We start from the raw sequence: 55734 nt of genomic DNA, 5'->3' as shown, positions 1-55734 counted from the left end.
GGTTTTATTAATGACATCGACAAAACGCCATAACGGTTTGGCCAGTGAGCGATGTAGTAACCAGCAAAAAGCCGACGTCATCAACACCAATGCTGTTAATGTAAAGGGGATTTGTTGAAGGATAATTTTTAAGATGCGATTATGTAGATTACCGTATGGGTACAGCGTAACCAGACTCCATCCGGGGCCATGCAAGGTTGTGCGTAATATCAGAAATCCGGGAATTTGCTGCCATCCATCATGCAGCGTTACATTTTCTAACTGTGTACGTATTTTTTGCGGGATGTATGAAAACGGCAATAAGTGGTCGTTTTGATCCAGCCATACTCGAATACTATCATCTAATGGTAGGTGGCTCTTGGTAATGAGATCGGGAAGTTTAACCGTCACCCCAAAAAATACGCCTTGCTGATCGGCAACCGCAACGGAAGCGTGCCATCCTTTGCCGTTTATGTATTCTGGTTCACTCCAGTAAAACCCGGCATGGGTTGGGTATAAAGGAAAGCTTTTTCGCGTTAAAGGCTGTAGAGTTGAATAATCTGAAGGGTTATCAGTAGATAATAACGAAATCTCATTTTTATGATTAAGAATAAAACTATCGCGACGAAAGCTTTTTTCATCGATATCAGAGGACTGCAGAAAGAGACGGTGCTTCTCTCCGTTTAGCGTCGGCGTGCAATTTGAAGGACCGACAGAAAGATGCCGGCTCACCTCAGGGAAAATATCGTTATGATGAATCTCAGTCGCTAATGAGCATTGATACATTAAATTTTTAGCGTCACGTTCAGCTTCTTCAAACCGTTGATTGCTTAGTACAATATTCATCTCGGATAGAACGGATAAATCCTCTATTATATGCTGCCGTTTCTGAACCATTGATATATAAGCTGCGGTAAGCACAGATAGCAGCCAAATAATTATTATTGTTAATAAAAATAAAAAAGTTAGCCTGATTACTAAAGATGTTTGCAGCGTATTCTTGAGATTGAGCAAATTCATAATGCTTTCCTCCAGTTGCCTGTTGCAAAATCTTTGGCACTTGATCACTATCGCAGTACATATAGTTTCATCAGAAGATTAATCGATGGTGTTATCATTAGGAAGATAAATTTCTTCATATATAACCCAGTCGATGACTACAATTACTTTTTAATAAGGTGGCGATGTAAAAACATCGTAACAGTTTATTTAATAAATAATTTTTCAAATTGTAATTTTTTATGTCAACGCTGAAAGTGCAATTGTGAATTTATCGGAAAATCCGAATGATAGAATCGCCTGTGACAAGGTATATGTAGACAGCATCCTGATATTGTACAAGAAGAGTATAGTCGAAATAAATGTGAATCAGGCTTTTTACGGATGTGGTTGTGAGCGAATTTGATAGAAACTCCCATTTATGTCTGAGGAGGGATTCATGCTGGCAGTTTTAAAAGGCATTCCATTAATTCAGGATATCAAGGCCGAAGGTAATAGCCGATCCTGGATAATGACTATTGATGGGCATCCTGCCAGAGGAGAAATTTTCTCAGAAGCATTTTCTATTTCTTTGTTCTTAAATGACCTGGAAAGCTTACCTAAGCCTTGTCTTGCCTATGTGACACTACTGCTTGCAGCACACCCGGACGTCCATGATTATGCTATACAGCTCACAGCGGATGGGGGATGGTTAAACGGTTATTATACCACAAGTAGTAGCTCTGAGCTTATTGCTATTGAGATAGAAAAACACTTGGCTTTAACATGCATTTTAAAAAATGTAATACGCAATCACCATAAACTTTATTCGGGTGGGGTATAAAATGGTAGTAAATAAACGTTTAATCTTAATTTTACTATTTATACTCAATACAGCAAAGAGTGATGAGTTATCATGGAAAGGTAATGACTTCACCCTTTATGCCAGACAAATGCCATTAGCAGAGGTTTTACATCTGCTCTCAGAGAACTATGATACGGCTATTACTATTAGCCCATTGATAACAGCTACATTTAGTGGGAAAATTCCGCCTGGACCACCGGTCGATATTTTGAATAACCTGGCAGCACAATATGATTTGCTTACCTGGTTTGATGGTAGCATGTTATATGTATATCCTGCATCGTTATTAAAACATCAGGTTATCACTTTCAACATTTTATCTACTGGACGGTTCATTCATTACTTACGCAGCCAGAATATCCTTTCATCACCGGGATGCGAGGTTAAAGAAATTACCGGTACCAGAGCTGTGGAGGTGAGCGGTGTTCCCAGCTGTCTGACTCGTATTAGTCAATTAGCTTCAGTGCTGGATAATGCGTTAATCAAACGAAAAGACAGTGCGGTGAGTGTAAGTATATACACGCTTAAGTATGCCACTGCGATGGATACCCAATACCAATATCGCGATCAGTCCGTCGTGGTTCCAGGGGTCGTGAGTGTATTGCGTGAGATGAGTAAAACCAGCGTACCGGCGTCATCGACGACCAATGGTTCACCCGCTACACAGGCATTGCCCATGTTTGCTGCCGACCCACGCCAGAATGCAGTGATCGTTCGTGATTATGCGGCCAATATGGCCGGGTATCGGAAACTCATCACAGAATTAGATCAACGCCAGCAGATGATAGAGATTTCGGTGAAAATTATCGATGTTAATGCTGGAGATATTAACCAGTTAGGCATCGACTGGGGAACGGCAGTGTCGCTGGGTGGCAAGAAAATTGCGTTCAATACAGGTTTGAATGACGGTGGTGCTAGCGGTTTTTCAACGGTAATCAGCGATACCTCAAACTTTATGGTGCGTTTGAATGCCCTGGAAAAAAGCTCTCAGGCTTATGTACTTTCCCAGCCATCTGTGGTGACTTTAAATAATATCCAGGCTGTGCTGGATAAAAATATTACTTTCTATACCAAACTGCAGGGAGAAAAAGTGGCTAAACTTGAATCCATCACTACGGGTTCTTTGTTGCGCGTTACACCTCGCTTGTTAAATGACAATGGCACGCAAAAAATAATGCTTAATCTTAATATTCAGGATGGACAACAAAGTGATACGCAAAGCGAAACAGATCCGCTACCCGAAGTGCAAAATTCTGAAATTGCTTCGCAAGCCACATTATTGGCCGGACAAAGTCTATTGCTGGGAGGGTTTAAACAAGGTAAACAAATCCACTCGCAAAACAAAATCCCTTTATTGGGCGATATCCCTGTCGTAGGTCATTTGTTTCGCAATGATACGACTCAAGTACATAGTGTAATCAGGCTTTTTTTGATTAAAGCCTCAGTAGTAAATAATGGCATATCTCATGGTTAATCCAAAGAGTTCCTGGAAAATACGTTTTTTAGGTCACGTTTTACAAGGCCGGGAAGTATGGCTGAATGAAGGTAACCTGTCACTGGGGGAGAAGGGATGCGATATTTGTATTCCGCTGGCTATAAATGAAAAAATTATTCTGAGAGAACAGGCAGATAGTTTATTTGTTGATGCCGGGAAAGCCAGAGTTAGAGTTAATGGCCGCAGATTTAATCCAAATAAGCCGCTACCATCCAGTGGGGTTTTGCAGGTTGCGGGAGTGGCTATCGCGTTTGGTAAACAGGATTGTGAACTTGCTGATTATCAAATACCCGTTTCCAGATCAGGCTACTGGTGGTTGGCTGGCGTATTCTTGATTTTCATCGGTGGAATGGGTGTCCTGTTAAGTATTAGTGGTCAGCCTGAAACGGTAAATGACTTACCTTTGCGGGTTAAGTTTTTATTAGACAAAAGCAATATTCATTATGTGCGGGCGCAATGGAAAGAAGATGGAAGCCTGCAGTTGTCCGGTTATTGCTCGTCAAGCGAACAGATGCAAAAGGTGAGAGCGACTCTCGAATCATGGGGGGTCATGTATCGGGACGGTGTAATCTGTGATGACTTATTGATACGAGAAGTGCAGGATGTTTTGATAAAAATGGGTTACCCGCATGCTGAAGTATCCAGCGAAGGGCCGGGGAGCGTGTTAATTCATGATGATATACAAATGGATCAGCAATGGCGTAAGGTTCAACCATTACTTGCAGATATTCCCGGGTTATTGCACTGGCAGATTAGTCATTCTCATCAGTCTCAGGGGGATGATATTATTTCTGCGATAATAGAGAACGGTTTAGTGGGCCTTGTCAATGTTACGCCAATGCGGCGCTCTTTTGTTATCAGTGGTGTACTGGATGAATCTCATCAACGCATTTTGCAAGAAACGTTAGCAGCATTAAAGAAAAAGGACCCCGCTCTTTCTTTAATTTATCAGGATATTGCGCCTTCTCATGATGAAAGCAAGTATCTGCCTGCGCCAGTGGCTGGCTTTGTACAGAGTCGCCATGGTAATTACTTATTACTGACGAATAAAGAGCGTTTACGTGTAGGGGCATTGTTACCCAATGGGGGAGAAATTGTCCATCTGAGTGCCGATGTGGTAACGATTAAACATTATGATACTTTGATTAACTATCCATTAGATTTTAAGTGAGTGGAAAATGACAACTCTGACCCGGTTAGAAGATTTGCTGCTTCATTCGCGTGAAGAGGCCAAAGGCATAATTTTACAATTAAGGGCTGCCCGGAAACAGTTAGAAGAGAACAACGGTAGGTTACAGGATCCGCAGCAATATCAGCAAAACACCTTATTGCTTGAAGCGATCGAGCAGGCCGAAAATATCATCAACATTATTTATTATCGTTACCATAACAGCGCACTTGTAGTGAGTGAGCAAGAGTAAAGTAAAAATATCTTAGAGCCTATCCCACCAGGCGTTAATTGGCGCAGCCAGCCTGGACACGGACAGCGCGCAAAAACCGGAGCGTACACGTAGCACGTGAGGTTTGACTCGCTACGCTCGCCCTTCGGGCCGCCGCTAGCGGCGTTCAAAACGCTAACGCGTTTTGGCGAGCACTGCCCAGGACCAAAATGGCAAGTAAAATAGCCCTAATGGGATAGGCTCTTAGTTAGCACGTTAATTATCTATCGTGTATATGGAGGGGAATGATGATAAAGAAAAAGGCTGCGTTTAGTGAATATCGTGATTTAGAGCAAAGTTACATGCAGCTAAATCACTGTCTTAAAAAATTTCACCAAATCCGGGCTAAGGTGAGTCAACAGCTTGCTGAAAGGGCAGAGAGCCCCAAAAAAAGCAGAGAGACAGAGAGTATTCTTCATAACCTATTTCCACAAGGCGTTGCCGGGGTTAACCAGGAGGCCGAGAAGGATTTAAAGAAAATAGTAAGTTTGTTTAAACAACTTGAAGTACGACTGAAACAACTTAATGCTCAAGCCCCGGTGGAGATACCGTCAGGAAAAACAAAAAGGTAAAGCATAATGTCTTCAGGAAACATCTTATGGGGAAGTCAAAACCCTATTGTGTTTAAAAATAGTTTCGGCGTTAGCAACACTGATACCGGGGGGCAGGATGACTTATCCCAGCAAAATCCGTTTGCCGAAGGGTATGGTGTTTTGCTTATTCTCCTTATGGTTATTCAGGCTATTGCAAACGATAAATTTATTGAAGTCCAGAAGAACGCTGAACGTGCCAGAAATACCCAGGAAAAGTCAAATGAGATGGATGAGGTGATTGCTAAAGCAGCCAAAGGGGATGCTAAAACCAAAGAGGAGGTACCTGAGGATGTAATTAAATACATGCGTGATAATGGTATTCTCATCGATGGTCTGACCATTGATGAATATATGGCTAAATATGGCGATCATGGGAAGCTGGATAAAGGTGGTCTACAGGCGGTCAAAGCGGCTTTGGATAACGATGCCAACCGGAATACCGATCTTATGAGTCAGGGGCAGATAATAATTCAAAAAATGTCTCAGGAGCTTAACGCTGTCCTTACCCAACTGACGGGGCTTATCAGTAAGTGGGGGGAGATTTCCAGTATGATAGCGCAGAAAACGTACTCATGAAAAAAGACCCGACCCTACAACAGGCACATGACACGATGCGGTTTTTCCGGCGTGGCGGCTCGCTGCGTATGTTGTTGGATGACGATGTTACACAGCCGCTTAATACTCTGTATCGCTATGCCATGCAGCTTATGGAGGTAAAAGAGTTCGCCGGCGCAGCGCGACTTTTTCAATTGTTGACGATATATGATGCCTGGTCATTTGACTATTGGTTTCGGTTAGGGGAATGCTGCCAGGCTCAAAAACATTGGGGGGAAGCGATATACGCTTATGGACGCGCGGCACAAATTAAGATTGATGCGCCGCAGGTGCCATGGGCCGCAGCGGAATGCTACCTCGCGTGTGATAACGTTTGTTATGCAATAAAAGCGTTAAAGGCCGTGGTGCGTATTTGCGGCGAGGTCAGTGAACATCAAATCCTCCGATTGCGTGCAGAAAAGATGTTACAGCAACTTTCTGACAGGAGCTAAAAATGAATCGAATTCACAGTAATAGCGATAGCGCCGCAGGAGTAACCGCCTTAACACATCATCACTTAAGCAATGTCAGTTGCGTTTCCTCGGGTTCGCTGGGAACGCGCCAGCATCGTGTGAATTCTACTTTTGGCGATGGCAACGCCATGTCTCTGCTATCAGGGAAAATTAGTCTTCAGGAGGCAAGCAATGCGTTGAAGCAACTGCTTGATGCCGTACCCGGAAATGATAAGCGTCCATCATTGCCTGACTTTTTGCATATCAATCCCACTGTTTTATCAATGATGATGACGTCATTAATACTCAACGTCTTTGGTAATAACGCTCAATCGTTATGTCAACAGCTTGAGCGGGCAACTGAGGTGCAAAATGCATTGCGTAATAAGCAGGTAAAGGAGTATCAGGAGCAGATCCAGAAAGCGATAGAGCAGGAGGATAAAGCGCGTAAAGCGGGCATTTTTGGCGCTATTTTTGACTGGCTTACTGGCATATTTGAAACCGTGATTGGCGCCTTAAAAGTTGTGGAAGGTTTTCTGTCCGGTAATCCCGCAGAAATGGCTAGCGGCGTAGCTTATATAGCCGCAGGTTGTGCAGGAATGGTTAAAGCCGGAGCCGAAACGGCAATGATGTGCGGTGCTGACCACGATACCTGTCAGGCGATTATTGACGTGGCAAGTAAAATTCAAGTTGGTTGTGAAGTCGTCGCGATGGCACTGGATGTTTTCCAGATTGGTCGTGCTTTTATGGCGACGAGAGGCTTATCTGGCGCAGCTGCAAAAGTGCTTGACTCCGGCTTAGGCGAAGAAATGGTTGAGCGTATGGTTGGTGCAGGGGAAGCAGAAATAGAGGAGTTGGCTGAAAAGTTTGGCGAAGAGGTGAGCGAAAAGTTTTCCAAACAATTTGAGGCGATTGAACGTGAAATGGTTTCGCCGGGCGAGATGGAAGAGGAGTCTGCTGAGTTTTCTCGTAAGGTAGAAAATAATATGACAAAAAATGCGGGAAAAAGTTTTACGAAAGAGGGGGTGAAAGCCATGGCAAAAGAAGCGGCAAAAGAAGCCCTGGAAAAATGTGCGCAAGAAGGGGGAAAGTTTCTGTTAAAAAATTTTCGTAATAAAGTTCTCTGGAATATGTTCAAAAAAATCCTGTATGCCTTACTGAGTGATTGTTCATTTAAAGGCTTACAGGCTATCAGATGTGCAACCGAGGGCGCCAGTCAGATGAATACTGGCATGGTTAACACAGAAAAAGCGAAGCTCGAAAAGAAAATAGAGCAATTAATAACTCAGCAACGGTTTCTGGATTTCATAATGCAACAAACGGAAGACCAAAAAAAGATAGAACAAAAACGCTTAGAGGAGCTTTATAAGAGTAGCGGTGCCGCGCTTAGAGATGTATTAGATACCATTGATCACTATAGTAGCGTTCAGGCGAGAATAGCTGGCTGTCGCGCTTAATCTGAGGATAAAAATATGGAAGCGAGTAACGTAGCACTGGTATTACCAGCACCTTCCTTGTTAACGCCTTCTTCCAGTCAAGCTCCCTCCGGGGAGGGAATGGGTACTGAATCAATGCTTCTGTTATTTGATGATATCTGGACGAAGCTAATGGAGCTTGCCAAAAAGTTGCGCGATATCATGCGCAGCTATAACGTAGTAAAACAACGGCTGGGCTGGGAACTGCAAGTCAATGTTTTACAGACGCAAATGAAAACAATTGATGAAGCGTTTAGAGCATCAATGATTACTGCGGGTGGCGCAATATTGTCGGGCGTGCTGACGATAGGATTAGGGGCTGTAGGCGGGGAAACCGGTCTTATAGCGGGTCAAGCCGTAGGCCACACAGCTGGGGGCGTCATGGGCCTGGGGGCTGGTGTAGCGCAACGTCAAAGTGATCAGGATAAAGCGATTGCCGACCTGCAACAAAATGGGGCCCAATCTTATAATAAATCCCTGACGGAAATTATGGAGAAAGCAACTGAAATTATGCAACAAATCATGGGCGTGGGGTCGTCACTGGTCGCGGTTCTTGCTGAAATACTCCGGGCATTAACGAGGTAAACATGGTGCAAGAAATAGAGCAATGGTTGCGTCGGCATCAGGTGTTTACTGAGCCTGCATATTTAGGGGAGACCGCCATATTACTTGGGCAGCAGTTTATATTATCGCCTTACCTGGTGATCTATCGTATTGAGGCAAAAGAAATGATTATTTGTGAGTTCAGGCGCCTGACGCCCGGGCAACCTCGACCACAGCAATTGTTTCACTTACTGGGACTTTTACGCGGGATATTTGTGCATCACCCGCAGTTAACATGTTTAAAGATGTTGATAATCACCGACGTTCTGGATGAAAAAAAAGCCATGCTACGCAGGAAATTATTGCGCATCCTGACAGTAATGGGAGCGACCTTTACACAGCTTGATGGCGATAACTGGACAGTTTTATCCGCCGAGCATCTTATCCAGCGACGTTTTTAAATGACCTTCCTGACGTAAATCATTATCACGTGAAAATAACAATCAATAGGTATGATGATGAAAGAAGATCAGAAAAATAAAATACCCGAAGACATTCTGAAACAGCTATTATCCGTTGATCCGGAAACCGTTTATGCCAGTGGTTACGCCTCATGGCAGGAGGGGGATTATTCGCGCGCCGTAATCGATTTTAGTTGGCTGGTGATGGCCCAGCCATGGAGTTGGCGTGCCCATATTGCATTGGCTAGCACCTGGATGATGCTTAAAGAATACACGACGGCCATTAATTTCTATGGACATGCCTTGATGCTGGATGCCAGCCATCCAGAACCGGTTTACCAAACGGGCGTCTGTCTCAAAATGATGGGGGAACCCGGGTTGGCGAGAGAGGCTTTTCAAACCGCAATCAAGATGAGTTATGCGGATGCCTCATGGAGTGAGATTCGCCAGAATGCGCAAATAATGGTTGATACTCTTATTGCTTAAATAACAGAACGAAATATGAAAATTCATATTCCGTCAGCGGCAAGTAATATAGTCGATGGTAATAGTCCTCCTTCCGATATACAAGCGAAGGAGGCATCGTTTCCTCCCCCTGAAATTCCAGCCCCTGGCACCCCCGCAGCCCCAGTGCTGCTTACGCCTGAACAAATAAGGCAGCAGAAGGATTATGCGATACATTTTATGCAATACACTATTCGTGCGCTGGGTGCGACAGTCGTGTTTGGATTATCGGTTGCTGCAGCGGTAATTTCTGGCGGGGCAGGATTACCCATTGCTATTCTTGCGGGGGCGGCGCTCGTGATTGCTATTGGGGATGCTTGCTGTGCGTATCATAATTATCAATTGATATGTCAGCAAAAGGAGCCGTTACAAACCGCCAGTGATAGCGTTGCTCTTGTGGTCAGTGCGCTGGCCTTAAAATGTGGGGCAAGTCTTAACTGCGCTAACACCCTTGCTAATTGTCTTTCTTTATTAATACGTTCAGGAATCGCTATTTCTTCGTTGGTTATACAACTACAGTTTCCACTGCCCGCCGCTGAAAATATAGCGGCCTCTTTGGACATGGGGAGTGTAATTACCTCCGTTAGCCTGACGGCGATAGGTGCGGTACTGGATTATTGCCTTGCCCGCCCCTCTGGCGACGATCAGGAAAATTCTGTTGATGAACTTTATGCCGATCCCAGTGCGTTATTGGCGGAACAAATGGCATCGCTCTGCCAATCTGCTACTACACCTGCATTAATGGACAGTTCTGGTCATACATCTCGGGGAGAACCATGAAACCTGTTAGCCCAAATGCTCAGGTAGCAGGGCAACGTCCTGTTAACGCGCCTGAGGAATCACCTCCATGTCCCTCATTGCCACATCCGGAAACCAATATGGAGAGTGGTAGAGTAGGTCCTCAACAAGGAAATGAGCGGTTATTGGCCGGACTTGCGAAACGAGTGATAGAGTGTTTTCCAAAAGAAATTTTTAGTTGGCAAACGGTCATTTTGGGCGGACAGATTTTATGCTGTTCCGCTGGAATAGCATTAACAGTGCTAAGTGGTGGAGGCGCACCGCTCTTAGCCCTGGCGGGAATTGGCCTTGCTATTGCCATCGCGGATGTCGCCTGTCTTATCTACCATCATAAACATCATTTGCCTATGGCTCACGACAGTATAGGCAATGCCGTTTTTTATATTGCTAATTGTTTCGCCAATCAACGCAAAAGTATGGCGATTGCTAAAGCCGTCTCCCTGGGCGGTAGATTAGCCTTAACCGCGACGGTAATGACGCATTCATACTGGAGTGGTAGTTTGGGACTACAGCTTCATTTATTAGAACGTCTTAATGATATTACCTACGGACTAATGGGTTTTACTCGCTTCGGTATGGATGGGATGGCAATGACCGGTATGCAGGTCAGCAGCCCATTATATCGTTTGCTGGCTCAGGTGACGCCAGAACAACGTGCGCCGGAGTAATCGTTTTCAGGTATATACCGGATGTTCATTGCTTTCTAAATTTTGCTATGTTGCCAGTATCCTTACGATGTTTTTATTTTAAGGAAAAGCATTATGGATATTGCACAATTAGTGGATATGCTCTCCCACATGGCGCACCAGGCAGGCCAGGCCATTAATGACAAAATGAATGGTAATGATTTGCTCAACCCAGAATCGATGATTAAAGCGCAATTTGCCTTACAGCAGTATTCTACATTTATTAATTACGAAAGTTCACTGATCAAAATGATCAAGGATATGCTTAGTGGAATCATTGCTAAAATCTGAAGTTATTAGCGACGATGTTCGACGGTTGCTGCTGGAAATCATGTTTGCGGGCGTTAACCATAGCCTGATTTCCCAGGTACATGCGATGTTACCAGCGCTAACGGTTATTGTTCCGGATAAAAAATTACAGTTGGTATGTCTGGCATTATTGTTGGCGGGTTTAAATGAGCCGCTAAAAGCCGCGAAAATTTTATCGGATATTGATTTGCCAGAGGCTATGGCGCTGCGTCTGTTATTTCCTGCACCAAATGAGGGGTTTGAAAATTGAATATTTCTGATATGAGCGTAGTGCCTGTAAGCACTCAATCTTATGTAAAGTCCTCTGCAGAACCGAGCCAGGAGCAAATTAATTTTTTTGAACAATTGCTGAAAGATGAAGCATCCACCAGTAACGCCAGTGCTTTATTACCGCAGGTTATGTTGACCAGACAAATGGATTATATGCAGTTAACGGTAGGCGTCGATTATCTTGCCAGAATATCAGGCGCAGCATCGCAAGCGCTTAATAAGCTGGATAACATGGCATGAAGGTTCATCGTATAGTATTTCTTACTGTCCTTACGTTCTTTCTTACGGCATGTGATGTGGATCTTTATCGCTCATTGCCAGAGGATGAGGCGAATCAAATGCTGGCATTACTTATGCAGCATCATATTGATGCGGAAAAAAAACAGGAAGAGGACGGTGTTACCTTACGTGTCGAGCAGTCGCAGTTTATTAATGCGGTTGAGCTACTTAGACTTAACGGTTATCCGCATCGTCAGTTTACAACGGCGGATAAGATGTTTCCGGCTAATCAGTTAGTGGTATCACCCCAGGAAGAACAGCAGAAGATTAATTTTTTAAAAGAACAAAGAATTGAAGGAATGCTGAGTCAGATGGAGGGCGTGATTAATGCAAAAGTGACCATTGCGCTACCGACTTATGATGAGGGAAGTAACGCTTCTCCGAGCTCAGTTGCCGTATTTATAAAATATTCACCACAGGTCAATATGGAGGCCTTTCGGGTAAAAATTAAGGATTTAATAGAGATGTCAATCCCTGGGTTGCAATACAGTAAGATTAGTATCTTGATGCAGCCTGCTGAATTCAGAATGGTAGCTGACGTACCCGCGAGACAAACATTCTGGATTATGGACGTTATCAACGCCAATAAAGGGAAGGTGGTGAAGTGGTTGATGAAATACCCTTATCAGTTGATGTTATCGTTGACAGGACTGTTATTAGGAGTGGGCATCCTGATCGGCTATTTTTGCCTGAGACGCCGTTTTTGAGCCGACCTGATCCCGAGGTGTTGCAACTTTATCGTTATTTCTGGCAACCTGCTCGTTACGCTGTACCGGAATGGCTGGATAAGCTGGGCTTTCATCTTTCAAACTGCTGGCGTTATGGCGATCGGCCCGAGTTGGATCGTCTTCTTGACAGAGCGTTAAATAGACTAAGAGGAAGCTCTGTTATTCCAGCCTGTTTAAATGACAGGCAAAAACGGCAGGTTCGTCTTGCGCCGCGTATATCGGCATTTGCCTTTGGGCTGGGATTATTCAAACTCAGGTGTAGTGACTATTTTATGCTACCAGAGTATCGGCAATTGCTTCTACAGTGGTTTAGCGAGGATGAGATCTGGCAGCTATATGGTTGGTTGGGGCAAAGAGATGGCAAATTACTTCCTCCGCAAGTGATGCAACAAACTGCATTGCAGATCGGTACCGCCATTCTTAATCGGGAAGCGCATGACGATGCGGTTTTACATGCGCTATTAGTATTATTACCCCCTCCGCAGCGTATACTTTGGCCGAAGACTTCTCTTACCGAGATTATCTTCATGGAGCATTTGCTATGAGTTTTACTTCACTTCCTCTGACGGAAATTAACCATAAGCTACCCGCTCGAAATATTATTGAGTCACAGTGGATAACATTACAATTAACTTTATTTGCACAAGAGCAACAAGCTAAGAGAGTTTCACATGCTATTGTGAGCTCCGCTTACCGTAAGGCTGAAAAAATCATCCGAGATGCCTATCGTTATCAGCGTGAACAGAAAGTTGAGCAGCAACAAGAACTAGCGTGGTTGCGTAAAAATACGCTGGAAAAAATGGAAGTGGAATGGCTGGAACAGCATGTAAAACATTTACAAGACGATGAAAATCAATTTCGTTCATTGGTCGATCAAGCAGCGCATCATATTAAAAATAGTATAGAACAGGTTCTGTTGGCCTGGTTCGACCAACAGTCGGTAGACAGTGTTATGTGCCATCGTCTGGCACGCCAGGCCACGGCTATGGCGGAAGAGGGAGCGCTTTATTTGCGTATTCATCCTGAAAAAGAGGCATTGATGCGTGAAACTTTTGGCAAGCGGTTTACGTTGATTATCGAGCCTGGTTTCTCTCCCGATCAGGCTGAACTTTCCTCAACACGATATGCCGTTGAATTTTCACTTTCTCGTCATTTCAACGCGTTACTGAAATGGTTACGTAATGGTGAAGATAAAAGAGGTAGTGATGAATATTAAAATTAATGAGATAAAAATGACGCCCCCTACAGCATTTACCCCTGGTCAGGTTATAGAGGAACAAGAGGTTATTTCGCCTTCAATGTTAGCTCTCCAGGAGTTACAGGAAACGACGGGGGCAGCACTCTATGAGACGATGGAAGAAATAGGAATGGCGCTGAGTGGTAAACTGCGCGAAAGTTATAAATTCACGGATGCTGAGAAACTGGAGCGCAGACAGCAGGCTTTGCTGCGTTTGATAAAACAAATACAGGAGGATAATGGGGCAACGTTGCGTCCGCTTACCGAAGAGAATAGTGATCCTGATTTACAGAATGCGTATCAAATTATCGCTCTTGCAATGGCGCTTACTGCCGGCGGGTTGTCAAAAAAGAAAAAACGCGTTTTGCAATCGCAACTGGATACGCTTACAGCGGAGGAGGGATGGGAACTTGCCGTTTTTAGTTTACTGGAACTTGGCGAAGTGGATACCGCTACGCTGTCCTCGCTGAAGCGTTTTATGCAACAGGCGATAGACAACGATGAAATGCCCTTATCGCAGTGGTTCAGACGCGTGGCAGACTGGCCGGATCGCTGTGAACGGGTCCGTATTTTGCTAAGAGCAATAGCCTTTGAACTTAGCATATGCATCGAACCTTCGGAGCAAAGTCGTTTGGCCGCAGCATTAGTACGTTTGCGTCGTTTGTTGTTATTCCTTGGCCTTGAAAAAGAGTGCCAGCGTGAGGAGTGGATTTGCCAGTTGCCGCCTAATACATTACTGCCGCTACTACTCGATATTATTTGTGAGCGCTGGCTTTTCAGTGATTGGTTGCTTGATAGACTTACCGCTATAGTTTCTTCATCGAAGATGTTCAATCGGTTACTCCAACAACTTGATGCGCAGTTTATGCTGATACCCGATAACTGTTTTAACGACGAAGATCAACGTGAACAAATTCTCGAAACGCTTCGTGAAGTAAAGATAAATCAGGTTTTATTCTGATACCTGGCTTTCAATATTTAGGTAAATTGGCTTTCTGGCTCATCATGAGGCGTCAGGATGGATTGGGATCTCATTACTGAACGTAATATTCAGCTTTTTATTCAATTAGCAGGATTAGCTGAACGGCCTTTAGCAACCAATATGTTCTGGCGGCAAGGACAATATGAAACCTATCTAAACTATCATAACGGTCGTATTCACTTATGTCAGATACTCAAGCAAACCTTCTTAGACGAAGAACTGCTTTTTAAAGCGTTGGCTAACTGGAAATCCGCAGCGTTCCAGGGTATTCCTCAACGATTATTTTTGTTGCGCGATGGGCTTGCAATGAGTTGTTCTCCACCTCTTTCCAGCTCCGCCGAGCTCTGGTTACGATTACATCATCGACAAATAAAATTTCTGGAGTCGCAATGCGTTCATGGTTAGGTGAGGGAGTCAGGGCGCAACAGTGGCTCAGTGTATGCGCGGGTCGGCAGGATATGGTTCTGGCGACGGTGTTATTAATCGCTATTGTGATGATGCTGTTACCTTTGCCGACCTGGATGGTTGATATCCTGATTACTATCAACCTTATGTTTTCAGTGATCCTGCTCTTAATTGCTATTTATCTTAGTGACCCTCTCGATTTATCGGTATTTCCGTCTTTATTACTTATTACTACATTATATCGTTTGTCACTCACAATCAGCACATCACGGCTGGTACTGTTACAACATAACGCCGGTAATATTGTGGATGCTTTCGGTAAGTTTGTCGTAGGAGGAAATCTCACCGTTGGGTTGGTCGTATTTACCATCATTACTATCGTGCAGTTTATTGTCATTACAAAAGGTATCGAGAGGGTGGCGGAAGTTAGCGCACGTTTCTCGCTTGATGGGATGCCAGGCAAACAAATGAGTATCGATGGCGATTTGCGTGCCGGAGTTATCGATGCAGACCATGCCCGTACATTAAGACAGCACGTCCAGCAGGAAAGCCGCTTTCTCGGTGCGATGGACGGTGCGATGAAATTCGTTAAAGGCGATACGATTGCCGGTATTATTGTTGTTCTGGTGAACATTATCGGCGGTATCATTATCGCTATCGTGCAATATGATATGTCGATGAGTGAGGCTGTTCACACTTATAGCGTACTGTCAATCGGAGATGGTTTATGTGGGCAAATTCCATCGCTGCTGATTTCCCTTAGCGCGGGAATTATTGTCACCCGTGTGCCGGGTGAGAAACGCCAGAACCTGGCGACAGAGTTGAGTTCTCAAATTGCCAGACAACCTCAGTCGCTCATATTAACCGCTGTGGTTTTAATGCTCCTCGCTTTAATTCCTGGCTTTCCTTTTATCACTCTCGCTTTCTTTTCAGCGTTGTTAGCATTGCCAATTATCCTCATTCGCCGCAAAAAGTCTGTGGTTTCCGCAAATGGCGTCGAAGCACCGGAAAAAGATAGTATGGTTCCCGGCGCATGTCCTCTAATCTTACGTCTTACCCCGACGTTACATTCTGCCGACCTGATTCGTGATATTGACGCCATGAGATGGTTTTTATTTGAGGATACTGGCGTCCCTCTCCCTGAGGTGAACATTGAGGTTTTGCCTGAACCCACCGAAAAATTGACGGTACTGCTATATCAGGAACCCGTATTTAGTTTATCTATTCCCGCCCAGGCGGATTATTTATTGATAGGCGCGGACGCTAGTGTCGTGGGTGACAGCCAGACGTTACCGAACGGGATGGGGCAGATCTGTTGGCTTACAAAAGACATGGCCCATAAGGCGCAAGGTTTTGGACTGGACGTTTTCGCGGGCAGCCAACGTATCTCTGCCTTATTAAAATGTGTCCTGCTTCGGCATATGGGAGAGTTTATTGGTGTTCAGGAAACGCGTTATCTAATGAATGCGATGGAAAAAAACTACTCTGAGCTGGTGAAAGAGCTTCAGCGCCAGTTACCCATTAATAAAATCGCTGAAACTTTGCAACGGCTTGTATCAGAGCGGGTTTCTATTAGAGATTTACGTCTTATTTTCGGCACCTTAATTGACTGGGCGCCACGTGAAAAAGATGTCCTGATGTTGACAGAATATGTCCGTATCGCGCTTCGCCGTCATATTCTGCGTCGTCTTAATCCGGAAGGAAAACCGCTGCCGATTTTGCGGATCGGCGAAGGTATTGAGAACCTCGTGCGTGAATCCATTCGCCAGACGGCAATGGGGACCTATACTGCGCTGTCGTCTCGTCATAAGACGCAGATCCTGCAACTTATCGAGCAGGCGCTGAAGCAGTCAGCCAAATTATTCATTGTCACTTCTGTCGACACCCGACGTTTCTTGCGAAAAATTACAGAAGCCACCTTGTTCGACGTACCGATTTTGTCATGGCAGGAATTAGGAGAGGAGAGCCTTATACAAGTGGTAGAAAGTATTGACCTTAGCGAAGAGGAGTTGGCGGACAATGAAGAATGAATTGATGCAACGTCTGAGGCTGAAATATCCGCCCCCCGATGGTTATTGTCGATGGGGCCGCATTCAGGATGTCAGCGCAACGTTGTTAAATGCGTGGTTGCCTGGGGTATTTATGGGCGAGTTGTGCTGTATAAAGCCTGGAGAAGAACTTGCTGAAGTCGTGGGGATTAATGGCAGCAAAGCTTTGCTATCTCCTTTTACGAGTACTATCGGGCTTCACTGCGGGCAGCAAGTGATGGCCTTAAGGCGACGCCATCAGGTTCCCGTGGGCGAAGCGTTATTAGGGCGAGTCATTGATGGTTTTGGTCGTCCCCTTGATGGCCGCGAACTGCCCGACGTCTGCTGGAAAGACTATGATGCAATGCCTCCTCCCGCAATGGTTCGACAGCCTATCACTCAACCATTAATGACGGGGATTCGCGCTATTGATAGCGTTGCGACCTGTGGCGAAGGGCAACGAGTGGGGATTTTTTCTGCTCCTGGCGTGGGGAAAAGCACGCTTCTGGCGATGCTGTGTAATGCGCCAGACGCAGACTGCAATGTTCTGGTGTTAATTGGTGAACGTGGACGAGAAGTCCGCGAGTTCATCGATTTTACACTGTCTGAAGAGACCCGAAAACGTTGTGTCATTGTTGTCGCAACCTCTGACAGACCCGCCTTAGAGCGCGTGAGGGCGCTGTTTGTGGCCACCACGATAACAGAATTTTTTCGCGATAATGGAAAGCGAGTCGTCTTGCTTGCCGACTCACTGACGCGTTATGCCAGGGCCGCACGGGAAATCGCTCTGGCCGCCGGAGAGACCGCGGTTTCTGGAGAATATCCGCCAGGCGTATTTAGTGCATTGCCACGACTTTTAGAACGTACAGGAATGGGGGAAAAAGGCAGTATTACCGCATTTTATACGGTACTGGTGGAAGGCGATGATATGAATGAGCCGTTGGCGGATGAAGTCCGTTCACTACTTGATGGACATATTGTGCTATCCCGGCGGCTTGCAGAGAGGGGGCATTATCCTGCCATTGACGTGTTGGCAACGCTCAGCCGCGTTTTTCCAGTCGTTACCAGCCATGAGCATCGTCAACTGGCGGCGATATTGCGACGGTGCCTGGCGCTTTACCAGGAGGTTGAACTGTTAATACGCATTGGGGAATACCAGCGAGGAGTTGATACTGATACTGACAAAGCCATTGATGCCTATCCGGATATTTGCACATTTTTGCGACAAAGTAAGGATGAAGTATGCGGACCCGAGCTACTCATAGAAAAATTACACCAAATACTCACCGAGTGATCATGGAAACTTTGCTGGAGATAATCGCGCGGCGTGAAAAGCAATTACGCGGCAAACTTACCGTACTTGATCAGCAGCAACAGGCGATTATTACGGAACAGCAGATTTGCCAGACGCGCGCTTTAGCAGTGTCTACCAGACTGAAAGAATTAATGGGCTGGCAAGGTACGTTATCTTGTCATTTATTGTTGGATAAGAAACAACAAATGGCCGGGTTATTCACTCAGGCGCAGAGCTTTTTGACGCAACGGCAGCAGTTAGAGAATCAGTATCAGCAGCTTGTCTCCCGGCGAAGCGAATTACAGAAGAATTTTAATGCGCTTATGAAAAAGAAAGAAAAAATTACTATGGTATTAAGCGATGCGTATTACCAAAGTTGAGGGAAGTCTTGGGTTGCCATGCCAGTCTTATCAGGATGATAACGAGGCGGAGGCGGAACGTATGGACTTTGAACAACTCATGCACCAGGCATTACCCATTGGTGAGAATAATCCTCCTGCAGCATTGAATAAGAACGTGGTTTTCACGCAACGTTATCGTGTTAGTGGCGGTTATCTTGACGGTGTAGAGTGTGAAGTCTGTGAATCAGGGGGGCTAATTCAGTTAAGAATCAATGTCCCTCATCATGAAATTTACCGTTCGATGAAAGCGCTAAAGCAGTGGCTGGAGTCTCAGTTGCTGCATATGGGGTATATAATTTCCCTGGAGATATTCTATGTTAAGAATAGCGAATGAAGAGCGTCCGTGGGTGGAGATACTTCCAACGCAAGGCGCTACCATTGGTGAGCTGACATTGAGTATGCAACAATATCCAGTACAGCAAGGGACATTATTTACCATAAATTATCATAATGAGCTGGGTAGGGTGTGGATTGCAGAACAATGCTGGCAGCGCTGGTGTGAAGGGCTAATTGGCACCGCTAATCGATCGGCTATCGATCCTGAATTGCTATATGGAATAGCTGAATGGGGGCTGGCGCCGTTATTGCAAGCCAGTGATGCAACCCTCTGTCAGAACGAACCGCCAACATCCTGCAGTAATCTACCACATCAGCTAGCGTTGCATATTAAATGGACAGTTGAAGAACATGAGTTCCATAGCATTATTTTTACATGGCCAACGGGTTTTTTGCGCAATATAGTCGGAGAGCTTTCTGCTGAGCGACAACAGATTTATCCTGCCCCTCCTGTAGTAGTCCCTGTATATTCAGGCTGGTGCCAGCTTACGTTAATTGAACTTGAGTCTATCGAAATCGGCATGGGCGTTCGGATTCATTGCTTTGGCGACATCAGACTCGGTTTTTTTGCTATTCAACTACCTGGGGGGATCTACGCGAGGGTGTTGCTGACAGAGGATAACACGATGAAATTTGATGAATTAGTCCAGGATATCGAAACGCTACTTGCGTCAGGGAGTCCAATGTCAAAGAGTGACGGAACATCTTCAGTAGAACTTGAGCAGATACCACAACAGGTGCTCTTTGAGATCGGACGTGCGAGTCTGGAAATTGGACAATTACGACAGCTTAAAACGGGGGACGTTTTGCCTGTAGGTGGATGTTTTGCGCCAGAGGTGACGATAAGAGTAAATGACCGTATTATTGGGCAAGGTGAGTTGATTGCCTGTGGCAATGAATTTATGGTGCGTATTACACGTTGGTATCTTTGCAAAAATACAGCGTAAACCTGATAAGAAAAATAATATGCGAACAATATAATAGCGTTCCAGGTCGTGTCATGAGAGATACAGTATGTCTTTACCCGATTCGCCTTTGCAACTGATTGGTATATTGTTTCTGCTTTCAATACTGCCTCTCATTATCGTCATGGGAACTTCTTTCCTTAAACTGGCGGTGGTATTTTCGATTTTACGAAATGCTCTGGGTATTCAACAAGTTCCCCCAAATATCGCACTGTATGGCCTTGCGCTTGTACTTTCCTTATTCATTATGGGGCCGACGCTATTAGCTGTAAAAGAGCGCTGGCATCCGGTTCAGGTCGCTGGCGCTCCTTTCTGGACGTCTGAGTGGGACAGTAAAGCATTAGCGCCTTATCGACAGTTTTTGCAAAAAAACTCTGAAGAGAAGGAAGCCAATTATTTTCGGAGTTTGATAAAACGAACCTGGCCTGAAGACATAAAAAGAAAGATAAAACCTGATTCTTTGCTCATATTAATTCCGGCATTTACGGTGAGTCAGTTGACGCAGGCATTTCGGATTGGATTACTTATTTATCTTCCCTTTCTGGCTATTGACCTGCTTATTTCAAATATACTGCTGGCTATGGGGATGATGATGGTATCGCCAATGACCATTTCATTACCGTTTAAGCTGCTAATATTTTTACTGGCAGGCGGTTGGGATCTGACACTGGCGCAATTGGTACAGAGCTTTTCATGAATGATTCTGAATTGACGCAATTTGTAACGCAACTTTTATGGATCGTCCTTTTTACGTCTATGCCGGTGGTGTTGGTGGCATCGGTAGTTGGGGTCATCGTAAGCCTTGTTCAGGCCTTGACTCAAATACAGGACCAAACGCTACAGTTCATGATTAAATTATTGGCAATTGCAATAACCTTAATGGTCAGCTACCCATGGCTTAGCGGTATCCTGTTGAATTATACCCGGCAGATAATGTTACGAATTGGAGAGCATGGTTGAATGGCACAACAGGTAAATGAGTGGCTTATTGCATTGGCTGTGGCTTTTATTCGACCATTAAGCCTTTCTTTATTACTTCCCCTATTAAAAAGTGGCAGTTTAGGGGCCGCTCTTTTACGTAATGGCGTGCTTATGTCACTTACCTTTCCCATATTACCAATCATTTACCAGCAGAAGATTATGATGCATATTGGTAAAGATTACAGTTGGTTAGGGTTAGTCACCGGAGAGGTTATTATTGGTTTTTTAATTGGGTTTTGTGCGGCGGTTCCCTTTTGGGCCGTTGATATGGCGGGGTTTCTGCTTGATACTTTACGTGGCGCGACAATGGGTACGATATTCAATTCTACAATAGAAGCTGAAACCTCACTTTTTGGCTTGCTTTTCAGCCAGTTCTTGTGTGTTATTTTCTTTATAAGCGGCGGCATGGAGTTTATATTAAACATTCTGTATGAGTCATATCAATATTTACCACCAGGGCGTACTTTATTATTTGACCAGCAATTTTTAAAATATATCCAGGCAGAGTGGAGAACGCTTTATCAATTATGTATCAGCTTCTCTCTTCCTGCCATAATATGTATGGTATTAGCCGATCTGGCTTTAGGTCTTTTAAATCGGTCGGCACAACAATTGAATGTGTTTTTCTTCTCAATGCCGCTCAAAAGTATATTGGTTCTACTGACGCTCCTGATCTCATTCCCTTATGCTCTTCATCACTATTTGGTTGAAAGCGATAAATTTTATATTTATCTAAAAGACTGGTTTCCATCTGTATGAGCGAGAAAACAGAACAGCCTACAGAAAAGAAATTACGTGATGGCCGTAAGGAAGGGCAGGTTGTCAAAAGTATTGAAATAACATCATTATTTCAGCTGATTGCGCTTTATTTGTATTTTCATTTCTTTACTGAAAAGATGATTTTGATACTGATTGAGTCAATAACTTTCACATTACAATTAGTAAATAAACCATTTTCTTATGCATTAACGCAATTGAGTCATGCTTTAATAGAGTCACTGACTTCTGCACTGCTGTTTCTGGGCGCTGGGGTAATAGTTGCTACTGTGGGTAGCGTGTTTCTTCAGGTGGGGGTGGTTATTGCCAGCAAGGCCATAGGTTTTAAAAGCGAGCATATAAATCCGGTAAGTAATTTTAAGCAGATATTCTCTTTACATAGCGTAGTAGAATTATGTAAATCCAGCCTAAAAGTTATCATGTTATCTCTTATCTTTGCCTTTTTCTTTTATTATTATGCCAGTACTTTTCGGGCGCTACCGTACTGTGGGTTAGCCTGTGGCGTGCTTGTGGTTTCTTCTTTAATAAAATGGTTATGGGTAGGGGTGATGGCTTTTTATATCGTCGTTGGCATACTGGACTATTCTTTTCAATATTATAAGATTAGAAAAGATCTAAAAATGAGTAAAGATGACGTAAAACAAGAGCATAAAGATCTGGAGGGCGACCCTCAAATGAAGACACGGCGTCGGGAAATGCAGAGTGAAATACAAAGTGGGAGTTTAGCTCAATCTGTTAAACAATCTGTTGCGGTAGTGCGTAATCCAACGCATATTGCGGTTTGTCTTGGCTATCATCCCACCGATATGCCAATACCACGCGTCCTGGAAAAAGGCAGTGATGCTCAAGCTAACTATATTGTTAACATCGCTGAACGCAACTGCATCCCCGTTGTTGAAAATGTTGAGCTGGCCCGCTCATTATTTTTTGAAGTGGAACGTGGAGATAAAATTCCTGAAACGTTATTTGAACCCGTTGCAGCCTTGTTACGTATGGTGATGAAGATAGATTATGCGCATTCTACCGAAACACCATAAATGCTTTTGGTATGCTTCTTCAGGCCACTGCGAAGGTTAAGAGGGGTAATACAGTATAGAGCAGCGCTTGACGATAAAGGTGAGAGACTGAAAATAATCGCTTTTAGCCTGGCACAAGCACCAGATAGCGTATTTTAAAATTAAACAAGATAATGGATTGGTGCGTCTGAATGGACTCGAACCATCGACCCCCACCATGTCAAGGTGGTGCTCTAACCAACTGAGCTACAGACGCATTAAAATGATGGTGCGTTCAATTGGACTCGAACCAACGACCCCCACCATGTCAAGGTGGTGCTCTAACCAACTGAGCTATGAACGCAACGTTGTAGGTGACAACGGGGACGAATATTAGCGTCACAACCGCAATGAGGCAAGAGGGAAATCGCAATTTTCTTCCTGAAATCACCTGATTGCGGTGGAAATATGCAACATGTCGAGAAAATAGCCGCCATGCGACGGCTATCGTCGTATTATCGCGCAGCGCGCTGCAAAATGATGGCGGACGGCTGACGTTGTAGATAGCGCATCCGTAGCATCATTAACACCGCCGCCGAGGTCAGGCCGATGATGAACCCCATCCAGAAGCCCGCCGGTCCCATACGATCCACCACCAGATCCGTTAACGCCAGGATATAACCGCTGGGTAAACCTAACACCCAGTAGGCGGTAAAGGTGATAAAAAAGATGGAACGCGTATCTTTATAACCGCGCAGAATACCGCTGCCGATAACCTGTATAGAGTCGGAAATCTGGTAAACCGCAGCGAGCAGCATTAATTGCGCGGCAAGCGCCACGACCTCAGGGTTGTCATTGTAGAGCAAAGCAATATGCTTACGCAGAGTAACGGTAAAAATAGCGGTAACCACAGCCATACAAATGCCGACGCCTAAACCGGTACGCGCTGCGGTTTGCGCATCCAGCGTTGAGCCCTGGCCCAGACGATAACCCACTCGAATCGTTACCGCCGCAGCCAGCGACATCGGCAGCACGAACATCAGCGAGCTAAAGTTAAGCGCAATCTGATGACCGGCGACATCCACAATACCTAATGGCGAAACCAGCAGCGCAACGACCGCAAACAACGTCACTTCAAAGAACAGCGCCAGCGCAATCGGCAACCCCAGTTGAATCAGGCGCTTCATGACGACGCTATCGGGTTTGCCAAAGCCTGTTTCATTACGAATATCACGCATTGAACGCGCGTGTTTAATGTAAGAAAGCATGGCGATAAACATCACCCAATAGACCGCCGCGGTTGCAACGCCGCAGCCGATACCGCCGAGTTCAGGCATACCAAAATGACCATAGATAAAAATATAGTTCACCGGAATATTCACCAGCAGGCCCAAAAATCCCATCACCATACCCGGTTTGGTTTTGGCCAGACCTTCGCACTGGTTTCGCGCTACCTGAAAGAAAAGGTATCCTGGCGCGCCCCACAGTAGAGCGCGAAGATAACCCACGGCTTTATCGGCCAGCGCCGGATCAATATTATGCATAGAGCGGATAATGTATCCGGCATTCCACAGGACGATCATCACCAGCACGGAGACAAAGCCCGCCAGCCAGAACCCTTGTCGAACCTGATGCGCGATACGCTCACGACGGCCGGAGCCATTGAGTTGCGCAATCACAGGCGTCAAGGCCAGCAGTAAGCCGTGACCAAACAAAATGGCGGGAAGCCAGATAGAGGTGCCGATAGCGACGGCAGCCATGTCCGTAGCGCTATAGCCTCCTGCCATGACGGTATCGACGAATCCCATTGCGGTCTGTGCCACTTGCGCAAGGATCACCGGTATCGCTAACGCTAATAACTGACGCGCTTCACTGGTATACTTCTGCACGTATTCACCTTTTATTTTGTTGTTATATGAAAGACTAAAAAGCCGCCGTAGTGGCAGCCAAAAGAAATAGCAGGGGAAATTTCAGTCTATTGTAGCGGGGTATTACTATTTCTCCAGCGAAAAAACAGTTGTTAACGGCGCATTGCTGGCAAGCTGTTTTTCCACCTGCTATTGTGCTGAACAGTTCTGCTTTTATTTATTTCAGGAGTTGAAGATATGTTTACGGGGATCGTACAGGGTACCGCGAAACTGGTATCGATTGATGAAAAACCCAACTTTCGCACCCATGTGGTGACGTTACCGGACTACATGCTGGAGGGGCTGGAGACGGGGGCGTCGGTAGCGCATAACGGATGCTGTTTGACGGTGACTGAAATAAACGGCAACCAGATAAGCTTTGATCTGATGAAAGAAACGTTGCGCATCACCAATCTGGGCGCGTTGAGGGTAGGTGATGAGGTCAACGTAGAGCGCGCCGCCAAATTCAGCGATGAAATCGGTGGACATCTGATGTCGGGGCATATTATTACGACGGCGGAGATCGCGAAAATCCTGACCTCCGAAAATAACCATCAGGTGTGGTTTAAAGTGCAGGATGCGTCCCTGATGAAGTATATCCTGTACAAGGGCTTTATCGGCGTCGACGGCATCAGTTTGACCGTCGGCGAGGTAACGCCAACGCGCTTCTGCGTGCATCTCATTCCGGAAACGCTGGAACGTACTACGCTTGGCAGAAAAAAACTGGGTGAGCGTGTGAATATCGAGATCGATCCGCAAACGCAGGCGGTTGTCGATACCGTAGAACGCGTACTGGCTGCGCGAGAAAATGCGGTCAGAAATCAGGCCGACATTGGCTAACGGAAAATAAGATTCCCCCGCATGAAATGCGGGGGAGATGATTAGCGAGGAACGCGCAGTCCGTTTTCAACGCCGCGCGTAAATACCACCTGCCAAAGCTGGATATCACGCGCGCGAAACGCACCCGCGCAGGCGTTGAGATAATAGCTGAACATACGTTTAAAGCGCTCGTTATAATTGCCCGCAATCTCTGGCCAGGCATTGATAAAGCGCTCATGCCACGCCATCAGAGTCGTGTCATAGTCGGCGCCAAAGTTATGCCAGTCTTCCATTACAAAGTGTGATTCGCTGGCCTCGGCGATTTGACGAACAGACGGCAAACAACCGTTGGGGAAAATATACTTATTGATCCACGGATCGACATTATGATCGGTTTTTTTAGAACCAATAGTATGGAGCAGGAAAAGACCATCCGGTTTTAAATTCCTGTCAACGACCTCAAAATAGGTGTTGTAGTTTTTTGGCCCGACATGTTCGAACATACCGACGGAGACGATTCGGTCAAACTGATCGTTAAGGTCGCGATAATCTTCCAGGAGAATGGAGACATCCAGACCTTCGCAACGCGTCTGCGCCATTTTTTGTTGTTCAGCGGAGATCGTTACGCCCACCACGCTAACGCCATAATGGGTCGCCATATATTGCGACAGACCGCCCCAGCCGCAGCCGATATCCAGCACACGCATCCCCGGTTGTAGCTGTAGCTTTTCGCAAATTAATTTCAGCTTGGCTTGCTGTGCCGCTTCCAGCGTATCGGCATCTTTCCAGTAGGCGCAAGAATATTGCATATAGGGATCGAGCATACGGGAAAAAAGGTCATTACCAAGATCGTAATGTTCCTTGCCGACAATCCAGGCGCGTTTTTTACTTTGTAGATTAATCAGACGCGCGCCGAGGATACGGAGCGTATCTTTAACATGGTGGGGGAGTTGATTTTCAAGACCGGCACGTAAGACTTTGCTGAAGAAAATATCCAGACGCTCGCATTCCCACCAGCCATCCATGTAACTCTCACCTAACCCCAACGATCCTTCCTGAAGGACGCGTTTAAAAAAATCGGGATTCTTAACACGAATGTCAGACGGGGCGGAACCATTAATTGTAATATCCGCGCGACTTAACAATTCGTTGGCGATTCGGTACCAGTTATCATCCGGTACGCTGACTTCTTCTATACACGATGAACTCATAGCTTCTCCATCACTGAACGGTGATCAGAACCTTAAAACAGCGTAGACGCTTTTTTGGCTTTGTGAGAAATCCCACGGGCAATTCCGTGAGCCAGTTATCCGACGTAGAACAGAGGAAGGGAGGAACCCTTGCCGAAAAGGCCATCCATGGTGAATCGGGAACGCTCCGGTTCCCGTTAATGCCTAATAATTATCGTAATATAAACAACCGGGAATCAGTATAGGCCGCAATTTTTGATGATTCAACCGAAAATTGTTAGCGTGCTAATTACCAGCGGTTAACAAGTCTTTAGTGAGACTTGTCGTGGGCGACATTGGCATGGGGAAATTCGGCCTCAGCGCAATCTGCATGAGACTGCATTTTGTAACCTAACGCCGCCAGAACAACGGTAGAAAGCATTACGCTGGTGGTGGTCAACAGCGGCGTGCTGATGAGCCATGAAACCACCAGGCTTGCCAGGAAACATAACCCCAGTTGCAGCGTATTTTGTAGCGCCGCAGCGCGTCCCGTGGCTTGAGGGAAAGGGCGTAACGCTTGCGCGACGACGATAGGGTAGATGGCGCCATTAGCAATCGCCATTACGCAGAAAGGAATCAGGATCTCCACCAGTGAGGCATTATTCAGAAGGCCCGCTCCCCAGGTGGCGATAACGCTCAGCGCATACAGCCCTAACAGCCACGGAAGCAATTGGTAGCCCTGCCATTTTTGTAGCGCCGCGCGGCAACCATATCCGCCAATCAGAAAAGCGATGGTTTGCGGAACATAGCTCAGGCCAATCACTGCCGGGCTGTAACCCATCGCGCTGAGAATAAACGGCGACCCTGTTAGCCACGCAAAAAAGCTGGCGGAACAGGCGGCATAAATCAGCACATTACCGCGATAGGTTTTAGAGCGTAACAGTGTCGCGAAAGTGAGTTTATCCTGTCCTTCGGTACGCGCTTTTACCGATGGTTTTAAGCGCAGCGCCGGCAACATCAGCAACAACGTAATCACGAACAGGGTGGCGAAAATCGCCTGCCATGAGAAATGCGTCAGTATCCAGCTTCCCAGTAAGGGCGCAAGCGCCGGGGATAATCCCACCAGTGGCATGATCGTGGCGAAGATACGGTTAATTTTTTGCGAAGGATAATAATCGGTCACCAGCGCTTGCCAGATTACCGTTGCCGCGCAAACGCCGACGGCCTGCACAAAGCGCAGCGTCAGCAGTGCTGCCGCGCTTTCTACCCACAGCATCCCCAGACTTCCGAGTGCAAAGATAGATAACCCCAGCAGTAAAATCGGTTTACGGCCATAACGATCCGATAGCGGTCCCCAGAGGAGTTGCGCGACGGCAAAGCCAGCTAAAAACAGGCTGAGGCTGGCGCTGACCGCGGCGGCGGGCGTTTGTAAATCCGCCTGTATGGCGGCAAACGCGGGCAGGTACATGTCCGTAGCCAGAAATCCCAGCACGCTAAGACCGGCTAACCAGACTAAAAAACCTTTTCCAGGTTGCATATTTGTTTCTCTTTCTTATCAGACAGACATTGTCGCAGAGTGTAGGGAGTGAAATTACGGTTGTGAAACGTTAATATTTGTCCAGTGAATTCAAAATTTTTGTAGGCAAATTATGTGGTCGGAATACTCGCTTGAAGTGGTTGACGCCGTAGCGCGCAATGGCAGTTTTAGCGCGGCGGCGCAGGAACTGCACCGTGTGCCTTCAGCAGTCAGTTACACCGTTCGTCAGTTAGAGGAGTGGCTGGCCGTACCGCTTTTTGTACGACGTCACCGTGATGTTGAACTGACGCCTGCTGGCGTCTGGTTTTTAAAAGAAGGGCGTTCTGTTATCAAAAAAATGCAGATCACTCGCCAGCAGTGTCAGCAAATTGCTAATGGCTGGCGCGGGCAGTTAGCTATTGCGGTGGACAATATCGTCAGACCAGAACGTACCCGGCAGATGATCGTCGATTTCTATCGCCATTTTGACGATGTGGAACTGCTGGTTTTTCAGGAGGTGTTTAACGGCGTCTGGGACGCGCTCTCCGACGGGCGTGTCGAACTGGCGATTGGGGCGACGCAGGCGATTCCGGTAGGGGGGCGTTACGCTTTTCGGGATATGGGGACCCTGAGCTGGAGCTGCGTAGTGGCAAGCGATCACCCGCTGGCGTCGATGCCTGGGCCGTTAAGCGATGATACCCTGCGCAACTGGCCGTCGCTGGTCAGGGAAGACACTTCGCGAACCTTACCGAAACGGATTACCTGGCTGCTGGATAACCAAAAAAGGGTCGTCGTACCGGACTGGGAGTCATCGGCAACCTGCCTGTCGGCAGGACTATGCGTGGGAATGGTGCCGACGCATTTTGCCCGACAGTGGATAGACAGCGGAAAATGGGTGGCGCTGACGTTAGAGAATCCGTTTCCCGATGCGGCCTGTTGCGTGACGTGGCAGCAAAACGAAGCCTCGCCCACGCTGGCATGGCTGCTGGACTATTTGGGCGATAGCGAAACGTTGAATCGGGAGTGGCTGCGGGAGCCAGAAGAGGCTCCCGACAGTGGGGATTAACGCCGATAGTCGCGGAACGGGCCGTCAGCGACCGAGCGACGCTCAACCAGGCGTGGATGAACTTCAATAGACTGTGACTCTTCACGCTTATTGACGATGCGATCCAATAGCATATTAAATGCGGTTTCACCTAAAGAGTCTTTGGGCTGGTGAATCGTCGTCAGCGCCGGGGTAAAGAAACGGGCGTTACGCACATTGTCATAACCGATCACCGAAACGTCCTGCGGTACGCGAAGCCCCATTTCGTCAGCCGCGCAAAGCGCGCCCATCGCCATAATATCGCCGCCGCAGAAAACGGCGGTAGGGCGATGTGACTGCGATAAAATTTGCTGCATCGCGTGGTAACCGGATTCCGGCTCGAAGTCGCCCTGAACAATCCAGTTGTCCGGCACGTTGATCAGCGCCTCCTCCATGGCTTTCATAAAGCCTGCCAGCCGGCCCGCGCCGGTGTTGCGCTCCAGCGGGCCGGGAATAACGCCGATATCCCGGTGGCCGCGCTCAACCAGATAACGACCCGCCATATAGCCGCCTGCAAAGGCGTTATCAATCACCGTGTCGGTAAAATCGGCCTTCGCTTCACCCCAGTCCATCACCACCATCGGAATATGGCGATACTCTTCCAGCATGGAAAGCAGAGGTTCTGGATACTCAGAACACATCACCAGCAGGCCATCCACGCGCTTTTGCGCCATCATGGACAGGTAGGCGCGCTGTTTTTCCAGGTTATTCCAGGCGTTGCCTAAAATCAGCGTATAGCCTTTCTGGAAACAGTTTTTTTCAACCGCCTCGATAATTTCGGCAAAATAGGCCGCTTCGCTGCTGGTCGCCAGTAAGCCTATCGACTTGGTATGGTTAACCTTCAGGCTACGCGCGACGGCGCTGGGAGAGTAGTGCAGCTCTTTAATTGCCGCCCAGACCGCGTTACGCGTTTCTTCAGCGACAAAACGCGTTTTGTTGATTACGTGTGATACAGTTGTAGTGGAAACGTTTGCTCGTTTCGCTACATCTTTAATTGTTGCCATTACATTTCACTCCAGACCCTCGCTAAGCTCCTGAGAAACGCCAGGTAAACGTTTGCCTACACACACCCTAATCGCAACATCAGGGTTGCGGCACGCCGGAAAAACGACACGGAACGTCAGGAAGGGGTCAATGGCCGTTACGCTAATTCAGTAAGCCTGGAATTTTGTCTGATCTTGAGGAAAAGGGGAAGCGTTAAAAACAGTTATCAATATAAAACATGAGAGATTTTTGGGCGGGAATGTGCAAAAATGCGCTATATCACTTTTTGTGTGGAAATAAAAAGGAGAAAACTTGATGAGTACCGACCTGAAATTTTCGTTGATTACTACGCTGATTGTTCTGGGCGTGATTGTCGCAGGTGGATTAACGGCCGCTCTGCACTGATTTCCTCTCTTCTGAGGGGGGGCGTCTCCTCTATTCTATCCCTCTCTAAAACGCAGAAGGCGTACCTTCTGCGTACTCAGACTTATGCGGCGAGATTTTTCGCAACAAATTCCCAGTTAACCAGCGCCCAGAAATGCTCCAGATAGTTTGGACGGGCGTTGCGGTAGTCGATGTAATACGCGTGTTCCCACACATCAACCGTCAGCAACGGCGTTGCATCCGTAGTCAGCGGCGTACCGGCATTTGAGGTAGAAACGATAGCCAGTTTGCCATCAGCGCTTTTTACCAGCCATGTCCATCCGGAACCAAAGTTTTTGATAGCGGCATCGGTGAACTGCGCTTTAAATTCCGCGAAGCTGCCAAAAGATGCCGCGATAGCTTCAGCCAGTCTCCCGGTCGGTTCGCCGCCAGCGTTTGGCGCCAGGCAGTTCCAGTAGAAGGTGTGGTTCCACACCTGAGCGGCGTTATTAAAGATACCGCCTTCGGAGGCGCGCACGATCTCTTCCAGCGATTTGCCTTCAAACGCCGTGCCTTTGATCAAATTGTTAAGATTGGTCACGTAAGTCTGATGATGTTTGCCATAGTGATATTCCAGCGTCTCAGCAGAAATATGCGGCGCCAGAGCATCTTTGGCATACGGTAATGCAGGTAATTCGAACGACATTGCTTCTCTCCTTATTATTAATATTGCGCACGCACAATAACCCTGGTGCGCGTAAGGATAGGGTAGCAAATTGAGAGGTGGCGCAAAAGAAGAAGTTATCCTGTCGTTAAACGACAGGATAAAATATTAGCGAATTGTTTTAGGCGTCATCACCCGACGAGCGCCGACATAATGACGTTGCCAGTATTCTTCGTTCAGTGAGGTGATCTTAATTTCCTGACCGCTGCGCGGGGACTGAATAAACTTACCGTTGCCGACATAGACGCCAACGTGATCGGCGGTGCCGCGCCCCTGCGTACGGAAGAACACCAGATCGCCGTTTTTCAACTCGCTACGCTCAATGGGCGCCGCGTCACGCAGGTGATACATCTCATTCGCCGTTCGGGGGATACGGATCTTCACTAAATCTTTATAGGCATAATAAACCAGACCGCTGCAATCAAAACCGGTGCGCGGCGATGCGCCTCCCCAGTGATACGGTTTACCAATCTGATTCATGAGCTTGGACATCGCGGTTTTCGTCGCTTTTTGTACTTTTGCACGATGCGCATCGGCAATAGAGACCGGCAATGTTCCTTTCCCCTTCACGCAGTGCGGCTTACGGCCTTTACGCGTCGTGCATTTTTCCGTTACGTCGAGGGCGGCGATTGACGTGGGCGCGGTTCTGTTACGACGATGCGTCGTATGACGAGATTTTGTGGAGGCGGTGGTACGTTTTGGCGTAGAAGCGGAAGAAGAACGGCTGGTTTTTGAGGTTTTTTTTACGTTTTTTTTGCTGGTTTTACTGATCTTTTTCGTTGTGCTTTTCTTTTTATCTGCCGTTTTCGTGACATGAGAAACAGCAGGCGTCGCTTTGGCTTGCCTGGAAGCATGGGCCATTGGCGTAAAGGGGAGAGTAGTAAAAAGTAAAGCACAGAGCGTGATCGAGATTTTGTTTATCCGCGCCACTGAGCAATCCTCTGTTAAAGGCAGGCAATTCATGCCTGCGTATGATTTACAAAACCTGATAATTCTAATCTACAAAAGCACAGATTGGTAATTGCTTTTGGTTTCTGAAGCTATGTTTCGTTAACAGATGTAAAAAAATAGCAATTAATGCTAAACACAAACGCGTTATCTACAAATCACTGCGCGGCAACCCGCTTAAAAGATATTTTGTATACAACTTATTCCCGCAGACGGTAAAATAATAAGGCATGATGAAAATGTTATTTTCCGTTGCCAGCCTGACCCGTTACAATGACAGGCTTCGGTCGTAAAAGTAGTTTAAGGAAGCGAGACAATGAGCACCACTATCGAAAAAATTCAGCGCCAGATCGCTGAAAACCCGATTCTCCTGTATATGAAAGGTTCACCGAAACTGCCAAGCTGTGGTTTCTCTGCGCAGGCCGTTCAGGCGCTTTCAGCCTGCGGGGAACGTTTTGCCTATGTTGATATCCTGCAAAACCCGGATATTCGCGCTGAATTACCGAAATACGCCAACTGGCCGACATTCCCACAACTGTGGGTGGACGGCGAGCTGGTCGGCGGGTGTGATATTGTGATTGAAATGTATCAGCGTGGCGAGCTGCAGCAGCTTATTAAAGAAACTGCGGCAAAATATAAAACTCAGGAGCCGGACGCAGAGTAATCTGTGAAAGAGGAAAGCGACCTGTAAAGGTCGCTTTTTTACCGCCATCGTGAGCAAGAGCGGCGTTGTTAGCCTCGTTATTTGTCCGTCGGCAAAGGTAACGGCCAGCCGCCCAGGCGCTTCCAGCGATTGACGATTTCACAAAACAGCACCGCTGTCCGCTCGGTATCATACAAAGCGGAATGGGCTTTTTCACCGTCAAACTCCATACCTGCCGCCAGGCACGCTTTTGATAACACCGTTTGTCCCAGCGCCAGTCCGCTCAATGCCGCAGTATCAAAGGTGACGAACGGATGAAACGGGTTACGTTTCAGCGAGGCGCGCTCTGCGGCGGCCATCATAAAACTGTGATCAAAAGTGGCGTTATGCGCGACCATAATGGCGCGGCTACAACCGCTGTCTTTGATACCTTTACGCACCATTTTGAAAATAGCGTGTAGCGCCTCATATTCACTCACCGCGCCGCGTAGCGGGTTAGAGGGATCGATACCGTTAAACGCGAGCGCTTCCGGCTGTAAGTTGGCTCCAGCGAACGGCTCCACATGGAAATGCAGCGTCGTGTCCGGCATCAGCCAGCCTTGTTCATCCATTTTCAGCGTGATGGCGGCGATTTCGAGCAGCGCATCGGTTTTAGCGTTAAATCCTGCAGTTTCAACGTCGATGACGACAGGATAAAAACCACGAAAACGGTCGCACAGACCGGAAAGTTGAGCGTTATCGGACATCTGAGTCTCTTAATACGAAAAAATGCAGCGCGTATTATGGCAAATTTTACGCCGGGATGCAGTAAAACAACGGGCGCAGTGACCTGCGCCCGGCGGGGGATCAGTTACCCAGACCGCGGCCTGCGTCTTTAGCTTCAATCAATTCGATTTTATAGCCATCCGGATCTTCAACGAAGGCGATGATGGTCGAACCGCCTTTTACCGGCCCCGCTTCACGGGTCACGTTGCCGCCGTTCTGACGAATGCGTTCACAGGCTTCAGCAGCATTGTCAACGCTCAGCGCGATGTGCCCATACGCATTGCCCATGTCGTAGCTCTCAACGCCCCAGTTATAGGTTAGTTCGATGACCGCTTCTTCCGTTTCCGGACCATATCCCACAAAGGCCAGCGAGTATTTGTATTCCGGGTTCTCACTGGTACGCAGCAATTTCATGCCCAGAACGTTGGTGTAAAAAGCGATGGAACGCTGCAAATCGCCGACGCGCAGCATAGTATGCAATAAACGCATTTTCGTTGTCCTTAAAATAGTCAAGATATTCAAAGTATAGCGGCGATGTGAGGCCGCTATCAATGAAATTACAGAGTAGGGTAGTCAGTGTAGCCTTCCGCGCCGCCGCCATAAAAACTTTCGGGATGCTGTGGATTAAGTTCCGCTTTACGTTGCAGACGCGCCACCAGATCCGGGTTAGCGATGTAATCGCGACCAAACGCCACGGCGTCAATCAGCCCTTTTTCGATCAGATCTTCCGCTTTTTCTGGCGTATAGGCGCCAGCGCCGATGATGGGACCGTGGAAACGCGCGCGCACTTTTTCACGGAACGCGTCGCTGTACGGTTCGCCGCCCGCCCAGTCTGGTTCAGACATATGCAGATAAGCGATGCCGCGTTTGCCTAACGCTTCAATCAGATAAAGGGCGTCAGCTTCTTCATTCGGGCCGTTATCGACATTCTGGAAAGTGCCGACAGGAGAAAGGCGGATGCCGATACGGTCCGCGCCCCATTCCTTAATGCCGGCATCAACCACCTCCAGCACCAGACGGGCGCGACTCTCTACGCTGCCGCCGTACTGATCGGTACGGTGATTAGAAGACGGTGAGAGGAACTGGTGCAGCAGATAACCGTGCGCGGAGTGCAGCTCCACCAGATCGAAGCCTGCCTCTCGGGCATTGGCGATAGCCTGGCGGAAATCGTTGACGATCCCGGGGATCTCGTGAGTATCCAGCGCGCGCGGCGTGGAAGTCTCTACGCGGATGGCCTGGCCGTTTTCGTCACGCAAAGAGGTGCGGGTTCCCGCATTGATAGCGGATGGCGCGACGGGCGCTTGTCCGCCTGGTTGCAGGCTGGCGTGTGAAATACGGCCCGTATGCCACAGTTGCACCGCCATATGGCCGCCCTGGGCATGGACTCCCTGAGTGATTTTTTTCCAGGCGGCGATCTGCTCATCGCTGTGTAATCCCGGTGCGCCGGCATAGCCTTTCGCCTGTGCGGAGATTTGTGTGGCTTCGCTGATGATCAATCCGGCGCTGGCGCGTTGACGGTAATATTCCGCCATTAACGGCGTAGGAATGTCGCCCGGTTCAATACTCCGCAAACGCGTCAAAGGCGCCATAAATACGCGATTTGTCGCCGTGATGGCACCCACCTTGAGGGGGGTAAACAGTTTTGCTGATGACATAGTGGCTCCTGATATAAGTAGACCGGTCGTCTTGTAATAAAGGAAATAAAAACGCCTGTTACTGCTCAGGCGTTGCAATGATGGTCTTAACATGCGCCAACGCATTTTCCAGCGGCGCGGCGCTACGGGATATTTTGGCCTGCAAATTGGCGCCCAGCCACAGGGCATAAAGTACCTGCGCCTGTGGCAACGGCTGGCCGGTGAAATGTAAACAGTGGCTATTACGGCCATCTTCCAGCGCGCGTGCAAGCAGTGCCATGATCTCCTGCGCCCCTTTATCCATCGTAGAGCGCATATCCTCTGACAGATCGCAGACTTCCGCTGACAGTTTCACCGTCAGGCAACCGCTGATGGCGCCTTGCTGGCAAAACTGCTTTAACGTTTCCTGATACCAGGCGAGAAGACGATCGCGATGATTACCGGGACCGGAGGTGAAGTGCGCCGTAAGACGCTGATGATAGCAGGAGTAATGTCGCTCAAGCATGGCGACGCCGAAGGCTTCTTTCGAGCGAAAGTAGTGATAAAACGACCCTTTAGGCACCTGGGCGGTTTTGAGCAACTCGCTAAGCCCCATGCCGGTAAAACCCCGTTGCATACAAAGCTGCTCGCCGGTGGCCAGCAGATGTTCGCGGGTATGGTGTTCGGTTTGCTTATTCATAGCAGGCAGTATAGTAGACCAGTCGGTCTACTGCAAGCAGAGTTGCCATAATGTCAGTTAGCGTCTTCAATAGTCATAAGCGCCAAACGTTGAGGAGGGGATGTGGCCGAGCAGTTGGAGTTTTTTCCTGTAGCAAGCCCATGTCGCGGTATCTGCCAGTCTGATGAGCGTGGCTTTTGTCGGGGATGTATGCGCAGCCGCGACGAACGGTTTAACTGGCAAAAAATGAGCGATGCCGAGAAACAAAATGTACTGCGGCTTTGTCGCCAGCGTTTCTTGCGTAAAATACGCGCAAATAAGCCTCTCCCATCGGAAGATCCTCAACAACCTTCACTCTTTTAAACGCGGAATTGCGTATACTCAACCTCATTATTCTCTATGAGGAATCTGTTATGGTTCAGCGTGTCACCATCGCTCCACAAGGCCCGGAGTTTTCGCGTTTTGTCATGGGTTACTGGCGTTTGATGGACTGGAATATGTCCGCGCGTCAGTTAGTGAGTTTTATCGAAGAACATCTGGATTTGGGCGTCACCACCGTTGACCATGCGGACATTTATGGCGGTTATCAGTGCGAAGCGGCGTTTGGCGAGGCGCTAACGCTGGCGCCGCATTTGCGGGAAAAACTGCAAATCGTTACCAAATGCGGTATTGCGACCACCGCCAGAGCGGAAAATAGGCTCGGTCATTATATTACCGATCGCCGCCATATTATTCTGAGCGCCGAACAGTCATTAAAAAATCTGGCGACAGATTATCTGGATATGTTGTTAATTCACCGTCCCGATCCGTTAATGGATGCGGATGACGTCGCCGAGGCGTTTCAACATCTGCACCAAAGCGGCAAAGTGCGCCATTTTGGCGTTTCTAATTTTACGCCAGCGCAATTTACGTTACTGCAATCGCGCCTGCCGTTCACCCTGGCGACCAACCAGGTGGAGATCTCGCCGGTTCACCAGCCTTTGTTGCTGGACGGCACATTAGATCAATTACAGCAACTGCGTATTCGTCCGATGGCCTGGTCATGTCTTGGCGGCGGTCGGCTGTTTAATGATGAGGCTTATCAGCCGTTGCGCCAGGAACTTTCCGTTATCGCGCAAGAACTCAACGCCAGTTCTATTGAACAGGTGGTCTATGCCTGGATTTTACGTTTGCCGTCGCAGCCGCTGCCGATTATTGGCTCGGGTAAAATCGAACGCGTACGCGCCGCACTAGAAGCGGAAACGCTGTCATTGTCGCGTCAACAGTGGTTCCGAATCCGCAAGGCGGCACTGGGTTATGACGTGCCGTAATCGCCAACTCGTTGACTTTCCGTTCATGTTTTCGCCAGTGGTTTACACTTAACAGGCGACCACATGTAACGGAGGTTTTATGAAGCGATTAAGTTTAGCGATGGTGACGCTGTTGGCCTGTGCGAGTGCGCAGGCCGCCAGCGAGAAAGTAGAGATGAACCTGGTGACGGCGCAAGGCGTAGGACAGTCTATCGGCACCGTCGTCATCGATGAAACCGAAGGCGGCTTAAAATTTACCCCACACCTTAAAGCGTTGCCGCCGGGCGAGCATGGTTTTCACATTCATGCCAACGGTAGCTGCCAGCCCGCGATTAAAGACGGCAAAGCGGTTGCCGCAGAAGCCGCTGGTGGTCATCTGGACCCACAAAATACCGGCAAGCATGAAGGACCGGAAGGCCAGGGGCATCTGGGCGACCTCCCGGTGTTAGTCGTTAATAATGATGGTATCGCCACCGAACCGGTTACTGCGCCGCGTCTGAAGTCTCTTGATGAAGTGAAAGATAAAGCGCTCATGATCCATGTGGGCGGCGATAACATGTCCGATCAGCCGAAACCGCTCGGCGGCGGCGGAATGCGTTACGCCTGCGGCGTCATTAAATAACCTGGAGCCAGCGTTCCCTGTGCTGGAGCCTGTTCCAGCTGCGACAGCGAACAGTGTAAACGCCAGATAATCGCCGCCAGCTCATGCGCGGCGGGTTGATGATGATGTGCGAGCGTGTCGCAGATACGCTGTAGTTCCTGTAGCGTGACGGCAAGCGGGCGTTGCTGCACGCCGCGCTCGCTCATCACATCGCGCAGCAGGGATATACAAATATCCCGCACCCGGGAAAGCGGATCGGAACGCGACTCCCAGGCGCGCAGCTGCCACACCACATGCGAGCAGTTCAGCAGTACCACTCCCCAACGTAATAACCACCGGCGCGCCAGCGCATCCTGGCTATTGCTGAGCTGACTGACGTGATGATAGGTCAGCGATTCAAACTCGCTTTCGCTATGGGAAGGGTGACGGCTAAGCTGATCGACGAAATCCCGGCGTAGCGCGCGGATATGGCGGCGGCTTTTTACGGCATCGGAACCGGGGCGCAAAATCGCAAACGCCAGCCAGGAAATCGCGACGCCGACGATCTTGGCGGTATTATCGTTAAGGAAGTCGGCGAAGTCGTACACCGGCGGATTGGTCACGGCGATGAATGAGCCCATAAAAACGATAAGCTGCCCCCACAGTCCCGCCAGCTTAGGCATCTGCAGTTTAAGCAGTTGCATCGTGACGAACAGCGGAAAAAGGAAAAGCAAGAATTGCCACAGATCGGTGATTTGCACCATCAGGCCAAATTTCACCACGAAGCTGCATAAGGACAGCAGCACTAAAGTACGCATCAATAAGGTGAGCGACTTAAACGGAGTGGCGACGATGGAGTAGAGAACGCAACTGATCGCCGCCAGGGTTAATGCGCCGGGCCCGGATTCCCATTGCGCGCCAATACTCCAGGCGCCAATCACCGTGAGCGTGCAAAAGGTACGTACGCCGCTCCAGATGGCCTCTGCGTTATCCGTATGCCGTGCAAGGCCGGGAGTGCGGCGGATATGGATTTGATCCACCGGCGCGCCGCTTTCGAGCAGATATAACTGACGGCTGCTGCGCAGATATAAGTGGCAAAAATAGCGTAATCGCTGCCAGAACGCGAGGTGACGATAATCCTGTTCATCCTGCGGGCGTAGCGGCGCAATAATCCGCGCCACGGTGTAGCTGTCCGCGCGCGGTTTTGCCAACTCAGCTAAGAGTTGTTCAATGACTTCGCGGCTGTTTTCCGGCGGCGTCGGCCAGTTTAAAAGCATTCTACGCAGACTAGAGATCACGCTGGTTAGCCGTAATTGCTGGTGTAACAATGCATTTAGCAATGCATTCTGGCGGCGAAAACGGTAGTGACTCCAGAAGGCCTGAATACGCAGCAGGTTCATGGTCAGGATTTGCCCAATGACGCCCTCATGCGCGGAGCGGATGGCGTCGGTAGTCTCCGGCTGCCAAAGTAGACTGGCATGTTCCAGCAAGCGCGCATGCATGTTTTTCAACGCGGTGAGCAGGGCTGTACCATCCGATGTGCTGGGCAGGATCATCATCATCATGCCGCCGCAGAGGATGCCGACGATAACTTCACATACACGTGCCTGGGCGATATCCCACAACTGCGTGATTTCTACAATATTAACCATCGGGAACGCGATGATCGCCGCCGTGTAGCCGGACAACTGGAAAGCATAAGCGACATTATTGGTAAAATGCGCGCAGGCCCAGGTACAAAAACCGATCCAGGCGGCCATGCTAAATAAGAACAACCAGGGTTCATTCAGCGTATGGCCGGCAATAATCAAGGCGGCGGTCGCGCCGAGTAAACTCCCGGCAATACGCCCCAGACTTTTACTGATTACGCCGCCTACGGTCGGAAAGCTCACCACTGCGGCCGAAGTCATCGCCCAGTAGGGCTCATCCAGATTGAGATAATAAGCGAATGTCAGCGCGAGACACATGGCAATGGTATTGCGCAACGCGTAACGCCACTGGCCGGAGGTCGCTTTAAACCAGGGCGTATTTCGCAGGGCTGGCAGGGAGAGTTTCATCACCGCTGTCCAATGGCTACGCTGCAGGTAGTGCCGGAGACGAGCGCGATATCCTGCGGCAAAGCGTCAAATTCGATACGTACCGGTACGCGTTGCGCCAGACGTACCCACGGTACGTTGGGTTTAATATCGGGCACTAAACCGGAGTCACTTTCCACGCTTTGGTCGTAAATAGCGCGCCCGATACTGCCAACGTGACCCTGTAACTTAACATTGCCACTATACAGTGTTATTAATGCAGGCTCACCTTCGCGGATGTGGCGTAGTTTGGTTTCTTCGAAATATCCCATTACATAAAATGAATGGCTATCTACCAGGGCGAAAAGTGGCTTACCGGTGCTGGCATAATCACCGGTACGCGTGGAAAGGTTGGTCACCCAGCCGGATACCGGCGCTTTTACTTCCGTCTGGCTAAGCTGCCACTGCGCCTGTTTTAACGTCGCCAGTGCGACATCTACGCTGGCCTGCATCGCTTTAACATTCAGATTGGCGCTATCCAGATCTTCAGCAGAGATGTAGTTACGCGATAAATGTCGACGTCGATCGGCTTCATTATTCGCTTTTGCCAGATCGGACTGCGCTTTGGCCAACTGCGCCTGCGCGTTAAGTTCTGCAATATGGAAGGGCGTTTTATCAATGACAAAGAGAACGTCCCCGGCGTTGACGAACTGATTATCTTTGATATTGAGTTGGATAATGCTGCCAGAAACCTGCGGCGTTACGCTGACCTGTTCCGCGCGGATTTTACCATCGCGCGTCCACGGTGACTGCATATAGTAATTCCATAACCACCACGCGGCCAGAACGGCGACAACGGCGACAATGAGAGTAGAAAAATATTTTATTGTTTTTAACGACATATTTACCACGCGATCAGTAAAACGAGGCCCAGACATACGCAAAGCGTAAAGAGGGAGAGATCCATTAACAGGGGATGCCAGATTTCATCAGAGTATATCCGGTCACGCAGGAGTCGGTGAATAAACAACCAGATAACGAACCCAAGCGCAAAGGCTTTAAAGAATGGCGGAAAGTAAACAGATGCTCCCAACATGAGATCTTGTAAGGGCAATCCTGTGGCGTTGAGTATACACTTCACAAGCAATGTTCCTTTGCGTCAGACATCGATGCTTTAGTTTTAGCCAAAACCGAAGCTACAGGTGCCAGGTGCGCACTATGTCTGAAAAAATGTCTATTGGTAAGCAAATTTAGCAATACATTTGTTTTGAGAATACAAATACTGCACACTATTCTAAAATCAGCATAATAACTTAGCAAGCTAATTATAAGGAGATGAAATTGGAATCGCCACTAGGTTCTGATCTGGCACGGTTGGTGCGCATTTGGCGTGCTCTGATTGACCATCGCCTCAAGCCTCTGGAATTGACGCAGACACATTGGGTCACGTTGCACAATATTCATCAATTGCCGCCTGACCAGTCGCAGATTCAATTGGCTAAAGCGATAGGCATTGAGCAGCCATCGCTGGTACGCACGTTGGATCAACTTGAAGATAAGGGGCTAATTTCGCGGCAAACCTGCGCCAGCGATCGTCGCGCTAAGCGGATTAAACTGACCGAAAAAGCGGAGCCGCTGATCGCTGAGATGGAAGAGGTCATTCATAAAACGCGCGGTGAAATTTTGGCTGGGATTTCTTCAGAGGAGATTGAGCTTCTGATTAAACTTGTCGCTAAACTTGAACACAACATTATGGAATTGCACTCTCACGATTGAGGTGCAGGGGCATACGTGTGGCCATGTGACCACACGTAAAGCCTGTTTAGCGTGGAGAGACAGTAACCTGGCTGCCGTTGCTGGCCAGCACGACACGCTGACCTGCCGAGAAACGCGTATTTCCTTGTTTCTGCACAACCATAATGGTGTTGCCATCGTCTTTACGAATTTCCAGTTCCACACCCTGGGTTTTATTCATTGCGCTCTGGACGCCCTGGCCCGCTACGCCACCAGCCACCGCGCCTGCCGCGGTCGCCAGTGAACGACCCGTACCGCCGCCGATAGTGTTGCCGAGGAATCCGCCCAACACCGCGCCGCCGATAGCGCCAATCACGTTAGAATCATCACCGCCCTGAATTTGAACCGGACGAACGTTAACGATAGTACCGTACGTTACATTCTGAACTTGTTTAGCCTCGGATGCGGTATAAACATCACCCGAAAGGCTATCATTGTTAACACACCCAGCTAAGGATAACCCCATCAGTGAAACGGCCAGTACACGTTTAATCATTTACCCATCTCCTGTTCTTCACGAAACGCTATTTCAGCATCCCTATAGCTAAATTATATGGCATTTATGCAGTTAAGGTCATATCTTCTGCCGAAAGAATGTAAAAATCATAATCAGAAGTTAATTAACTAATCTTAAACGAAGTGGGAAGCAAGAAAAGATAGGTTATTGATATCCGTGGACGGCACGGCAAAAAACGTGACGCGGGCATCGCATTGCAAAATACGTTATGCCGAGTGTTAAGGCTTAACCCAGCTTAATAAGGAAGAGGTATGAAATCGGGCCGTTTTATTGGCGTTATGTCCGGAACCAGCCTTGATGGCGTGGATGTTGTACTGGCGGCAATTGATGAAACCATGGTTGCGCAACAGGCAAGTCTCACCTGGCCCATTCCCGTTCATCTGAAAAAAGGCATTCTCGATATTTGCCAGGGACAACCGCTTACGCTCTCGCAACTCGGCCAGCTGGATACCCAGTTAGGCCGGCTTTTTGCACAGGCGGTTAATGCGCTGTTAGCGCAACAACGTTTGCAGCCGCGGGATATCGTCGCCATTGGTTGTCATGGGCAAACGGTCTGGCATGAACCGACCGGCGAGGCCCCGCATACGCTGCAAATTGGCGATAATAATCACATCGTCGCCCATACGGGGATTACAGTGGTCGGCGATTTTCGGCGGCGGGATATTGCGCTGGGCGGACAAGGCGCGCCGCTGGTGCCCGCTTTCCATCACGCGCTGTTGGGACATCCGACGGAAAAACGTATGGTCCTGAATATCGGCGGCATCGCCAATTTATCTCTGCTTTTCCCCGGACAGGCGGTGCGCGGGTACGACACGGGGCCGGGTAATATGTTGATGGATGCGTGGATTTGGCGACAATGCGCGCAGCCCTACGACAAAGACGCGGCATGGGCGAAAGAAGGTCAGGTTATTCTTCCATTGCTGCAAAAGATGTTGCGCGATCCGTACTTTGCTGCGTCGGCGCCCAAAAGTACAGGACGCGAATATTTCAACTATGGCTGGTTAGAGCGTCATCTTACGGCTTTCCCTGGCGCAGACGCGCGCGATGTACAGGCCACGCTGGCGGAGCTGACGGCGGTCTCCATCGCCCAACAGGTGCTGCTCAATGGCGGCTGCGAGCGGCTGATGGTTTGTGGCGGCGGAAGCCGGAATCCGTTAGTGATGGCCCGTCTGGCGGCGCTGTTGCCCGGTATCGAGGTTTCGACCACCGATAAGGCGGGGATCAGCGGCGATGATATGGAAGCGCTGGCCTTTGCCTGGCTTGCCTGGCGAACGCTCGCGGGCCTGCCGGGAAATTTACCTTCCGTGACGGGGGCTACAGAAGCCAGTGTTTTAGGCGCTATTTACCCGGCTAACCCAATAACTCAGAGTTAACTGAATTTTTCCCGGACCCTATATCGGTAAACTAGCAAGGTCAGGAAGGGGCGTTTGCCCTTCCAGAAGCAGGAGAGCTTTCGGGATATGCCTATGAAAAAGATCGCAATAATGTGTTTACCTGTGCTGCTGACCGGCTGTAGCGTTTATCAACAATTTGTTGAACGTATGCAAACGGATACGCTGGAATACCAGTGTGATGAGAAGCCGCTTACCGTTAAAGTCAATAACCCGCGTGAAGAGGTCAGTTTTGTTTATGACAATAAGCTGCTGACCCTGAAGCAAGGAATCTCGGCCTCGGGCGCGCGTTATACCGACGGGATTTATGTTTTCTGGTCGCAAGGCGAGAGCGCCACGGTCTATAAACGAGACAGAATTGTGCTTAATAACTGTCAGTTACAAAATCCGAAGCGTTGAGATTTTCAGTATGGGGGCGCACAATAGCGCCACCCACTGATTATTTCTGATCAACGCCATGTCTGATAACGACCAATTGCAGCAGATCGCGCATCTGCGCCGTGAATACACGAAAGGCGGCTTGCGTCGCCGCGATTTACCCGCTGAACCGTTAACCTTATTTGAGCGCTGGCTTGGGCAAGCGTGCGACGCCAGACTGGCCGATCCGACGGCAATGGTCGTGGCGACCGTAGATGACAAGGGGCAACCGTACCAGCGTATTGTATTGCTCAAGCATTATGATGAAAAAGGCCTGGTCTTTTATACCAACCTGGGAAGCCGCAAGGCGCATCAAATTGAGCACAATCCGCGTATTAGCCTGTTATTTCCCTGGCATATGCTTGAACGCCAGGTGATGGTGACAGGCAAAGCCGAGCGTCTCTCCACACTTGAGGTGGTGAGGTATTTCCACAGCCGTCCGCGCGACAGCCAGATCGGCGCATGGGTCTCTAAACAATCCAGCCGCATTTCCGCGCGCGGTATCCTCGAAAGCAAATTCTTGGAGCTCAAACAGAAGTTTCAACAGGGCGAAGTGCCGTTACCCAGCTTCTGGGGTGGTTTTCGCGTGAGTATCGAACAGATGGAGTTCTGGCAGGGCGGCGAACATCGTCTGCACGATCGCTTTTTATACCAACGCGACGACGGCGCGTGGAAAATCGACCGTCTTGCGCCCTAAAGATGCAAAAATCTTGTTTTAAGCACTGGTGCGGATGAATCCGCCGTTTTATGCTATGTCTCTTTCGCGTCTGGCGAAAAGTCGTGTACCGGCAAAGGTGCAGTCGTTTTATACATGGAGATTTTGATGGCAAGCAGTAACTTGATTAAACAATTGCAAGAGCGGGGGCTGGTAGCCCAGGTGACGGACGAAGACGCGTTGGCAGAGCGACTGGCGCAAGGCCCGATCGCGCTCTATTGCGGCTTCGATCCTACCGCTGACAGCTTGCATTTGGGGCATCTGGTTCCATTGTTATGCCTGAAACGCTTCCAGCAGGCAGGGCACAAACCTGTTGCGCTGGTAGGCGGCGCGACCGGTCTGATTGGCGACCCGAGCTTCAAAGCCGCCGAGCGTAAACTGAACACTGAAGAGACCGTTCAGGAGTGGGTGGCGAAAATTCGTAAACAGGTTGCCCCATTCCTGGACTTTGATTGCGGCGAAAACTCCGCCATCGCGGCCAATAACTATGACTGGTTCGGCAGCATGAATGTGCTGACTTTCCTGCGCGATATCGGTAAACATTTTTCCGTTAATCAGATGATCAACAAAGAAGCGGTGAAGCAGCGTCTGAACCGTGACGATCAGGGTATCTCTTTCACGGAGTTCTCTTATAACCTGCTACAGGGGTACGACTTCGCTTGTCTGAATAAACTGCACGGCGTTGCCTTACAGATTGGCGGTTCTGACCAGTGGGGGAACATCACTTCCGGTATCGACCTGACCCGTCGCCTGCACCAGAATCAGGTATTTGGTTTGACCGTTCCACTGATCACCAAAGCTGACGGCACGAAATTCGGTAAAACCGAAGGCGGCGCTGTCTGGCTGGATCCGAAGAAAACCAGTCCGTACAAATTCTACCAGTTCTGGATTAACACCGCAGATGCCGATGTTTATCGCTTCCTGAAATTCTTCACTTTTATGGACATTGAAGAGATCAATGCCCTGGAAGAAGAAGATAAAAACAGCGGTAAAGCGCCGCGCGCGCAGTATGTGCTGGCCGAGCAGGTGACGCGCCTGGTTCATGGTGAAGAGGGGCTGGTCGCGGCGAAACGGATCACTGAATGTCTGTTCAGCGGTTCACTGAGCGCGCTGAGCGAAGCTGACTTTGAGCAGTTGGCGCAGGACGGCGTACCGATGGTTGAAATGGAAAAAGGCGCCGACCTGATGCAGGCGCTGGTAGACGCCGAACTCCAGCCGTCGCGTGGTCAGGCGCGTAAGACTATCGCCTCCAACGCTGTCACTATCAATGGTGAAAAACAATCCGATCCTGAATACATCTTTAACGATGAGGACCGTCTGTTTGGCCGCTATACCTTATTACGTCGCGGCAAAAAGAACTATTGTCTGATTTGCTGGAAATAAGGCATTAAGTAACAGGGAGTGAGAAATCACTCCCTTATTTTTGATGTTCAGGTAAAAAAATGAAGAATATCCTCGCTATCCAGTCCCATGTTGTTTTCGGACATGCGGGCAACAGCGCCGCCGAATTTCCCATGCGCCGTCTTGGCGCGAATGTTTGGCCGCTGAATACCGTTCAGTTTTCTAACCACACGCAATATGGTAAATGGACCGGCTGTGTCATGCCGCCCAGCCATCTGACTGAGATTGTCCAGGGGATTGCGGACATTGGCCAGTTAGCGCACTGCGACGCCGTACTTAGCGGTTACCTGGGATCTGCCGAGCAGGGAGAACACATTCTCGGTATTGTGCGCCAGGTTAAAGCGGCAAATCCGCAGGCAAAATATTTCTGCGATCCCGTGATGGGGCATCCGGAAAAGGGCTGTATCGTGGCGCCTGGCGTCGCAGAGTTCCATGTGCGTTATGCGCTACCCGCCAGCGATATTATCGCGCCTAACCTGATTGAACTGGAAATTCTCAGCAAACATAGCGTGAATAGTGTGGATGACGCCGTGCAGGCGGCGCGCGAACTGATTGCTCAGGGGCCAGAAATTGTACTGGTAAAACATCTCGCCCGCGCCGGTTACAGTTCAGAACGCTTTGAAATGCTGCTGGTGACAGCGCAGGAAGCCTGGCATATTAGCCGTCCGCTGGTGGATTTCGGCTCACGTCAGCCGGTTGGCGTTGGCGATGTCACCAGTGGTTTATTGCTGGTCAAACTTTTGCAGGGCGCGACGTTGCAGCAGGCGCTGGAGCACGTTACGGCGGCAGTCTATGAGATTATGATCGCCACCAAAACGATGCAGGAGTACGAACTGCAGGTCGTGGCGGCCCAGGACAGGATCGCTAACCCTGAACATTACTTCAGCGCAACGCGGCTGTAATTATTGCTGCTAAAAAGAGGCCGGATGGCGGTACAGCGAGCTATCCGGCAACATGACATTAATTCAGTCCTTCCGCTTTAAGCGCTGCCGCAACGGTCGGTCTTTTTGCGACACGCTGCATATAACTTTCAATATGCGTTAACCCGTCCATATTCAGTTTTACGCCATAGGCCCAACGCAATACGGTAAACAGATAAGCGTCTGCAATGGTAAAACGCTGGCCGCAAATCCACTGGTCGTCTGAAAGCGACTCATCCACATACTGCAATTTCTTTTCCAGACCGGCGCGAACGGCGGGTTTGAGTGTTTCCGGCGTGTCAGGGCGGAACAGCGGGGTAAAGCCTTTATGCAGTTCCGTTGCAATATAGTTGAGCCATTCCAGTGTATGATAGCGAGCAAGACTACTTACCGGCGCCAGAAGCTGGCGGTCGGGAACGTTGTCGGCGAGGTACTGCATAATGGCGACGCCTTCAGTCAACAGTGTGCCGTCATCCAGCAGCAGAGCCGGAACCTGTCCTTTAGGGTTGACTGCCAGGTAATCATCACCGTTTTCCAGGCGTTTTTTTGCGAGATCGACGCCATCAAGCGTAAAGTCTTTGCCAATTTCGCGCAGGGTAATATGGGAAGCAAGAGAGCAGGCACCCGGTTTGTAGAACAGTTTCATCGGTAACTCCTTTTTGCTGAGGTTTAAAGTATGGTAGTGCGGGGACGAGCAAAAAAAAAGCCGCTAACGCACAGTTAGCGGCCTGAATGTTGTTTCCCGGAAAATTAAACTGTAGCGGCTTTAGAGCCTTTTTCAGCGGTATCATCGTCCTGGGTCATACGGTTCAGCTTAGGCGCTGTCAGCAGCATCAGGACGGCGATAACGGCGGTTGCTATGCCAATCTGCATAAATACGCGACCATAGACTTCCAGGGACATCAGTGGGTCAGTCACGTCGCTCGGCACAGCCATCAGGTTGGCGACATAACCGCCGATGATGTTAGCGCCTGCCGTTGTCAGGAACCAGCTACCCATGATGAAACCCATCAGACGCTGCGGAACCAACTGTGCGACCATTGCCAGTCCCAGACCGGAGATCATCAGCTCACCGATACTTTGCAGGCCGTAGCTTGCGATCAGCCAGTTTACGGATACGATGCCGGCATCGTTCGCAAATTTGGCGCCCAGCGGCAGAATCAGGAACGCGCCGGAACACAGCACCATACCAATGGCGAATTTCATCGGCATCGGCAGCGTATCGCCCATCCTGTTATAGATAGCGGCCAGAATCGGGCTGCCGATAATGATCCAGAATGGGTTCAGCGCCTGATACTGTTCCGGTTCGAACGCGATACCGAGAATAGAGTGCTCGACGTTACGAATGGCAAAGAAGTTCAGCGACGTCGGCATCTGGCTGTACAGTACGAAGAAGATAATCGCCTGCAGCATCAAAATAAAGGCGACGATCATTTTACGGCGAGCCGCGCCGTGCATGGAAAACGCTTCTTTACCGAAGATAATGACGATGCCAAGAGCGATTACGCCCAGCACCATACGCGCGATATCCTGGTTGTGCAGCAGCCAGGTGGCGACCGCAATCAGAACGACAATACCGACGATTGTCAGCAGCAGATTACGGAAGTTGATCGGTTCAAAGTCGGGTTTGGAACCGTAGCTTTTCACCCAGCGCTGGCAGAAAGCAAAGTTAACGACGGTTATCAGCATACCGACGACGCTAAGCGCAAACGCGGTGCTCCAGCCATAACGCGCCGCCAGCCACGGCGTCGCCAGCATAGAGAAGAAGGAGCCGATGTTGACGGACATATAATACATCGTAAATGCGCCGTCGAGACGCGGATCGTCCTTCGCGTAACAGGTAGACAGCAGGGAAGACGGGTTAGCTTTAAACAGACCGTTACCCACAGCGATAGCCGCCATGCCCATATAGACGATGCCAGCGTCATGACCAGACCATGCGACCAGCGCATAACCGATAGCCAGCACCACGGCACCCAGCATAATAACGCGTTTGGTGCCCAGAATTTTATCACCTAACCAACCGCCAATGGCGACCAGGCCGTACACCAGCGCACTGAAGGAAGAGAAAAGGGTGATGGAATCCGCTTCTGACATACCCAGTTGTTTTACCAGGTAGACGGCCATAATGCCTTGCAGGCCGTAATAACCAAAACGCTCCCATAACTCTATCGAGAAGATGAGATAGAACGCCTTCGGTTGTTTGAAAGCGTTCAAACTGACGCTTTCAGTTGGTTTTTTGTTTGCAGTAGACACTTTTACCTCTTTTTTACGCCCCGTATTAACAGGGATTGTCTGGCGCGTGATGAGTCAGACTCATCCGTCCGATTGTTATATTGGAGGGGAAACGGCAGGTAATGTTCACTATCTTTCCTCTCCAGACAAGAGCTTTGTAATAATCTGTTACATATAACTCTTCTGGTTGAATCGTCCGATGTCAGAAATGTTATCCAGCGTTAAATTTCTTCATTTGAAGAATGGCAGATTTTTACACTGCAAAAAGGCCATTAGTTTGGGTGAAAGGCGATATCTTCTGCTATTTAAGGTGAAAGGCAGTGATATAGGCCATTATCTGAAAAAATGGCAGAGTAATGTTTTGTAGTGAAAACGGGGCGTCAGTCTATCCGGTTGTAAATGTAACCTTAGGTGTCATTAAATTTTACATGAAGTTATCAAAGTGATCCTGATCACGGATAGATAGAATTTTTTGCGATTAAAAAAATGATTAACCTGACGTGGAGTGAAAACGAAAGCACATTACATCAGAAAAAGGACAGAGACTGGAATGATTGATGGCTAAAATAGATCCAGGCCGAAGGTGGGAGCGCGCTGGCGTGACGGACGCACTCCGACCATATCAAATATCGACTTTTTCTTTGTATTCGCAAAGATCTTCAATGAGGCAGGAGCCGCAGCGGGGTTTTCGGGCGATACAGGTATAGCGGCCATGCAAAATTAACCAGTGATGGCAGTCCACTTTGAACTCATTCGGCACCACTTTCAGCAACTTCTCTTCTACCTGCTCGACATTTTTACCCGGCGCGAACTGTGTTCGGTTGCATACACGAAATATATGCGTATCAACGGCGATGGTCGGCCAGCCGAAGGCGGTATTTAGTACTACGTTAGCGGTTTTACGCCCCACGCCGGGAAGCGCTTCCAGCGCCGCCCGATCCTCCGGCACTTCGCCATTATGCTTGTCCAGTAAAATACGGCAGGTCTTAATCACGTTTTCCGCTTTACTGTTAAATAAACCGATGGTTTTGATATAGGATTTCACGCCTTCTACGCCCAGTTCCAGCATCGCGGCTGGCGTATTGGCGACCGGGTAAAGTTTGGCGGTAGCCTTGTTCACGCTGACGTCGGTTGCCTGCGCGGAAAGCAACACGGCAATCAGCAACTCAAACGGCGACGTGAAATTGAGTTCCGTTGTGGGGTGCGGATTGTTGTCGCGCAGGCGCGTCAGAATTTCCAGCCTTTTTGCTTTGTTCATCAGACTTTCCCTGTTTCACCTGCCGGAACAGCGGAAGGCGCGGTTTCGGCGCGGCGTTTCTTCATTTTTTCATCAATAAGATATTTTACCGCCAGCATGAGTCCCAGACCGATAAACGCGCCTGGCGGCAGCATCGCCAGCAGGAAAGGCGAGTCGGTGTGAAATATCTCGACCCGTAATACTTTTGCCCAGCCTCCCAGCAGGCTATCCGCGCCATCGAAAAGCGTACCATTCCCGAGGATCTCGCGCAGCGAACCCAGCACGAACATCGCGCCTGTCGCGCCCATGCCGATGGAAAAACCGTCCAACGCGGAAAGCCACGGTCCTTTTTTCGCGGCAAACGCTTCGGCGCGACCGACAACAATGCAGTTCGTTACAATCAGAGGAATAAAAATCCCTAAAGACTGATACAAACCGAACGCATACGCATTGATCAGCATCTGTACTGCGCTTACCACCGAGGCAATGATCATGACGTAAATCGGGATACGGATTTCTGCCGGCGTCCAGCGACGTAGTGCGGACACCGTAAGGTTGGTCAGCGTTAATACCAGCGTTGTGGCCAGACCCAGCCCCAGAGCGTTGGTTGCCGTAGACGTCACCGCCAGTAAAGGGCACAGGCCAAGTAGCTGCACCAGAGCAGAGTTATTTTTCCATAACCCCTGAACAACAATGTCTTTTATTTCGCTCATGGTTATTCTCCACAGGCGGTTAAATGGGGGAGCTGAGCGGGCAGTGATTCGGCGTACAGCCCGGCGCGTTTAACCGCATTCACCACGGCGCGCGGCGTTATTGTCGCCCCGGTAAATTGATCAAAATCACCGCCATCCTTTTTCACCGCCCAGTGCGTATCATTTTCACCGCTGATGGTTTTACCGCTAAAGTGGGTAATCCAGTCAGACAAACGGCGCTCAATTTTATCACCTAACCCTGGCGTCTCATGATGTTCCGTCACACGCGTCCCTAGGACGGTACCGTTGAAATCTGCGCCAACAATAAGCTGGATAGCGCCGGAATAGCCATCTGGCGCGGTGGCCTCAATGATGGCCGCTACGGGTTTATCATCCTTGCGAGCGATAAAAACACGGTGTGTGCCTTTGCCGAGGGCGGGCGCATCGACCAGATAACAGCTCTCTTGCAGATTATTATTGTAACGATCTGGCGGCAATACCTGATCGAACAGGGCATGTTGTTGTTGCAGCGCTTGTTCGTGGATGGTTGATTTTGTCATCTGATTAATCACCGCGGTCAATCCCGTAGAGCCTGCGGCAAAAAGCGCCAGCGTAATACCGTGTTTACGAATCGTTTTCAGCATGGTTTATCCTTTGCGATGTCCATAGACGCGGGGGCGCGTGTAGTAGTCGATCAGAGGAACCGTGATATTCGCCAACAGGACAGCAAAAGCAACGCCGTCCGGATAGCCGCCGAAGCTACGAATCAGCCACACTAATACCCCAGCCAGCGCGCCGAAAATTAAACGTCCACGGTTGGTCGTGGAGGCGGTAACCGGATCCGTCAAGATAAAAAATGCGCCCAGCATGGTGGCGCCTGACAGCAGATGAAGCTGCGGCGAGGCCAGCGTAGCGGGCGAGAAAAGCCAGCCTAACGCGGCGCATAGCGCCAGCGTCAGCAGAAAACTGACCGGGATATGCCAGCGGATGGCTTTTTGCCACAGCAGGAATACGCCGCCGACAAGCCAGGCGAGGTTAACCCACTGCCAGCCCACGCCAGCCAGCGCACCGCTGTATATCGGGTACTGCATGATTTGCTCAACGGAGTGCCCGGCGCGCAAGGACGTTTTAAACGTATCCAGTGGCGTCGCCTGGCTGATACCGTCAATACCGATACGTAGCAGCGTCATATCGCCGCCGCTGGCGGTATGCCCGGTAAAAATCATCCGCAACGTGTCCAGCATATCGGGCGTTGTTGCGGCTATTTCATAAGGCGGCAACCAGCTTGTCATTTGCACCGGAAAGGAAATTAATAGCACCACGTAGCCGATCATGGCCGGATTAAAGGGGTTTTGTCCCAGCCCGCCATATAACTGTTTAGCGATAATAATGGCGAATCCGGTTCCCAGCACGACCATCCACCAGGGCGCAAGCGGAGGAATGCTGACCGCCAGCAAAAGCCCCGTCAATAACGCGGAATAATCCTGCAGGTGACTGGCGACCGATTGTTTGCGCAGCCTGAGGACAATGGCTTCTGCGACGAGCGCCGTGATAGCAGCCAGAACGATCTGGAAAAGCGTTCCCCAACCAAAAAACCACGTCTGCGCGGCAATCCCCGGCAGAGCGGCGATTAATACCAGCAACATGATTCGCGATGTCTGGCGCTGGTTATGGGTATAAGGCGAGCTTGCGATTCTGAATACCATTTAATCCTCGTTAACAACCTGCTGCTGTGCTGCTTTTTTTGCCTGAACGCGGGCGATAGCCGCAGCAACCGCGGCTTTACGCGGGTCGGCCGGTTCGGCAGGTTCGCTTCCGGCCTGCTGCTCCTGCTTACGGGCTTTGGCGCGGGCGATAGCCGCTTCCACCGCGGCTTTACGCGGATCGACCGGTTCGGCAGGTTCGCTTCCGGCCTGCTGCTCCTGCTTACGGGCTTTGGCGCGGGCGATAGCCGCTTCCACCGCGGCTTTGCGCGGATCGACCGCTTCGGCAGGTTCGCCTCCGGCCTGCTGCTCCTGCTTGCGGGCTTTGGCGCGGGCGATAGCCGCTTCCACCGCGGCTTTGCGCGGGTCGACCGCTTCGGCAGGTTCGCTTCCGGCCTGCTGCTCCTGCTTGCGGGCTTTGGCGCGGGCGATGGCCGCCTCCACTGCAGCTTTACGCGGGTCGTCGCCGGGTATCGCGCTGTCAGCCATCGGATGAGCGGCTTGTTTAGCGCGCGCTTGCGCTTTACGCGCTTCACGGGCCGCGATGACGGCGCTATTGTCTGGCAGACTACCTGCCTGAATAACCACCGGTTGCGTGGCCTGCGCCTGTTTCTCTTTTACCCGCGCCAGCGCAGCGGCAATGGCATCCTGATCTTTTGCCGCTGGTTGTACCGCTGCGCTCTTATGACGTGCAAGGCGGGCGGCTTTTTCGCGCTCCAGTCTTGCCTGACGAGCCTCAAAACGTGCTTTGGCTTCGGCGGCGCGTTTTTCTTCAAGCCTGATCGCATTAATCTCTGCTTTTTCCTGACGGAAATATTGGACGAGCGGAATATTACTGGGGCAGACCCAGGCGCAGGCGCCGCATTCTATACAATCAGCAATATGGTGAGCGGTAGCCTTGTCATGCTGCTGCCCTTTGCTGAACCAATAAAGCTGCTGCGGTAAAAGGTCGGCAGGGCAGGCGTCAGCGCAAGCGCTGCAACGAATACAGCTTTTCTCTTCCTGAGGCGCCCCCATTTCAGTCACGGATGGCGCCAGCAGGCAGTTAGTGATTTTTACGACCGGTACGTCAAGCCAGGGAAGGGTGAATCCCATCAACGGGCCGCCCATGATGACCATCTGGTCAGCAGAAGGGCAGAACCCGGCATCGTTAAGCAAATGACGAACGGGAGTGCCGAGCCGCGCCCAGACGTTACCCGGACGGCTTACCGCTTCACCCGTTAAGGTGACGACGCGTTCTGTGATCGGTTCGCCGTCAATCACGGCGCGTTTAACGGCATACGCCGTACCGACGTTTTGCATCAGCACGCCAATATCAGAGGAGCGCCCGCCGTGGGGAACCTGTTTTCCCGTCAGTATTTGGGTGAGCTGTTTTGCGCCGCCGGAAGGGTATTTGGTTGGGATCACACGTAACGAAATATCGTGGGCGTCAGCCAGTACGGCGCGCAGCATGGAAATAGCCTGCGGTTTGTTATCTTCAATGCCGATTAATACCTCACGCGGTTGCAGAATATGCGCCAGGATGCGAATACCTTCCACAATCTGCGCGGCGCAGTCCTGCATCAAACGATCGTCCGCCGTAATGTAAGGTTCGCACTCTGCGGCATTGATAATAAGCGTGGTGATTTTATCGCCGCCGCCCTGCAATTTAACGCCGGTGGGAAACCCTGCGCCGCCAAGCCCGGCAACGCCATACTGATGAATGCGTTCAATGAGCGCTTCACGGCTGTGGGTGCGGTAATCAGACCAGCCCTCGCGTTCAATCCAGCGGTCCTCGCCGTCGGCATCAATGATGACGCTTAACTCCGCCAGCGCCGAAGGATGCGCCGTCGAGTGGGGGGCAATAGCGATAACCGTCCCGGAGGTGGGCGCGTGTACCGGCAGCATTCTCCCACGTCCACGGGTAAGCGCCTGGCCGCGTAGCACGCGATCGCCGACGCTAACGCACAGCTCGCCCTCAGCGCCAATGTGCTGTTTTAAAGGGATAACAAAGCGCGGCGCTAAAGGCACCTGGCGCAGCGGCGTGCCGTTTGACTGGGTCTTCATTTCGGGCGGATGAATACCACCGTCGAAATCCCAGATTTTATCTTTTCTGAAAGCGGAAAATAGTTTAAGCATGTTGTTCCACGGGAATGATGCGAACGGGAATGGTGTTCAAATCCCATTTCCAACTGTCGGGCGTCTCATTCACCGGACGTAATTCGATGCAGTGCGTCGGACACGGATCGACGCACAGATTACAGCCAGTACAGAGATCGCTCATGACCGTGTGCATGGCGCGCGTTGCGCCAACGATGGCGTCAACCGGGCAGGCCTGAATGCATTTTGTGCAGCCAATGCAGTTATTTTCATCAATAACTGCCAGCATACGTACTGGCGCGGCCTGCTGTTCTTCACCATCGCATGGTTGCGGCTCTACGTTTAGCAGCTCTGCCATTTTCAGCATGACGGCTTCGCCGCCGGGCGCGCAACGATTGATTTTCTCGCCCTGGAGACCCACGGCTTCGGCGTAGGGGCGACAGCCGGGATAGCCGCACTGACCACACTGACTCTGCGGCAAAATCGCATCGATTTTTTCAACAACCGGATCATCTTCAACCGCGAATCGGCGGGAGGCATAACCCAGAATGGCGCCGAACACCAGACCCAGAAGGGTCAGGGCGCCAACGGCAATCCAGATAGTATTCATTACAACTTCACCAAACCACTAAAGCCCATAAAGGCCAAAGACATTAATCCTGCGGTAATCAATGCTATCGCGTTACC

General features: G+C 49.3%; 67 protein-coding genes and 2 tRNA genes (2 of these 69 cut by a window edge). 43 read left to right on the top strand and 26 right to left on the bottom strand.

The genetic code is table 11. The features are described from left to right. Positions 1-999, bottom strand: partial view of a two component system sensor kinase gene (locus ACLJR2_RS07630; RefSeq protein WP_001534761.1) — the 5' end (the start) only. The gene continues 1764 nt to the left of window position 1, outside the view; only the first 999 of its 2763 coding nucleotides appear in the window; it begins with the start codon at positions 997-999; its stop codon lies beyond the left edge, outside the window. Between the two features lie 400 nt (positions 1000-1399). On the opposite strand from ACLJR2_RS07630, the gene spiC reads away from it, so the two are divergent. The 30 genes from spiC to ssaU all read left to right on the top strand — a co-directional run bounded on the left by spiC (position 1400) and on the right by ssaU (position 22890). Next, complete coding sequence (gene spiC / locus ACLJR2_RS07625) at positions 1400-1801, top strand: SPI-2 type III secretion system protein SpiC (RefSeq protein ID WP_001562740.1); 402 nt, start codon at positions 1400-1402, stop codon at positions 1799-1801. A 1-nt stretch (position 1802) separates the two neighbouring features. Continuing rightward, positions 1803-3296 carry an SPI-2 type III secretion system protein SpiA gene (gene spiA, locus ACLJR2_RS07620; RefSeq protein WP_000261287.1) on the top strand — a complete coding sequence of 498 codons (1494 nt, stop codon included), beginning with the start codon at positions 1803-1805 and terminating at the stop codon, positions 3294-3296. Further along, complete coding sequence (gene ssaD / locus ACLJR2_RS07615; RefSeq protein WP_000323785.1) at positions 3277-4488, top strand: SctD family type III secretion system inner membrane ring subunit SsaD; 1212 nt, start codon at positions 3277-3279, stop codon at positions 4486-4488. The genes spiA and ssaD overlap by 20 nt, the downstream gene beginning before the upstream one ends. A gap of 7 nt (positions 4489-4495) precedes the next feature. Next, the gene (gene ssaE, locus ACLJR2_RS07610) at positions 4496-4738 is read left to right on the top strand and encodes a YscE family type III secretion system co-chaperone SsaE (RefSeq protein ID WP_000210204.1); all 243 of its coding nucleotides are present in this window, start codon (positions 4496-4498) and stop codon (positions 4736-4738) included. Positions 4739-5001: 263 nt separating this feature from the next. Beyond that, positions 5002-5328 (top strand): SPI-2 type III secretion system chaperone SseA, encoded by a 327-nt coding sequence (gene sseA, locus ACLJR2_RS07605; RefSeq protein ID WP_000972855.1) that lies wholly within the window; start codon positions 5002-5004, stop codon positions 5326-5328. Between the two features lie 6 nt (positions 5329-5334). Then, positions 5335-5925: an SPI-2 type III secretion system translocon protein SseB gene (sseB, locus tag ACLJR2_RS07600; RefSeq protein WP_000094430.1), complete on the top strand. Its 591-nt coding sequence runs from the start codon at positions 5335-5337 to the stop codon at positions 5923-5925. Continuing rightward, the gene (gene sscA, locus ACLJR2_RS07595) at positions 5922-6395 is read left to right on the top strand and encodes a SycD/LcrH family type III secretion system chaperone SscA (RefSeq protein WP_000711027.1); all 474 of its coding nucleotides are present in this window, start codon (positions 5922-5924) and stop codon (positions 6393-6395) included. The genes sseB and sscA overlap by 4 nt, the downstream gene beginning before the upstream one ends. 2 nt (positions 6396-6397) lie before the next feature. Then, a complete protein-coding gene (locus ACLJR2_RS07590; protein WP_001534764.1) occupies positions 6398-7852 on the top strand; it encodes a type III secretion system translocon protein in 1455 nt (484 codons plus the stop codon). Between the two features lie 15 nt (positions 7853-7867). Then, positions 7868-8455 carry an SPI-2 type III secretion system translocon protein SseD gene (gene sseD / locus ACLJR2_RS07585; RefSeq protein WP_000388317.1) on the top strand — a complete coding sequence of 196 codons (588 nt, stop codon included), beginning with the start codon at positions 7868-7870 and terminating at the stop codon, positions 8453-8455. Between the two features lie 2 nt (positions 8456-8457). Then, positions 8458-8874 carry an LcrR family type III secretion system chaperone SseE gene (gene sseE / locus ACLJR2_RS07580; RefSeq protein WP_000249606.1) on the top strand — a complete coding sequence of 139 codons (417 nt, stop codon included), beginning with the start codon at positions 8458-8460 and terminating at the stop codon, positions 8872-8874. 51 nt (positions 8875-8925) lie between these two features. Continuing rightward, positions 8926-9360, top strand: a complete 435-nt coding sequence (gene sscB, locus ACLJR2_RS07575) for a SycD/LcrH family type III secretion system chaperone SscB (protein ID WP_000979965.1) — start codon at positions 8926-8928, stop codon at positions 9358-9360. A 15-nt stretch (positions 9361-9375) separates the two neighbouring features. After that, positions 9376-10158: a type III secretion systems effector SseF gene (gene sseF / locus ACLJR2_RS07570; protein ID WP_000690706.1), complete on the top strand. Its 783-nt coding sequence runs from the start codon at positions 9376-9378 to the stop codon at positions 10156-10158. Next, entirely contained in the window at positions 10155-10844 is a 690-nt protein-coding gene (sseG, locus tag ACLJR2_RS07565; RefSeq protein ID WP_000805840.1) for a pathogenicity island 2 effector protein SseG, read from the top strand. The genes sseF and sseG overlap by 4 nt, the downstream gene beginning before the upstream one ends. Before the next feature lie 93 nt (positions 10845-10937). After that, positions 10938-11153 (top strand): type III secretion system needle filament protein SsaG, encoded by a 216-nt coding sequence (gene ssaG, locus ACLJR2_RS07560; RefSeq protein ID WP_000350226.1) that lies wholly within the window; start codon positions 10938-10940, stop codon positions 11151-11153. Then, a complete protein-coding gene (locus tag ACLJR2_RS07555; protein WP_000444713.1) occupies positions 11131-11421 on the top strand; it encodes an EscG/YscG/SsaH family type III secretion system needle protein co-chaperone in 291 nt (96 codons plus the stop codon). The genes ssaG and ACLJR2_RS07555 overlap by 23 nt, the downstream gene beginning before the upstream one ends. Before the next feature lie 11 nt (positions 11422-11432). Further along, complete coding sequence (gene ssaI, locus ACLJR2_RS07550) at positions 11433-11681, top strand: SctI family type III secretion system inner rod subunit SsaI (RefSeq protein ID WP_001574409.1); 249 nt, start codon at positions 11433-11435, stop codon at positions 11679-11681. After that, entirely contained in the window at positions 11678-12427 is a 750-nt protein-coding gene (gene ssaJ, locus ACLJR2_RS07545; RefSeq protein WP_000862876.1) for an SPI-2 type III secretion system apparatus lipoprotein SsaJ, read from the top strand. Before ssaI ends, ssaJ begins: the two co-directional genes overlap by 4 nt. Positions 12428-12444: 17 nt before the next feature. Beyond that, positions 12445-12993: a type III secretion system domain-containing protein gene (locus tag ACLJR2_RS07540; RefSeq protein WP_001526945.1), complete on the top strand. Its 549-nt coding sequence runs from the start codon at positions 12445-12447 to the stop codon at positions 12991-12993. Then, entirely contained in the window at positions 12990-13664 is a 675-nt protein-coding gene (gene ssaK / locus ACLJR2_RS07535; protein WP_000011204.1) for an SPI-2 type III secretion system apparatus protein SsaK, read from the top strand. Before ACLJR2_RS07540 ends, ssaK begins: the two co-directional genes overlap by 4 nt. Next, entirely contained in the window at positions 13630-14646 is a 1017-nt protein-coding gene (gene ssaL, locus ACLJR2_RS07530; protein WP_000238888.1) for an SPI-2 type III secretion system apparatus protein SsaL, read from the top strand. The genes ssaK and ssaL overlap by 35 nt, the downstream gene beginning before the upstream one ends. Positions 14647-14703: 57 nt before the next feature. Then, positions 14704-15072 (top strand): SPI-2 type III secretion system apparatus protein SsaM, encoded by a 369-nt coding sequence (gene ssaM / locus ACLJR2_RS07525; RefSeq protein WP_000383704.1) that lies wholly within the window; start codon positions 14704-14706, stop codon positions 15070-15072. Continuing rightward, complete coding sequence (gene ssaV, locus ACLJR2_RS07520) at positions 15057-17102, top strand: SPI-2 type III secretion system apparatus protein SsaV (RefSeq protein WP_001258233.1); 2046 nt, start codon at positions 15057-15059, stop codon at positions 17100-17102. Before ssaM ends, ssaV begins: the two co-directional genes overlap by 16 nt. Further along, the gene (gene ssaN, locus ACLJR2_RS07515; protein WP_000787212.1) at positions 17092-18393 is read left to right on the top strand and encodes a SctN family type III secretion system ATPase SsaN; all 1302 of its coding nucleotides are present in this window, start codon (positions 17092-17094) and stop codon (positions 18391-18393) included. The genes ssaV and ssaN overlap by 11 nt, the downstream gene beginning before the upstream one ends. Before the next feature lie 2 nt (positions 18394-18395). Next, on the top strand, positions 18396-18773 hold the full coding sequence (ssaO, locus tag ACLJR2_RS07510) for an SPI-2 type III secretion system apparatus protein SsaO (RefSeq protein ID WP_000449089.1): 378 nt from the start codon (positions 18396-18398) through the stop codon (positions 18771-18773). Next, positions 18754-19128 (top strand): SPI-2 type III secretion system apparatus protein SsaP, encoded by a 375-nt coding sequence (gene ssaP, locus ACLJR2_RS07505; RefSeq protein WP_001223304.1) that lies wholly within the window; start codon positions 18754-18756, stop codon positions 19126-19128. The genes ssaO and ssaP overlap by 20 nt, the downstream gene beginning before the upstream one ends. After that, positions 19109-20077: an SPI-2 type III secretion system cytoplasmic ring protein SsaQ gene (gene ssaQ, locus ACLJR2_RS07500; protein ID WP_000944191.1), complete on the top strand. Its 969-nt coding sequence runs from the start codon at positions 19109-19111 to the stop codon at positions 20075-20077. The genes ssaP and ssaQ overlap by 20 nt, the downstream gene beginning before the upstream one ends. Before the next feature lie 67 nt (positions 20078-20144). Next, a complete protein-coding gene (gene ssaR / locus ACLJR2_RS07495) occupies positions 20145-20792 on the top strand; it encodes an SPI-2 type III secretion system export apparatus protein SsaR (RefSeq protein ID WP_000056368.1) in 648 nt (215 codons plus the stop codon). Beyond that, complete coding sequence (gene ssas / locus ACLJR2_RS07490; protein WP_000999982.1) at positions 20789-21055, top strand: SPI-2 type III secretion system apparatus protein SsaS; 267 nt, start codon at positions 20789-20791, stop codon at positions 21053-21055. Before ssaR ends, ssas begins: the two co-directional genes overlap by 4 nt. Beyond that, positions 21056-21835, top strand: coding sequence for an SPI-2 type III secretion system apparatus protein SsaT (ssaT, locus tag ACLJR2_RS07485; protein WP_000068760.1), 780 nt, complete (start codon positions 21056-21058; stop codon positions 21833-21835). After that, positions 21832-22890, top strand: a complete 1059-nt coding sequence (ssaU, locus tag ACLJR2_RS07480; RefSeq protein WP_001291715.1) for an SPI-2 type III secretion system apparatus protein SsaU — start codon at positions 21832-21834, stop codon at positions 22888-22890. The genes ssaT and ssaU overlap by 4 nt, the downstream gene beginning before the upstream one ends. A gap of 158 nt (positions 22891-23048) precedes the next feature. On the opposite strand, the gene ACLJR2_RS07475 is transcribed toward ssaU, so the two are convergent. The 3 genes from ACLJR2_RS07475 to mdtK form a co-directional block, all read right to left on the bottom strand. Continuing rightward, positions 23049-23125 (bottom strand) — tRNA-Val (locus tag ACLJR2_RS07475). Between the two features lie 10 nt (positions 23126-23135). Further along, positions 23136-23212: transfer RNA gene (locus ACLJR2_RS07470), tRNA-Val, on the bottom strand. Between the two features lie 151 nt (positions 23213-23363). Continuing rightward, entirely contained in the window at positions 23364-24737 is a 1374-nt protein-coding gene (mdtK, locus tag ACLJR2_RS07465) for a multidrug efflux MATE transporter MdtK (protein ID WP_001175081.1), read from the bottom strand. Positions 24738-24953: 216 nt separating this feature from the next. Here mdtK and ACLJR2_RS07460 point away from each other — a divergent pair, with 216 nt between their 5' ends. Continuing rightward, entirely contained in the window at positions 24954-25595 is a 642-nt protein-coding gene (locus ACLJR2_RS07460; protein WP_000493971.1) for a riboflavin synthase, read from the top strand. A gap of 41 nt (positions 25596-25636) precedes the next feature. Here the strand turns inward: ACLJR2_RS07460 and cfa are convergent, their stop codons facing one another. Next, a complete protein-coding gene (gene cfa, locus ACLJR2_RS07455; protein WP_000098879.1) occupies positions 25637-26785 on the bottom strand; it encodes a cyclopropane fatty acyl phospholipid synthase in 1149 nt (382 codons plus the stop codon). A 289-nt stretch (positions 26786-27074) separates the two neighbouring features. Then, complete coding sequence (gene punC, locus ACLJR2_RS07450) at positions 27075-28280, bottom strand: purine nucleoside transporter PunC (RefSeq protein WP_001182315.1); 1206 nt, start codon at positions 28278-28280, stop codon at positions 27075-27077. 112 nt (positions 28281-28392) lie between these two features. On the opposite strand from punC, the gene punR reads away from it, so the two are divergent. Next, complete coding sequence (gene punR, locus ACLJR2_RS07445) at positions 28393-29325, top strand: DNA-binding transcriptional activator PunR (protein WP_000269526.1); 933 nt, start codon at positions 28393-28395, stop codon at positions 29323-29325. On the opposite strand, the gene purR is transcribed toward punR, so the two are convergent. Continuing rightward, on the bottom strand, positions 29322-30347 hold the full coding sequence (gene purR / locus ACLJR2_RS07440; RefSeq protein WP_000190992.1) for an HTH-type transcriptional repressor PurR: 1026 nt from the start codon (positions 30345-30347) through the stop codon (positions 29322-29324). The genes punR and purR overlap by 4 nt on opposite strands. A 295-nt stretch (positions 30348-30642) precedes the next feature. Between purR and ACLJR2_RS07435 the strand changes: the two genes are divergently transcribed. Continuing rightward, positions 30643-30732: a YnhF family membrane protein gene (locus ACLJR2_RS07435; RefSeq protein ID WP_000102277.1), complete on the top strand. Its 90-nt coding sequence runs from the start codon at positions 30643-30645 to the stop codon at positions 30730-30732. Positions 30733-30814: 82 nt separating this feature from the next. Here ACLJR2_RS07435 and sodB read toward each other — a convergent pair whose 3' ends face one another. Together sodB and ACLJR2_RS07425 are read right to left on the bottom strand one after the other, a co-directional pair. Beyond that, positions 30815-31396, bottom strand: a complete 582-nt coding sequence (sodB, locus tag ACLJR2_RS07430; RefSeq protein WP_000007295.1) for a superoxide dismutase [Fe] — start codon at positions 31394-31396, stop codon at positions 30815-30817. A gap of 126 nt (positions 31397-31522) precedes the next feature. Further along, positions 31523-32344, bottom strand: a complete 822-nt coding sequence (locus ACLJR2_RS07425; RefSeq protein WP_001520344.1) for a C40 family peptidase — start codon at positions 32342-32344, stop codon at positions 31523-31525. A gap of 334 nt (positions 32345-32678) precedes the next feature. Here ACLJR2_RS07425 and grxD point away from each other — a divergent pair, with 334 nt between their 5' ends. Further along, the gene (grxD, locus tag ACLJR2_RS07420; RefSeq protein ID WP_000108176.1) at positions 32679-33026 is read left to right on the top strand and encodes a monothiol glutaredoxin 4; all 348 of its coding nucleotides are present in this window, start codon (positions 32679-32681) and stop codon (positions 33024-33026) included. A 77-nt stretch (positions 33027-33103) separates the two neighbouring features. Here grxD and rnt read toward each other — a convergent pair whose 3' ends face one another. From rnt to ACLJR2_RS07400, 4 genes are all read right to left on the bottom strand, one after another. Then, entirely contained in the window at positions 33104-33751 is a 648-nt protein-coding gene (rnt, locus tag ACLJR2_RS07415) for a ribonuclease T (RefSeq protein ID WP_001282272.1), read from the bottom strand. Between the two features lie 100 nt (positions 33752-33851). Then, complete coding sequence (gloA, locus tag ACLJR2_RS07410; protein WP_001237787.1) at positions 33852-34259, bottom strand: lactoylglutathione lyase; 408 nt, start codon at positions 34257-34259, stop codon at positions 33852-33854. A 68-nt stretch (positions 34260-34327) separates the two neighbouring features. After that, positions 34328-35425, bottom strand: a complete 1098-nt coding sequence (locus ACLJR2_RS07405; RefSeq protein ID WP_219829022.1) for an N-ethylmaleimide reductase — start codon at positions 35423-35425, stop codon at positions 34328-34330. 58 nt (positions 35426-35483) lie between these two features. Continuing rightward, the gene (locus ACLJR2_RS07400) at positions 35484-36083 is read right to left on the bottom strand and encodes a TetR/AcrR family transcriptional regulator (protein ID WP_001041835.1); all 600 of its coding nucleotides are present in this window, start codon (positions 36081-36083) and stop codon (positions 35484-35486) included. 102 nt (positions 36084-36185) lie between these two features. Between ACLJR2_RS07400 and ACLJR2_RS07395 the strand changes: the two genes are divergently transcribed. The 3 genes from ACLJR2_RS07395 to sodC2 all read left to right on the top strand — a co-directional run bounded on the left by ACLJR2_RS07395 (position 36186) and on the right by sodC2 (position 37973). Beyond that, positions 36186-36425: a DUF1289 domain-containing protein gene (locus ACLJR2_RS07395; protein WP_001538148.1), complete on the top strand. Its 240-nt coding sequence runs from the start codon at positions 36186-36188 to the stop codon at positions 36423-36425. Between the two features lie 50 nt (positions 36426-36475). Then, positions 36476-37372 (top strand): aldo/keto reductase family oxidoreductase, encoded by an 897-nt coding sequence (locus ACLJR2_RS07390; protein ID WP_000250721.1) that lies wholly within the window; start codon positions 36476-36478, stop codon positions 37370-37372. Positions 37373-37451: 79 nt separating this feature from the next. Further along, the gene (sodC2, locus tag ACLJR2_RS07385; RefSeq protein WP_000826829.1) at positions 37452-37973 is read left to right on the top strand and encodes a superoxide dismutase [Cu-Zn] SodC2; all 522 of its coding nucleotides are present in this window, start codon (positions 37452-37454) and stop codon (positions 37971-37973) included. Here sodC2 and ACLJR2_RS07380 read toward each other — a convergent pair. Genes ACLJR2_RS07380 through ACLJR2_RS07370 form a run of 3 tightly spaced genes read right to left on the bottom strand, consistent with a single transcriptional unit; the run spans position 37949 to position 41087 of the window. After that, positions 37949-39988 carry an FUSC family protein gene (locus tag ACLJR2_RS07380; RefSeq protein WP_000777637.1) on the bottom strand — a complete coding sequence of 680 codons (2040 nt, stop codon included), beginning with the start codon at positions 39986-39988 and terminating at the stop codon, positions 37949-37951. The two genes, sodC2 and ACLJR2_RS07380, sit on opposite strands and share 25 nt — an antisense overlap. Next, entirely contained in the window at positions 39988-40848 is an 861-nt protein-coding gene (locus ACLJR2_RS07375; protein ID WP_001534073.1) for an HlyD family secretion protein, read from the bottom strand. The genes ACLJR2_RS07380 and ACLJR2_RS07375 overlap by 1 nt, the downstream gene beginning before the upstream one ends. Positions 40849-40850: 2 nt before the next feature. Further along, entirely contained in the window at positions 40851-41087 is a 237-nt protein-coding gene (locus tag ACLJR2_RS07370) for a DUF1656 domain-containing protein (protein WP_000649755.1), read from the bottom strand. A gap of 194 nt (positions 41088-41281) precedes the next feature. Between ACLJR2_RS07370 and slyA the strand changes: the two genes are divergently transcribed. After that, entirely contained in the window at positions 41282-41722 is a 441-nt protein-coding gene (slyA, locus tag ACLJR2_RS07365) for a transcriptional regulator SlyA (RefSeq protein ID WP_000764554.1), read from the top strand. Between the two features lie 46 nt (positions 41723-41768). Here slyA and slyB read toward each other — a convergent pair whose 3' ends face one another. Then, a complete protein-coding gene (slyB, locus tag ACLJR2_RS07360) occupies positions 41769-42236 on the bottom strand; it encodes an outer membrane lipoprotein SlyB (RefSeq protein ID WP_000597179.1) in 468 nt (155 codons plus the stop codon). A gap of 272 nt (positions 42237-42508) precedes the next feature. On the opposite strand from slyB, the gene anmK reads away from it, so the two are divergent. The 5 genes from anmK to pdxY all read left to right on the top strand — a co-directional run bounded on the left by anmK (position 42509) and on the right by pdxY (position 47083). Continuing rightward, positions 42509-43630, top strand: a complete 1122-nt coding sequence (anmK, locus tag ACLJR2_RS07355; RefSeq protein ID WP_000835021.1) for an anhydro-N-acetylmuramic acid kinase — start codon at positions 42509-42511, stop codon at positions 43628-43630. Between the two features lie 87 nt (positions 43631-43717). Next, on the top strand, positions 43718-44047 hold the full coding sequence (mliC, locus tag ACLJR2_RS07350; protein ID WP_001132086.1) for a C-type lysozyme inhibitor: 330 nt from the start codon (positions 43718-43720) through the stop codon (positions 44045-44047). 58 nt (positions 44048-44105) lie between these two features. Further along, positions 44106-44762: a pyridoxamine 5'-phosphate oxidase gene (gene pdxH / locus ACLJR2_RS07345; protein ID WP_001282334.1), complete on the top strand. Its 657-nt coding sequence runs from the start codon at positions 44106-44108 to the stop codon at positions 44760-44762. A 126-nt stretch (positions 44763-44888) separates the two neighbouring features. Further along, entirely contained in the window at positions 44889-46163 is a 1275-nt protein-coding gene (tyrS, locus tag ACLJR2_RS07340) for a tyrosine--tRNA ligase (RefSeq protein ID WP_000168626.1), read from the top strand. Between the two features lie 59 nt (positions 46164-46222). After that, positions 46223-47083 carry a pyridoxal kinase PdxY gene (gene pdxY / locus ACLJR2_RS07335; protein ID WP_000789740.1) on the top strand — a complete coding sequence of 287 codons (861 nt, stop codon included), beginning with the start codon at positions 46223-46225 and terminating at the stop codon, positions 47081-47083. A 58-nt stretch (positions 47084-47141) separates the two neighbouring features. Here pdxY and gstA read toward each other — a convergent pair whose 3' ends face one another. The 9 genes from gstA to rsxA all read right to left on the bottom strand — a co-directional run. Continuing rightward, positions 47142-47747, bottom strand: a complete 606-nt coding sequence (gene gstA, locus ACLJR2_RS07330) for a glutathione transferase GstA (protein ID WP_000765716.1) — start codon at positions 47745-47747, stop codon at positions 47142-47144. Between the two features lie 104 nt (positions 47748-47851). Beyond that, complete coding sequence (dtpA, locus tag ACLJR2_RS07325) at positions 47852-49357, bottom strand: dipeptide/tripeptide permease DtpA (RefSeq protein ID WP_000100911.1); 1506 nt, start codon at positions 49355-49357, stop codon at positions 47852-47854. A gap of 601 nt (positions 49358-49958) precedes the next feature. After that, positions 49959-50594 carry an endonuclease III gene (gene nth, locus ACLJR2_RS07320; RefSeq protein WP_001030318.1) on the bottom strand — a complete coding sequence of 212 codons (636 nt, stop codon included), beginning with the start codon at positions 50592-50594 and terminating at the stop codon, positions 49959-49961. Continuing rightward, entirely contained in the window at positions 50594-51286 is a 693-nt protein-coding gene (locus ACLJR2_RS07315; RefSeq protein WP_001289628.1) for an electron transport complex subunit E, read from the bottom strand. The genes nth and ACLJR2_RS07315 overlap by 1 nt, the downstream gene beginning before the upstream one ends. A gap of 2 nt (positions 51287-51288) precedes the next feature. Continuing rightward, positions 51289-51909 (bottom strand): electron transport complex subunit RsxG, encoded by a 621-nt coding sequence (gene rsxG / locus ACLJR2_RS07310; protein WP_000920822.1) that lies wholly within the window; start codon positions 51907-51909, stop codon positions 51289-51291. 3 nt (positions 51910-51912) lie between these two features. Then, positions 51913-52971, bottom strand: coding sequence for an electron transport complex subunit RsxD (rsxD, locus tag ACLJR2_RS07305; RefSeq protein ID WP_000231891.1), 1059 nt, complete (start codon positions 52969-52971; stop codon positions 51913-51915). After that, positions 52972-55086 (bottom strand): electron transport complex subunit RsxC, encoded by a 2115-nt coding sequence (rsxC, locus tag ACLJR2_RS07300; RefSeq protein ID WP_001534127.1) that lies wholly within the window; start codon positions 55084-55086, stop codon positions 52972-52974. It abuts the gene before it with no gap. Next, positions 55079-55657: an electron transport complex subunit RsxB gene (gene rsxB, locus ACLJR2_RS07295; RefSeq protein ID WP_001092600.1), complete on the bottom strand. Its 579-nt coding sequence runs from the start codon at positions 55655-55657 to the stop codon at positions 55079-55081. The genes rsxC and rsxB overlap by 8 nt, the downstream gene beginning before the upstream one ends. Next, a protein-coding gene (rsxA, locus tag ACLJR2_RS07290) for an electron transport complex subunit RsxA (RefSeq protein WP_000133179.1) crosses the window boundary here: on the bottom strand, positions 55657-55734 show its 3' portion. It continues 504 nt past the right edge of the window; the window shows 78 of its 582 coding nt (coding positions 505-582); its start codon lies off the right edge, out of view; it ends in the stop codon at positions 55657-55659. Before rsxA ends, rsxB begins: the two co-directional genes overlap by 1 nt.

Source organism: Salmonella sp. SAL03688 (genome assembly GCF_046551895.1).
GTDB classification, from domain to species: domain Bacteria; phylum Pseudomonadota; class Gammaproteobacteria; order Enterobacterales; family Enterobacteriaceae; genus Salmonella; species Salmonella enterica.
Note: the sequence above shows the minus strand (reverse complement) of the source record. Positions and strands in the feature narration are given on the sequence as shown.

Coding starts and splice junctions, on each gene's coding strand:
- gloA (WP_001237787.1), bottom strand. CDS start 34,259: ATGCGTTTATTGCATACTATGCTGCGCGTCGGCGATTTGCAGCGTTCC.
- nth (WP_001030318.1), bottom strand. CDS start 50,594: ATGAACAAAGCAAAAAGGCTGGAAATTCTGACGCGCCTGCGCGACAAC.
- sseD (WP_000388317.1), top strand. CDS start 7,868: ATGGAAGCGAGTAACGTAGCACTGGTATTACCAGCACCTTCCTTGTTA.
- sseF (WP_000690706.1), top strand. CDS start 9,376: ATGAAAATTCATATTCCGTCAGCGGCAAGTAATATAGTCGATGGTAAT.
- ACLJR2_RS07375 (WP_001534073.1), bottom strand. CDS start 40,848: ATGTCGTTAAAAACAATAAAATATTTTTCTACTCTCATTGTCGCCGTT.
- slyA (WP_000764554.1), top strand. CDS start 41,282: ATGAAATTGGAATCGCCACTAGGTTCTGATCTGGCACGGTTGGTGCGC.
- ACLJR2_RS07380 (WP_000777637.1), bottom strand. CDS start 39,988: ATGAAACTCTCCCTGCCAGCCCTGCGAAATACGCCCTGGTTTAAAGCG.
- ssaD (WP_000323785.1), top strand. CDS start 3,277: ATGGCATATCTCATGGTTAATCCAAAGAGTTCCTGGAAAATACGTTTT.
- sseB (WP_000094430.1), top strand. CDS start 5,335: ATGTCTTCAGGAAACATCTTATGGGGAAGTCAAAACCCTATTGTGTTT.
- ssaG (WP_000350226.1), top strand. CDS start 10,938: ATGGATATTGCACAATTAGTGGATATGCTCTCCCACATGGCGCACCAG.
- sscB (WP_000979965.1), top strand. CDS start 8,926: ATGATGATGAAAGAAGATCAGAAAAATAAAATACCCGAAGACATTCTG.
- pdxY (WP_000789740.1), top strand. CDS start 46,223: ATGAAGAATATCCTCGCTATCCAGTCCCATGTTGTTTTCGGACATGCG.
- ssaT (WP_000068760.1), top strand. CDS start 21,056: ATGGCACAACAGGTAAATGAGTGGCTTATTGCATTGGCTGTGGCTTTT.
- slyB (WP_000597179.1), bottom strand. CDS start 42,236: ATGATTAAACGTGTACTGGCCGTTTCACTGATGGGGTTATCCTTAGCT.
- sodC2 (WP_000826829.1), top strand. CDS start 37,452: ATGAAGCGATTAAGTTTAGCGATGGTGACGCTGTTGGCCTGTGCGAGT.
- gstA (WP_000765716.1), bottom strand. CDS start 47,747: ATGAAACTGTTCTACAAACCGGGTGCCTGCTCTCTTGCTTCCCATATT.
- rsxC (WP_001534127.1), bottom strand. CDS start 55,086: ATGCTTAAACTATTTTCCGCTTTCAGAAAAGATAAAATCTGGGATTTC.
- tyrS (WP_000168626.1), top strand. CDS start 44,889: ATGGCAAGCAGTAACTTGATTAAACAATTGCAAGAGCGGGGGCTGGTA.
- ACLJR2_RS07590 (WP_001534764.1), top strand. CDS start 6,398: ATGAATCGAATTCACAGTAATAGCGATAGCGCCGCAGGAGTAACCGCC.
- spiA (WP_000261287.1), top strand. CDS start 1,803: ATGGTAGTAAATAAACGTTTAATCTTAATTTTACTATTTATACTCAAT.
- cfa (WP_000098879.1), bottom strand. CDS start 26,785: ATGAGTTCATCGTGTATAGAAGAAGTCAGCGTACCGGATGATAACTGG.
- ssaN (WP_000787212.1), top strand. CDS start 17,092: ATGAAGAATGAATTGATGCAACGTCTGAGGCTGAAATATCCGCCCCCC.
- ssas (WP_000999982.1), top strand. CDS start 20,789: ATGAATGATTCTGAATTGACGCAATTTGTAACGCAACTTTTATGGATC.
- sodB (WP_000007295.1), bottom strand. CDS start 31,396: ATGTCGTTCGAATTACCTGCATTACCGTATGCCAAAGATGCTCTGGCG.
- rsxD (WP_000231891.1), bottom strand. CDS start 52,971: ATGGTATTCAGAATCGCAAGCTCGCCTTATACCCATAACCAGCGCCAG.
- punC (WP_001182315.1), bottom strand. CDS start 28,280: ATGCAACCTGGAAAAGGTTTTTTAGTCTGGTTAGCCGGTCTTAGCGTG.
- ssaK (WP_000011204.1), top strand. CDS start 12,990: ATGAGTTTTACTTCACTTCCTCTGACGGAAATTAACCATAAGCTACCC.
- ACLJR2_RS07390 (WP_000250721.1), top strand. CDS start 36,476: ATGGTTCAGCGTGTCACCATCGCTCCACAAGGCCCGGAGTTTTCGCGT.
- ssaP (WP_001223304.1), top strand. CDS start 18,754: ATGCGTATTACCAAAGTTGAGGGAAGTCTTGGGTTGCCATGCCAGTCT.
- rsxG (WP_000920822.1), bottom strand. CDS start 51,909: ATGCTGAAAACGATTCGTAAACACGGTATTACGCTGGCGCTTTTTGCC.
- ACLJR2_RS07405 (WP_219829022.1), bottom strand. CDS start 35,425: ATGTCATCAGCAAAACTGTTTACCCCCCTCAAGGTGGGTGCCATCACG.
- ssaM (WP_000383704.1), top strand. CDS start 14,704: ATGGATTGGGATCTCATTACTGAACGTAATATTCAGCTTTTTATTCAA.
- spiC (WP_001562740.1), top strand. CDS start 1,400: ATGTCTGAGGAGGGATTCATGCTGGCAGTTTTAAAAGGCATTCCATTA.
- ACLJR2_RS07400 (WP_001041835.1), bottom strand. CDS start 36,083: ATGAATAAGCAAACCGAACACCATACCCGCGAACATCTGCTGGCCACC.
- anmK (WP_000835021.1), top strand. CDS start 42,509: ATGAAATCGGGCCGTTTTATTGGCGTTATGTCCGGAACCAGCCTTGAT.
- ssaU (WP_001291715.1), top strand. CDS start 21,832: ATGAGCGAGAAAACAGAACAGCCTACAGAAAAGAAATTACGTGATGGC.
- ssaR (WP_000056368.1), top strand. CDS start 20,145: ATGTCTTTACCCGATTCGCCTTTGCAACTGATTGGTATATTGTTTCTG.
- ACLJR2_RS07315 (WP_001289628.1), bottom strand. CDS start 51,286: ATGAGCGAAATAAAAGACATTGTTGTTCAGGGGTTATGGAAAAATAAC.
- mliC (WP_001132086.1), top strand. CDS start 43,718: ATGCCTATGAAAAAGATCGCAATAATGTGTTTACCTGTGCTGCTGACC.
- sseG (WP_000805840.1), top strand. CDS start 10,155: ATGAAACCTGTTAGCCCAAATGCTCAGGTAGCAGGGCAACGTCCTGTT.
- ssaJ (WP_000862876.1), top strand. CDS start 11,678: ATGAAGGTTCATCGTATAGTATTTCTTACTGTCCTTACGTTCTTTCTT.
- pdxH (WP_001282334.1), top strand. CDS start 44,106: ATGTCTGATAACGACCAATTGCAGCAGATCGCGCATCTGCGCCGTGAA.
- punR (WP_000269526.1), top strand. CDS start 28,393: ATGTGGTCGGAATACTCGCTTGAAGTGGTTGACGCCGTAGCGCGCAAT.
- rsxB (WP_001092600.1), bottom strand. CDS start 55,657: ATGAATACTATCTGGATTGCCGTTGGCGCCCTGACCCTTCTGGGTCTG.
- sscA (WP_000711027.1), top strand. CDS start 5,922: ATGAAAAAAGACCCGACCCTACAACAGGCACATGACACGATGCGGTTT.
- ACLJR2_RS07460 (WP_000493971.1), top strand. CDS start 24,954: ATGTTTACGGGGATCGTACAGGGTACCGCGAAACTGGTATCGATTGAT.
- grxD (WP_000108176.1), top strand. CDS start 32,679: ATGAGCACCACTATCGAAAAAATTCAGCGCCAGATCGCTGAAAACCCG.
- ssaQ (WP_000944191.1), top strand. CDS start 19,109: ATGTTAAGAATAGCGAATGAAGAGCGTCCGTGGGTGGAGATACTTCCA.
- sseA (WP_000972855.1), top strand. CDS start 5,002: ATGATGATAAAGAAAAAGGCTGCGTTTAGTGAATATCGTGATTTAGAG.
- rnt (WP_001282272.1), bottom strand. CDS start 33,751: ATGTCCGATAACGCTCAACTTTCCGGTCTGTGCGACCGTTTTCGTGGT.
- ssaL (WP_000238888.1), top strand. CDS start 13,630: ATGGTGAAGATAAAAGAGGTAGTGATGAATATTAAAATTAATGAGATA.
- purR (WP_000190992.1), bottom strand. CDS start 30,347: ATGGCAACAATTAAAGATGTAGCGAAACGAGCAAACGTTTCCACTACA.
- ssaE (WP_000210204.1), top strand. CDS start 4,496: ATGACAACTCTGACCCGGTTAGAAGATTTGCTGCTTCATTCGCGTGAA.
- ssaI (WP_001574409.1), top strand. CDS start 11,433: ATGAGCGTAGTGCCTGTAAGCACTCAATCTTATGTAAAGTCCTCTGCA.
- ssaV (WP_001258233.1), top strand. CDS start 15,057: ATGCGTTCATGGTTAGGTGAGGGAGTCAGGGCGCAACAGTGGCTCAGT.
- ACLJR2_RS07435 (WP_000102277.1), top strand. CDS start 30,643: ATGAGTACCGACCTGAAATTTTCGTTGATTACTACGCTGATTGTTCTG.
- sseE (WP_000249606.1), top strand. CDS start 8,458: ATGGTGCAAGAAATAGAGCAATGGTTGCGTCGGCATCAGGTGTTTACT.
- ssaO (WP_000449089.1), top strand. CDS start 18,396: ATGGAAACTTTGCTGGAGATAATCGCGCGGCGTGAAAAGCAATTACGC.